Annotated in this window: 56 protein-coding genes and 1 tRNA gene (2 of these 57 cut by a window edge); 44 read left to right on the top strand and 13 right to left on the bottom strand. The window is 73.5% G+C overall.

What is annotated here, in order from left to right:
- On the top strand, window positions 1-524 hold the 3' portion of the coding sequence (locus AC1C2V_RS04105) for an SDR family NAD(P)-dependent oxidoreductase (protein ID WP_495388449.1). It extends 304 nt beyond the left edge of the window; the window shows 524 of its 828 coding nt (coding positions 305-828); its start codon lies off the left edge, out of view; the stop codon is at window positions 522-524.
- Between the two features lie 37 nt (window positions 525-561).
- Here the strand turns inward: AC1C2V_RS04105 and AC1C2V_RS04100 are convergent, their stop codons facing one another.
- Window positions 562-1,062, bottom strand: coding sequence for an inorganic diphosphatase (locus AC1C2V_RS04100; protein WP_495388280.1), 501 nt, complete (start codon window positions 1,060-1,062; stop codon window positions 562-564).
- Between the two features lie 182 nt (window positions 1,063-1,244).
- Here AC1C2V_RS04100 and dacB point away from each other — a divergent pair, with 182 nt between their 5' ends.
- Window positions 1,245-2,657, top strand: a complete 1,413-nt coding sequence (gene dacB, locus AC1C2V_RS04095) for a D-alanyl-D-alanine carboxypeptidase/D-alanyl-D-alanine endopeptidase (RefSeq protein ID WP_495388279.1) — start codon at window positions 1,245-1,247, stop codon at window positions 2,655-2,657.
- A 16-nt stretch (window positions 2,658-2,673) separates the two neighbouring features.
- Here dacB and AC1C2V_RS04090 read toward each other — a convergent pair whose 3' ends face one another.
- The gene (locus tag AC1C2V_RS04090; RefSeq protein ID WP_495388278.1) at window positions 2,674-3,078 is read right to left on the bottom strand and encodes a GNAT family N-acetyltransferase; all 405 of its coding nucleotides are present in this window, start codon (window positions 3,076-3,078) and stop codon (window positions 2,674-2,676) included.
- Between the two features lie 96 nt (window positions 3,079-3,174).
- Between AC1C2V_RS04090 and AC1C2V_RS04085 the strand changes: the two genes are divergently transcribed.
- The 14 genes from AC1C2V_RS04085 (at window position 3,175) to AC1C2V_RS04020 (ending at window position 18,802) form a co-directional block, all read left to right on the top strand.
- On the top strand, window positions 3,175-4,275 hold the full coding sequence (locus AC1C2V_RS04085) for a zinc-dependent metalloprotease (RefSeq protein WP_495388277.1): 1,101 nt from the start codon (window positions 3,175-3,177) through the stop codon (window positions 4,273-4,275).
- Window positions 4,276-4,299: 24 nt separating this feature from the next.
- Window positions 4,300-5,745 carry a tRNA lysidine(34) synthetase TilS gene (tilS, locus tag AC1C2V_RS04080; protein WP_495388276.1) on the top strand — a complete coding sequence of 482 codons (1,446 nt, stop codon included), beginning with the start codon at window positions 4,300-4,302 and terminating at the stop codon, window positions 5,743-5,745.
- A gap of 3 nt (window positions 5,746-5,748) precedes the next feature.
- Window positions 5,749-6,300 carry a hypoxanthine phosphoribosyltransferase gene (hpt, locus tag AC1C2V_RS04075; protein ID WP_495388275.1) on the top strand — a complete coding sequence of 184 codons (552 nt, stop codon included), beginning with the start codon at window positions 5,749-5,751 and terminating at the stop codon, window positions 6,298-6,300.
- Window positions 6,301-6,413: 113 nt separating this feature from the next.
- Entirely contained in the window at window positions 6,414-8,483 is a 2,070-nt protein-coding gene (gene ftsH, locus AC1C2V_RS04070; RefSeq protein ID WP_495388274.1) for an ATP-dependent zinc metalloprotease FtsH, read from the top strand.
- A gap of 23 nt (window positions 8,484-8,506) precedes the next feature.
- Window positions 8,507-9,094: a GTP cyclohydrolase I FolE gene (gene folE / locus AC1C2V_RS04065; protein ID WP_495388448.1), complete on the top strand. Its 588-nt coding sequence runs from the start codon at window positions 8,507-8,509 to the stop codon at window positions 9,092-9,094.
- A gap of 2 nt (window positions 9,095-9,096) precedes the next feature.
- Window positions 9,097-10,059 carry a dihydropteroate synthase gene (gene folP / locus AC1C2V_RS04060; RefSeq protein ID WP_495388273.1) on the top strand — a complete coding sequence of 321 codons (963 nt, stop codon included), beginning with the start codon at window positions 9,097-9,099 and terminating at the stop codon, window positions 10,057-10,059.
- A complete protein-coding gene (gene folK / locus AC1C2V_RS04055; protein ID WP_495388272.1) occupies window positions 10,056-11,885 on the top strand; it encodes a 2-amino-4-hydroxy-6-hydroxymethyldihydropteridine diphosphokinase in 1,830 nt (609 codons plus the stop codon). The genes folP and folK overlap by 4 nt, the downstream gene beginning before the upstream one ends.
- A 1-nt stretch (window position 11,886) precedes the next feature.
- Window positions 11,887-12,372, top strand: a complete 486-nt coding sequence (locus tag AC1C2V_RS04050; RefSeq protein WP_495388271.1) for a DUF3180 domain-containing protein — start codon at window positions 11,887-11,889, stop codon at window positions 12,370-12,372.
- Between the two features lie 95 nt (window positions 12,373-12,467).
- Window positions 12,468-12,992, top strand: a complete 525-nt coding sequence (locus AC1C2V_RS04045; RefSeq protein ID WP_495388270.1) for a PH domain-containing protein — start codon at window positions 12,468-12,470, stop codon at window positions 12,990-12,992.
- Window positions 12,993-13,000: 8 nt separating this feature from the next.
- Window positions 13,001-14,572, top strand: coding sequence for a PH domain-containing protein (locus AC1C2V_RS04040; RefSeq protein WP_495388269.1), 1,572 nt, complete (start codon window positions 13,001-13,003; stop codon window positions 14,570-14,572).
- Window positions 14,569-15,609, top strand: coding sequence for a Rossmann-like and DUF2520 domain-containing protein (locus AC1C2V_RS04035; protein ID WP_495388268.1), 1,041 nt, complete (start codon window positions 14,569-14,571; stop codon window positions 15,607-15,609). Before AC1C2V_RS04040 ends, AC1C2V_RS04035 begins: the two co-directional genes overlap by 4 nt.
- Window positions 15,606-16,541, top strand: coding sequence for a pantoate--beta-alanine ligase (gene panC / locus AC1C2V_RS04030; RefSeq protein WP_495388267.1), 936 nt, complete (start codon window positions 15,606-15,608; stop codon window positions 16,539-16,541). The genes AC1C2V_RS04035 and panC overlap by 4 nt, the downstream gene beginning before the upstream one ends.
- Window positions 16,542-16,617: 76 nt before the next feature.
- A complete protein-coding gene (gene panD / locus AC1C2V_RS04025; RefSeq protein WP_495388447.1) occupies window positions 16,618-17,031 on the top strand; it encodes an aspartate 1-decarboxylase in 414 nt (137 codons plus the stop codon).
- A gap of 49 nt (window positions 17,032-17,080) precedes the next feature.
- The gene (locus AC1C2V_RS04020; protein ID WP_495388266.1) at window positions 17,081-18,802 is read left to right on the top strand and encodes an L-aspartate oxidase; all 1,722 of its coding nucleotides are present in this window, start codon (window positions 17,081-17,083) and stop codon (window positions 18,800-18,802) included.
- A gap of 14 nt (window positions 18,803-18,816) precedes the next feature.
- On the opposite strand, the gene nadC is transcribed toward AC1C2V_RS04020, so the two are convergent.
- Window positions 18,817-19,728: a carboxylating nicotinate-nucleotide diphosphorylase gene (nadC, locus tag AC1C2V_RS04015; RefSeq protein WP_495388446.1), complete on the bottom strand. Its 912-nt coding sequence runs from the start codon at window positions 19,726-19,728 to the stop codon at window positions 18,817-18,819.
- A 134-nt stretch (window positions 19,729-19,862) separates the two neighbouring features.
- Here nadC and lysS point away from each other — a divergent pair, with 134 nt between their 5' ends.
- From lysS to AC1C2V_RS03980, 7 genes are all read left to right on the top strand, one after another.
- Complete coding sequence (gene lysS, locus AC1C2V_RS04010) at window positions 19,863-21,386, top strand: lysine--tRNA ligase (RefSeq protein ID WP_495388265.1); 1,524 nt, start codon at window positions 19,863-19,865, stop codon at window positions 21,384-21,386.
- A gap of 13 nt (window positions 21,387-21,399) precedes the next feature.
- Window positions 21,400-21,564 (top strand): hypothetical protein, encoded by a 165-nt coding sequence (locus tag AC1C2V_RS04005; protein ID WP_495388264.1) that lies wholly within the window; start codon window positions 21,400-21,402, stop codon window positions 21,562-21,564.
- Between the two features lie 103 nt (window positions 21,565-21,667).
- On the top strand, window positions 21,668-22,003 hold the full coding sequence (locus AC1C2V_RS04000) for a histone-like nucleoid-structuring protein Lsr2 (protein WP_495388263.1): 336 nt from the start codon (window positions 21,668-21,670) through the stop codon (window positions 22,001-22,003).
- Between the two features lie 82 nt (window positions 22,004-22,085).
- The gene (locus AC1C2V_RS03995) at window positions 22,086-23,189 is read left to right on the top strand and encodes a lactonase family protein (protein ID WP_495388262.1); all 1,104 of its coding nucleotides are present in this window, start codon (window positions 22,086-22,088) and stop codon (window positions 23,187-23,189) included.
- Window positions 23,189-24,559, top strand: a complete 1,371-nt coding sequence (mshA, locus tag AC1C2V_RS03990) for a D-inositol-3-phosphate glycosyltransferase (protein WP_495388261.1) — start codon at window positions 23,189-23,191, stop codon at window positions 24,557-24,559. The genes AC1C2V_RS03995 and mshA overlap by 1 nt, the downstream gene beginning before the upstream one ends.
- Before the next feature lie 47 nt (window positions 24,560-24,606).
- Window positions 24,607-25,212, top strand: coding sequence for a nitroreductase family deazaflavin-dependent oxidoreductase (locus AC1C2V_RS03985; RefSeq protein WP_495388260.1), 606 nt, complete (start codon window positions 24,607-24,609; stop codon window positions 25,210-25,212).
- 96 nt (window positions 25,213-25,308) lie between these two features.
- On the top strand, window positions 25,309-26,049 hold the full coding sequence (locus AC1C2V_RS03980) for a phosphoglyceromutase (RefSeq protein ID WP_495388259.1): 741 nt from the start codon (window positions 25,309-25,311) through the stop codon (window positions 26,047-26,049).
- Between the two features lie 77 nt (window positions 26,050-26,126).
- Here AC1C2V_RS03980 and AC1C2V_RS03975 read toward each other — a convergent pair whose 3' ends face one another.
- Entirely contained in the window at window positions 26,127-27,071 is a 945-nt protein-coding gene (locus AC1C2V_RS03975) for an NAD-dependent epimerase/dehydratase family protein (protein ID WP_495388258.1), read from the bottom strand.
- Between the two features lie 106 nt (window positions 27,072-27,177).
- On the opposite strand from AC1C2V_RS03975, the gene AC1C2V_RS03970 reads away from it, so the two are divergent.
- On the top strand, window positions 27,178-28,203 hold the full coding sequence (locus AC1C2V_RS03970; RefSeq protein WP_495388257.1) for a DUF4037 domain-containing protein: 1,026 nt from the start codon (window positions 27,178-27,180) through the stop codon (window positions 28,201-28,203).
- Between the two features lie 122 nt (window positions 28,204-28,325).
- Here AC1C2V_RS03970 and phoU read toward each other — a convergent pair whose 3' ends face one another.
- Window positions 28,326-28,991, bottom strand: coding sequence for a phosphate signaling complex protein PhoU (gene phoU / locus AC1C2V_RS03965; protein ID WP_495388256.1), 666 nt, complete (start codon window positions 28,989-28,991; stop codon window positions 28,326-28,328).
- A gap of 172 nt (window positions 28,992-29,163) precedes the next feature.
- On the opposite strand from phoU, the gene AC1C2V_RS03960 reads away from it, so the two are divergent.
- The 7 genes from AC1C2V_RS03960 to pstB all read left to right on the top strand — a co-directional run bounded on the left by AC1C2V_RS03960 (window position 29,164) and on the right by pstB (window position 35,332).
- Window positions 29,164-30,393, top strand: a complete 1,230-nt coding sequence (locus AC1C2V_RS03960; protein ID WP_495388255.1) for a sensor histidine kinase — start codon at window positions 29,164-29,166, stop codon at window positions 30,391-30,393.
- Complete coding sequence (locus tag AC1C2V_RS03955) at window positions 30,390-31,106, top strand: response regulator transcription factor (protein WP_495388254.1); 717 nt, start codon at window positions 30,390-30,392, stop codon at window positions 31,104-31,106. Before AC1C2V_RS03960 ends, AC1C2V_RS03955 begins: the two co-directional genes overlap by 4 nt.
- Window positions 31,107-31,278: 172 nt before the next feature.
- Window positions 31,279-32,391 carry a phosphate ABC transporter substrate-binding protein PstS gene (pstS, locus tag AC1C2V_RS03950; RefSeq protein ID WP_495388253.1) on the top strand — a complete coding sequence of 371 codons (1,113 nt, stop codon included), beginning with the start codon at window positions 31,279-31,281 and terminating at the stop codon, window positions 32,389-32,391.
- Window positions 32,392-32,404: 13 nt separating this feature from the next.
- Complete coding sequence (locus AC1C2V_RS03945) at window positions 32,405-32,563, top strand: hypothetical protein (RefSeq protein WP_495388252.1); 159 nt, start codon at window positions 32,405-32,407, stop codon at window positions 32,561-32,563.
- Window positions 32,560-33,549: a phosphate ABC transporter permease subunit PstC gene (gene pstC / locus AC1C2V_RS03940; protein ID WP_495388251.1), complete on the top strand. Its 990-nt coding sequence runs from the start codon at window positions 32,560-32,562 to the stop codon at window positions 33,547-33,549. The genes AC1C2V_RS03945 and pstC overlap by 4 nt, the downstream gene beginning before the upstream one ends.
- Entirely contained in the window at window positions 33,549-34,508 is a 960-nt protein-coding gene (pstA, locus tag AC1C2V_RS03935) for a phosphate ABC transporter permease PstA (RefSeq protein WP_495388250.1), read from the top strand. Before pstC ends, pstA begins: the two co-directional genes overlap by 1 nt.
- Before the next feature lie 44 nt (window positions 34,509-34,552).
- Window positions 34,553-35,332 (top strand): phosphate ABC transporter ATP-binding protein PstB, encoded by a 780-nt coding sequence (gene pstB, locus AC1C2V_RS03930; protein WP_495388249.1) that lies wholly within the window; start codon window positions 34,553-34,555, stop codon window positions 35,330-35,332.
- Window positions 35,333-35,342: 10 nt separating this feature from the next.
- Here pstB and AC1C2V_RS03925 read toward each other — a convergent pair whose 3' ends face one another.
- Entirely contained in the window at window positions 35,343-35,834 is a 492-nt protein-coding gene (locus tag AC1C2V_RS03925) for a hypothetical protein (protein ID WP_495388248.1), read from the bottom strand.
- 276 nt (window positions 35,835-36,110) lie between these two features.
- On the opposite strand from AC1C2V_RS03925, the gene AC1C2V_RS03920 reads away from it, so the two are divergent.
- The 3 genes from AC1C2V_RS03920 (at window position 36,111) to ispF (ending at window position 37,946) form a co-directional block, all read left to right on the top strand.
- A complete protein-coding gene (locus AC1C2V_RS03920) occupies window positions 36,111-36,593 on the top strand; it encodes a CarD family transcriptional regulator (RefSeq protein WP_079570762.1) in 483 nt (160 codons plus the stop codon).
- 82 nt (window positions 36,594-36,675) lie between these two features.
- Window positions 36,676-37,404, top strand: coding sequence for a 2-C-methyl-D-erythritol 4-phosphate cytidylyltransferase (gene ispD / locus AC1C2V_RS03915; RefSeq protein WP_495388247.1), 729 nt, complete (start codon window positions 36,676-36,678; stop codon window positions 37,402-37,404).
- Entirely contained in the window at window positions 37,401-37,946 is a 546-nt protein-coding gene (gene ispF / locus AC1C2V_RS03910) for a 2-C-methyl-D-erythritol 2,4-cyclodiphosphate synthase (protein WP_495388246.1), read from the top strand. The genes ispD and ispF overlap by 4 nt, the downstream gene beginning before the upstream one ends.
- Window positions 37,947-38,016: 70 nt before the next feature.
- On the opposite strand, the gene AC1C2V_RS03905 is transcribed toward ispF, so the two are convergent.
- On the bottom strand, window positions 38,017-39,381 hold the full coding sequence (locus AC1C2V_RS03905) for a D-arabinono-1,4-lactone oxidase (RefSeq protein ID WP_495388445.1): 1,365 nt from the start codon (window positions 39,379-39,381) through the stop codon (window positions 38,017-38,019).
- Between the two features lie 153 nt (window positions 39,382-39,534).
- Between AC1C2V_RS03905 and AC1C2V_RS03900 the strand changes: the two genes are divergently transcribed.
- From AC1C2V_RS03900 to rlmB, 3 genes are all read left to right on the top strand, one after another.
- A complete protein-coding gene (locus AC1C2V_RS03900) occupies window positions 39,535-40,740 on the top strand; it encodes an alanine racemase (RefSeq protein ID WP_495388245.1) in 1,206 nt (401 codons plus the stop codon).
- A 24-nt stretch (window positions 40,741-40,764) separates the two neighbouring features.
- A complete protein-coding gene (cysS, locus tag AC1C2V_RS03895) occupies window positions 40,765-42,189 on the top strand; it encodes a cysteine--tRNA ligase (RefSeq protein ID WP_495388244.1) in 1,425 nt (474 codons plus the stop codon).
- A gap of 70 nt (window positions 42,190-42,259) precedes the next feature.
- A complete protein-coding gene (rlmB, locus tag AC1C2V_RS03890; protein ID WP_495388243.1) occupies window positions 42,260-43,252 on the top strand; it encodes a 23S rRNA (guanosine(2251)-2'-O)-methyltransferase RlmB in 993 nt (330 codons plus the stop codon).
- 104 nt (window positions 43,253-43,356) lie between these two features.
- On the opposite strand, the gene AC1C2V_RS03885 is transcribed toward rlmB, so the two are convergent.
- The 4 genes from AC1C2V_RS03885 to AC1C2V_RS03870 form a co-directional block, all read right to left on the bottom strand.
- Window positions 43,357-44,661, bottom strand: a complete 1,305-nt coding sequence (locus tag AC1C2V_RS03885) for a DUF4032 domain-containing protein (protein ID WP_495388242.1) — start codon at window positions 44,659-44,661, stop codon at window positions 43,357-43,359.
- Window positions 44,662-44,816: 155 nt separating this feature from the next.
- On the bottom strand, window positions 44,817-45,929 hold the full coding sequence (locus AC1C2V_RS03880) for an ABC transporter ATP-binding protein (RefSeq protein WP_495388241.1): 1,113 nt from the start codon (window positions 45,927-45,929) through the stop codon (window positions 44,817-44,819).
- Between the two features lie 225 nt (window positions 45,930-46,154).
- Entirely contained in the window at window positions 46,155-47,003 is an 849-nt protein-coding gene (otsB, locus tag AC1C2V_RS03875; protein ID WP_495388240.1) for a trehalose-phosphatase, read from the bottom strand.
- Complete coding sequence (locus tag AC1C2V_RS03870; protein WP_495388239.1) at window positions 47,000-48,463, bottom strand: alpha,alpha-trehalose-phosphate synthase (UDP-forming); 1,464 nt, start codon at window positions 48,461-48,463, stop codon at window positions 47,000-47,002. Before AC1C2V_RS03870 ends, otsB begins: the two co-directional genes overlap by 4 nt.
- A gap of 155 nt (window positions 48,464-48,618) precedes the next feature.
- On the opposite strand from AC1C2V_RS03870, the gene AC1C2V_RS03865 reads away from it, so the two are divergent.
- From AC1C2V_RS03865 to AC1C2V_RS03855, 3 genes are all read left to right on the top strand, one after another.
- Window positions 48,619-50,565 (top strand): protein kinase domain-containing protein, encoded by a 1,947-nt coding sequence (locus AC1C2V_RS03865; protein WP_495388238.1) that lies wholly within the window; start codon window positions 48,619-48,621, stop codon window positions 50,563-50,565.
- Between the two features lie 138 nt (window positions 50,566-50,703).
- On the top strand, window positions 50,704-51,522 hold the full coding sequence (locus tag AC1C2V_RS03860; protein ID WP_495388237.1) for a DsbA family protein: 819 nt from the start codon (window positions 50,704-50,706) through the stop codon (window positions 51,520-51,522).
- Window positions 51,523-51,577: 55 nt separating this feature from the next.
- Window positions 51,578-51,653 (top strand) — tRNA-Thr (locus AC1C2V_RS03855).
- 187 nt (window positions 51,654-51,840) lie between these two features.
- Here the strand turns inward: AC1C2V_RS03855 and AC1C2V_RS03850 are convergent.
- Both AC1C2V_RS03850 and AC1C2V_RS03845 read right to left on the bottom strand, forming a co-directional pair.
- Window positions 51,841-52,719: an SGNH/GDSL hydrolase family protein gene (locus AC1C2V_RS03850; protein WP_495388236.1), complete on the bottom strand. Its 879-nt coding sequence runs from the start codon at window positions 52,717-52,719 to the stop codon at window positions 51,841-51,843.
- Between the two features lie 103 nt (window positions 52,720-52,822).
- Window positions 52,823-53,515, bottom strand: coding sequence for a uracil-DNA glycosylase (locus tag AC1C2V_RS03845; RefSeq protein ID WP_495388235.1), 693 nt, complete (start codon window positions 53,513-53,515; stop codon window positions 52,823-52,825).
- A 197-nt stretch (window positions 53,516-53,712) separates the two neighbouring features.
- Between AC1C2V_RS03845 and AC1C2V_RS03840 the strand changes: the two genes are divergently transcribed.
- The 4 genes from AC1C2V_RS03840 to groL form a co-directional block, all read left to right on the top strand.
- A complete protein-coding gene (locus tag AC1C2V_RS03840) occupies window positions 53,713-54,057 on the top strand; it encodes a DUF3263 domain-containing protein (RefSeq protein WP_495388234.1) in 345 nt (114 codons plus the stop codon).
- A 122-nt stretch (window positions 54,058-54,179) separates the two neighbouring features.
- A complete protein-coding gene (locus AC1C2V_RS03835; protein WP_495388233.1) occupies window positions 54,180-54,836 on the top strand; it encodes a LytR C-terminal domain-containing protein in 657 nt (218 codons plus the stop codon).
- 136 nt (window positions 54,837-54,972) lie between these two features.
- Window positions 54,973-55,176 carry a cold-shock protein gene (locus AC1C2V_RS03830; RefSeq protein WP_495388232.1) on the top strand — a complete coding sequence of 68 codons (204 nt, stop codon included), beginning with the start codon at window positions 54,973-54,975 and terminating at the stop codon, window positions 55,174-55,176.
- A gap of 328 nt (window positions 55,177-55,504) precedes the next feature.
- Window positions 55,505-56,640, top strand: the 5' portion of a protein-coding gene (gene groL / locus AC1C2V_RS03825; RefSeq protein WP_495388231.1) for a chaperonin GroEL. Its footprint extends 490 nt past the window's final position; the window shows 1,136 of its 1,626 coding nt (coding positions 1-1,136); its start codon is at window positions 55,505-55,507; its stop codon lies off the right edge, out of view.

The raw sequence follows: 56,640 nt of genomic DNA, 5'->3' as shown, positions 1-56,640 counted from the left end.
CCGAGGGCGTCGAGGTCTCGCTGTCCCTGTACTACCTCGCGCGCCGGATCCTCGGCGAGGGGCTCGCACCGCAGCTCGACCGGGCGGAGCGGCCGGTGATCGTGAGCCTCAACGGCGTCGGGGTCGTGCACGGCCGGATGCACTGGGACGACCTCATGCTCGAGCGCGGCTACCGCGTCGCCGAGGCAACCAAGCAGGGCGGGCGGGCGGCCGAGCTGCTCGCCGTCGCGCACGCGGGCGCGACCCCGCCCCGTCGGGCCCGGTACGTGCTGGCGCACCCGGGGTACACCCGGACCGCCGCCACCGGTCTCCCGTGGCCGGCGCGCGCCCTGTCCCGGGTGATGGGGCTCGCCGCGCAGCCGGTGAGCCGCGCGATCGAGCCGATCCTCGCCCTGATCGAGGTGCCACCCGCCGACGCGCTCACCGCGATCGACCGCGGCCGCCCCGTCGACGTCGCGTCGTTCGCCGACGCCGCTGAGGCCGCGCGCCTGGAGGAGGTCATGGCGCCGTACGCGAGCGCCTGAAACAGATCAGGTCGGCAGACGGCGGCCCTGAGGTGAATCAGTGGCCGTCGTAGTAGCCGGTGTCCTTGGCGCGCTGGAAGGAGCGCACGACCTCGGCCTGGGCGTCCTCGCGACCGACCCAGTGGGCGCCCTCGACGGACTTGCCGGGCTCGAGGTCCTTGTAGACCTCGAAGAAGTGCTGGATCTCCAGGCGGTGGAAGTCGGAGACGTCGTCGATGTCCTGGCGCCACGCCGCGCGCTGGTCGCCGGTGGGGACGCACAGCACCTTGTCGTCGCCGCCGGCCTCGTCGCGCATGCGGAACATGCCCAGGGCGCGGCAGCGGATCAGGCAGCCGGGGAAGGTCGGCTCCTCGAGTAGCACGAGCGCGTCCAGCGGGTCGCCGTCCTCGCCGAGGGTGCCCTCGATGAACCCGTAGTCGTCCGGGTAGCGGGTGGAGGTGAAGAGCATGCGGTCGAGGCGGATGCGACCGGACGCGTGGTCGACCTCGTACTTGTTGCGCTGGCCCTTCGGGATCTCGATCGTGACGTCGAACTCCACTGTTCCTCCATGCTCGGTGGCGGGCATGCCCGGTGCAGACGCCCTGTCAAAGTGTGCCACGAGGGGCCCGCAAACCGGCTCGTGGGCTGGCGCCGAGCCGCCCCGGGACGTGGGATGATACGCACTGAGCACGGCACGGGACCCGATCTGTGACGATGCTCACCGACACGAGGAGGGGCCGCATGGGGTGGCGGGCGAGCGTCGGCGCCACCGTCACGACAGTGGTCGTGCTCTTCAGCGGATACCTCGTCGCGGACGCCTACGACGTCGTCCCCGGCATGCTCACCACCGCGGCGCCCCCCGCGGCGCCAGCCCCCTTCCCCTCCGCTCCGGGCGCCACGACCGGTCCCGAGCTCGAGCGCTCCCTGCCGGACCTCCCGTCCGACGCCCCCGAGCCGGAGACGGCGGCCGTCGGCAAGCTCGTGAAGGAGCTGGCGGGCGACAAGCGTCTGGGCAAGCGGGTGAGCGCGTTCGTGACCGACGCGGCCACGGGCGAGGTGCTCGGTTCGACGGCGCCCGACAAGGCGATGGTGCCGGCGTCGATCCAGAAGCTGCTCACCGCCGTCGCCACCCTCGAGGGGCCTGGCGGGGACACGACGCTTCCCACGACGGTCGTGCTCGACGGCGACTCCCACCTGGTGCTGGTCGGCGGCGGCGACATGCTGCTCGCCGCCGGCGCCGGCGACCCGGACGCCGTGAACGGCCGCGCGGGCCTGGGCGACCTCGCCGACCAGGTGGCGGGCCAGGTGCTCGTGACCGGCCAGGACACCGTGACCCTCAGCCTGGACGACACGCTCTTCACCGGACCGGCGGTGCCCGCGTCCATCCCGAAGGCCGACGTCAAGGACGGCTACACCGCGCCCGTGGCGGCGCTCGCGGTCGACGTCGCGCGGACCACCGACGAGGAGTACGCGCCCCGGGAGGAGGACCCGGCGGCGGCGGCCGCCGCGACGTTCGCGAAGGCGCTCGCCGAGCGCGGCGTGTCCGTGCGGGGGGACGTCTCTCGCGCCTCCGCGCCGTCGTCCGCCCGGGAGGTCGGCCGGGTGGAGTCGGCGCCGCTGCGCGACGTCGTCGGCGACATGCTTCGCCGGTCCGACAACACGATCACCGAGGTCATGGGGCGGATCGTGGCGATCGACGCTGGCCTGCCGGGCACCGGCGAGGACGCGATCCGGGCCGTGCTCGCCGGCAACGACGACCTCGGGGTCGACATGGAGGGCGCCAAGCTCGTCGACCTCTCCGGGCTCGGCCGTGGCTCGCGGCTCTCGGCGCGGCAGCTGGGGGGCGTGCTGGGGCTCGCCGTCGACCCCGACCGCCCGGCGCTGCGCGACGTCGCCGACGGGCTCGCCGTGGCGGGGCTCAACGGCACGCTCCACGACCGCTTCGCGCAGGGCAACCCGGGCCGCGGGTACGTGAACGGCAAGACCGGCAGCCTGCCGAACGTCACCAGCCTGGCGGGCACCGTCGTGACGGCGGACGACCGACTCCTCGTGTTCGTCACCATGGCGGACAAGGTGCCCGACGGCGGCGCGTACGGCGCGCGGGTCATCTTCGACAACTTCGCTGGCCAACTCGCCGACTGCGGCTGCCGCTGACGCTCGTCGACTGCTGCTAGGTGAGCTGCAGCAGGCCGGCGGCGGTCGTGCGGAACCCGCAGGCGTCCAGGTAGAACCGTGCCCGGTCGGCCTCGAAGTCGACGTGCAGCCAGGCGCAGCCGTGATCACGGGCGGCGCGGGCGGCGGCGGCCACCAGGGCTCGCCCGATGCCGTGCCCCTGCCGTGCGGGTTCGACGACCGTGTCGAGCAGCACCGCGTGCTGTCCGCCGTCGCCGATCACGTTGACGAACCCGACAAGCACACCGGCCGGGTCGATCGCGGTGACCCAGGTGAGGCTGTGGCGTGCGAGTCGCTCCGACCAGCCCTCGATCGCCTGGCCCGGGTTCGCGAACGCGCGCGCGTGCAGGTCCGAGAGCGCGGCGTCGTCGACCGGGCCCCGTACGACGAGAGCGATGTCCATCGCGGAACCCTATGCCTCCGCCGACCTGTGCCTCCGCCGACCTGTGCCTGCGCCGGCGGGTGCGGCCCTCGACCCGAGGGTGGTTACCGTGGTCCCGTGACCACCCCCGCCCGCGCCGCCGAGCCCCTCCTGGACTGGACGGCGGCGGCGCAGATCGCGGGCCGCCTCGCCCGCCCCGGCGCGACGGCCCCCCGCGACGAGCTGGACGAGCTCGTGGCCGGGCTGCGCACGGCCGCCGGCGCCTCCGTCGGGCACGTGCTGGAGGTCACCGGCATGCAGCCGGCCGGCCCGCAGGCCGCCGACGGCGGCCTGGGCGACGTGCACGTCGTGGACCGGGTCGGGTGGACGCGCGCGAACGCGCAGTCGATGCGTGCGATGACGGACCCGGTCATGACGGCGCTGGCCGCCGACGTGCCGTCGATGTCGCAGGCCGCCCGGTTGGCCGGCGCCGCCGAGGTCGGCGGCCTGCTGGCGCTGCTCTCGGGCCGGGTGCTCGGCCAGTTCGACCCGTACGGGGTGGGCCTCGCGGAGGGGCGCGGCAGGCTGCTGCTCGTCGCCCCCAACGTGCTGCAGGTGGAGCGGGCGCTCGGCCTGCGCCCGCGCGACTTCCGCCTCTGGGTGTGCCTCCACGAGCAGACGCACGCGATGCAGTTCGCCACCGCGCCCTGGCTCGCGGGCCACCTGGTGGGGCGGGTCGGCGACCTGCTGCACGGGGTCACGGAGTCCTCCGTACGGATGGCGCGCGCCCCGCTGCGACAGAAGCTCGCGGTGGTCGGCCGCACGGCGCTGCGGGCGGTGCGGGGGGAGCTCGTCACCCCGCTCGACGGCGTCCTCGGCCCCGAGCAGCGGCGCGAGCTCGAGGAGATCACCGCCGTGATGGCGCTGCTGGAGGGCCACGCCGACGTGATGATGGACGCCGTCGGGCCGCGCGTCGTGCGCACGGTCCGCACCATCCGTGCCCGGTTCGAGAAGCGTCGAGACGGCGAGGGCGCGCCCGCCCTGGACGTCGTGCTGCGCCGGGTGCTCGGCATGGACGCCAAGCTCGCCCAGTACCGCGACGGCGCCGCGTTCGTGCGCGACGTCGAAGAACGGGTGGGGCGCGAGGGGCTCAACGCCGTGTGGACCGACGCCGCGCACCTGCCGTCCGCCCGCGAGATCGCCGACCCGCGCGCCTGGGTGCGCCGCGTCCACGGCTGAGGCCGGGTGCGGGGGCGAGAAGAGATGGCACGCGTCGACCCGGCGCTCGCGGCGGCCCGTGGGGCCGTGCGCGCCGAGCTTGCGGACCTCGCGGACCTGGCCGATGCGGGCGGCCTGACGCCGGGCGGGCTGGTGCTCGTCGCCTGCTCCGGGGGTGCGGACAGCCTCGCGCTGGCCGCGGCGACCGCGGACGAGGCGCGGCGCGTGGGTCGGTCGGTGCGCTCGCCCGGGTACGAGGTGCGGGTGGGCGCGGTCGTCGTCGACCACGGGATGCAGCCGGGCTCGGCCGAGGTGGCCGCCGCCGCCGCCGCGCGGTGCCGGGCGCTCGGCCTGGACCCCGTGCTGGTGCGCCGGGTGCGGGTGGCCGGGACGCCCGGCTCCGGCGGGCCCGAGGCCGCGGCCCGCGAGGCCCGGTACGCCGTGCTCGACGACGTGGCCCGCGAGACCGCCGCCGCCGCCGTCCTGCTCGGCCACACCCTGGACGACCAGGCGGAGTCGGTGCTGCTCGGCCTGGCCCGGGGGAGCGGGGCGCGGTCGCTCGCGGGGATGCCGCGGCGGCGCGGGCTCCTGCGCCGGCCGTTCCTCGGCCTGCGCCGGGCGCAGACGGAGGCCGTCTGTCTCGCCCTCGGTCTCGACTACTGGACCGACCCCACCAACCTGCTCCCGGCCGACGGCGGGCCGGCGCCCGCCAGGACGCGCGTGCGCGGCGCCGTCGTGCCGGTGCTCAAGGACGCGCTCGGGCCGGGCGTCGTGGAGGCGCTCGCGCGCACGGCCGGCCAGCTGCGCGACGACGCCGACCTGCTCGACGCGCTCGCCGCCGACCTGCTCGAGGCGTCGTCGGTCGAGCCTGTCGAGATGCCCTCGTCGGTCGAGCCTGTCGAGACGCCCTCGTCGGGCGAGCCTGTCGAGACGCCCTCGTCGGTCAAGCCTGTCGAGACCACGGACCAGGTTTCGACAGGCTCAACCAGCGGCGGGGTTTCGACCCTTCGACAGGCTCAGGACGGCGCAGGCTCAACCAGCGGCGGGGTTTCGACAGGCTCAACCAGCGGCGGGGTTTCGACCCTTCGACAGGCTCAGGACGGCGCAGGCTCAACCAGCGACGGGGTTTCGACCCTTCGACAGGCTCAGGACGGCGCAGGCTCAACCGGCGGGATCGTGCTCGACGTCGGGCCGCTCGCGGAGGCGCCCCCGGCCCTGCGACGCCGGGCCCTGCGCGCCGCGGCGCTCGCCGTCGGCTGCCCGCCCGGGGCGACGACGGCGCGGCACGTGGACGCCCTGGAGGCCCTCGTTGTCTCGTGGCATGGGCAGGGCGACGTCCACCTGCCGGGCGACGCTCGCGCGCTCCGCGCGTGTGGCAGGCTCTACCTGCGCCCTGCCGGGCCGGGACCGGACGAGCCCGGTTCGTCCCGGACAGGGCCGGCGCACCCCCAGCCCCGCACCCCAGCCCCCATCCCGCTCTTCGAGGAGTGAACCGTGGACCAGTCGGACGTCTCAGGCGACCTCGCCAACATCCTGCTCACCGAGGAGCAGATCGGCAGCAAGCTCGACGAGATCGCCGCGCGGATCGACGCCGACTACGCAGGCAAGGACCTGCTGCTGGTCGGCGTCCTCAAGGGCGCGGTCATGGTCATGGCGGACCTCGCCCGCCGCCTGCACCACCCGGTGCACATGGACTGGATGGCGGTGTCCTCGTACGGGTCGGGCACCAAGTCATCCGGGGTCGTGCGCATCCTCAAGGACCTCGACGCCGACCTCACCGGGCGCAACGTGCTCGTCGTCGAGGACGTCATCGACTCCGGGCTCACGCTCTCGTGGCTGGTCACCAACCTTCGGTCCCGCGGGCCGGCATCCGTCGAGATCGCGGCCATGCTCCGCAAGCCCGACGCGGCGAAGGTCGACGTCGACGTCCGGTACGTCGGTTTCGACATCCCGAACGAGTTCGTCGTGGGCTACGGCCTCGACTACGCGGAGAAGTACCGGAACCTGCCGTTCGTGGGCACCCTCGCACCGCACGTCTACAGCTGAACGCGGCCATCGCGCCCTGGGCGAACACCCACAGTTCGTCCACACCCAGCGTGTAGCGTCGTGATCCACACATTGCCCGACGGAAGGGAAGCGGGGAGCCGTCCCCGTCGCCGATGAACATCAAGAAGATCCTGAGCGGCCCGATCATCTGGATCGTGGTCGGCCTCCTCCTCGTGTCGCTGGCCTTCAGCGCGTTCAACACGGATCGCGTGTCCCGGATCGAGACCTCGCAGGGCCTCGAGCTGCTCGCCGGCGACACGGTCGACCACGCCCTGATGGTGGACGGTGAGCAGCGCGTCGAGCTCGAGCTGAGCGAGAAGTACGTCACCGACTCGGGCAAGGACGACGAGCAGGACCACGGGACGAAGGTCGAGTTCTTCTACGTCCAGCCGCAGGGCGACGCCGTGGCGACCGCTGTCGAGGCCGCTGACCCGCCGGACGGCTTCAACTCCGAGGTGCCGCAGCCGAGCTTCTGGAGCTCGATACTCTCCTTCATCATTCCGTTCCTCCTCATCGGCGTGGTCTTCTGGTTCATCCTGTCGCGCATGCAGGGCGGCGGGAGCCGCGGCGTCATGGGCTTCGGCAAGTCGAAGGCCAAGCTCGTCTCCAAGGACATGCCGCAGGTGACGTTCGCGGACGTCGCGGGCGTCGACGAGGCGGTCGAGGAGCTGCAGGAGATCAAGGAGTTCCTCGCCGAGCCGGCCAAGTTCCAGGCCGTGGGCGCGAAGATCCCCAAGGGCGTGCTGCTGTACGGCCCGCCCGGCACCGGCAAGACCCTGCTCGCCCGCGCCGTCGCCGGCGAGGCGGGGGTGCCGTTCTACTCGATCTCCGGCTCGGACTTCGTCGAGATGTTCGTCGGCGTCGGCGCGTCCCGCGTGCGCGACCTGTTCGAGCAGGCCAAGAACAACTCGCCGGCGATCATCTTCGTGGACGAGATCGACGCCGTCGGCCGCCACCGCGGCGCCGGCATGGGCGGCGGGCACGACGAGCGCGAGCAGACGCTCAACCAGATGCTCGTCGAGATGGACGGCTTCGACGTCAAGACGAACGTCATCCTCATCGCGGCCACCAACCGGCCCGACATCCTGGACCCCGCGCTGCTGCGCCCGGGTCGCTTCGACCGGCAGGTCGCCGTGGAGGCGCCGGACCTCAAGGGCCGCGAGCACATCCTCCAGGTGCACTCGCAGGGCAAGCCGATGGTCGAGAGCATCGACCTGGCCGTCGTCGCGCGCCGCACCCCCGGCTTCACGGGCGCCGACCTGGCCAACGTGCTCAACGAGGCCGCGCTGCTCACCGCGCGCAGCGGCGCCCAGCTGATCGACGACCGCGCTCTGGACGAGGCGATCGACCGCGTCATCGCGGGCCCGCAAAAGCGCACCCGCGTGATGCAGCTCAAGGAGCAGAAGATCACCGCGTACCACGAGGGCGGGCACGCCCTGGTGGCGTCCGCGATGCGCTACACGGACCCCGTCACGAAGGTGACGATCCTGCCGCGCGGGCGGGCCCTCGGCTACACCATGGTGATGCCGATGGAGGACAAGTACTCCACCACCCGCAACGAGCTGCTGGACCAGCTCGCCTACGCGATGGGCGGCCGCGTGGCGGAGGAGATCGTCTTCCACGACCCCACCACGGGGGCCAGCAACGACATCGAGAAGGCGAGCGCGATCGCCCGCAAGATGGTCACCGAGTACGGCATGAGCGAGAAGGTCGGCGCCATCAAGCTCGGCACCGGCTCGGGCGAGCCGTTCATGGGCCGCGACATGGGGCACACGCGCGAGTACTCCGAGGCCGTCGCCGGCATGGTGGACCACGAGGTGCGCAAACTCATCGAGTCGGCGCACGACGAGGCGTGGGAAGTGCTCACCCAGTACCGCGACGTGCTCGACGACCTCGTGCTGCGCCTGCTGGAAAAGGAGACGCTGAACCAGTCCGAGCTCGCCGAGATCTTCGCCCCGATCACCAAGCGCGAGCCGCGCGACGTGTGGCTCTCCAGCGAGCAGCGCACCGTGCACACCCGCGGGCCCGTGCTGACCGACGCCGAGAAGGCAGCGGCGAACGGCAACGGCCAGCCCGTGGTGCCGCAGGACGAGGCCGCGCTCGCCGGCGAAGAGGACCTGCAGGAGGCGGGGCCCGGCCTCGGCACCGACTCGGAGCCCCCGGCGGCGGGAGACCGCCGGTGACCGACCCGGTGACGGACCTGGGCATGCGCGCGGCCGCGGACGTGCCGGCGTACGACTCCGCCCGCGCGGAGGCGGCCGTCCGCGAGTTCCTCCTCGCGGTCGGCGAGGAGCCGGACCGCGAGGGGCTGCGCGAGACGCCGGCGCGCGTGGCGCGCGCCTACCAGGAGATCTTCGCCGGGCTCCGTCAGGAGCCGGAGGACGTGCTGACCACCACCTTCGACCTCGGCCACGAGGAGATGGTGCTGGTGCGCGACATCGAGGTGTACTCGACGTGCGAGCACCACCTGGTGCCGTTCCACGGCGTCGCGCACGTGGGGTACATCCCCAGCACGGACGGCCGGATCACGGGGTTGTCGAAGATCGCGCGCCTCGTCGAGATGTACGCCCGGCGCCCGCAGGTGCAGGAGCGCCTCACGACCCAGATCGCTGACGCGATGGTGCGGATCCTCGAGCCGCGCGGCGTGCTGGTCGTGGTGGAGTGCGAGCACCTGTGCATGTCGATGCGCGGGGTGCGCAAGCCCGGTTCCCGGACGGTCACGTCGGCCGTGCGGGGCATCATGCAGAACCCGGCCACCCGAGCCGAGGCCATCGGCCTCATCTCGGGGCGCTGAGCGTGCACCCGCGCGACGCGGCGGTCGCCGGGCTGCCGGAGCTGTCCGGCGTCGGCCGCTGCCTCGTGATGGGCGTCGTCAACGTCACGCCCGACTCGTTCTCCGACGGGGGGCAGTGGTTCGACGCGGATGCCGGCGTGCAGCACGGCCTCGACCTGCTCGCCGACGGCGCGGAGATCCTGGACGTCGGAGGCGAGTCGACCCGGCCGGGATCCGCCCGCGTGAGCGAGGCCGAGGAGCTGCGCCGGGTGATCCCCGTGATCGAGCGGTTGGCGGCGCACGGCGCCGTGGTGTCGGTCGACACCACCCGGGCGTCGGTCGCCGAGCGCGCCGTCGCCGCGGGCGCGCGGATGGTGAACGACGTCTCGGGCAGCTACGCCGACCCGCGCATGGGCCACGTCGTCGCCGACGCGGGGGTCGCGTACGTGGCGATGCACTGGCGCGGCCACGCGGACGTCATGGACGGCCTCGAGGTGTACGACGACGTCGTGGCCGAGGTGCGCGACGAGCTCGCGGGGCGCATGGACTCCCTCGTCGCGGCGGGGGTGCGCCCGGACCAGGTGGTGCTCGACCCAGGCCTGGGCTTCTCGAAGGCAGGGGTGCTGAACTGGCCGATCCTGGCCCACCTGGAGGCCCTGCACACCCTCGGTCGCCCGGTCCTCGTGGGGGCGTCGCGCAAGCGATTCCTGGGGCACCTGCTCGAGGGGACGCGCGGCCTGCCGGCCGACGAGCCTGCCCCGCCCCTGGAGCGCGACGCCGCGACCGCGGCGATCTCCGCGCTCGCCGCGGCGGCCGGCGCCTGGGCGGTCCGCGTGCACGCCGTGCGGGCGAACGCCGACGCCGTCCGCGTCGCGGACGCCTGGACGGCGTCGGATGTGAAGGATGCCGGGACGACCGCATCGGCGCGCAGCATCGGCGCCGTGGGCGGGTCAGGAATTATTGCTGAGGAGGAGGACCCCTCGTGACGTTCGCCGCAGCCGTCCCGGGACCGGACGGACAACCGCTCGACCAGATCCGCCTCGCAGGCGTCACGGCGACCGGCCACCACGGCGTGCTCCCGCACGAGCGCGTGGAGGGCCAGGTCTTCAGCGCGGACGTCGTGCTGCACCTGGACACGCGGACGGCAGCCACGTCGGACGACCTCGCCGCGACGGTGAGCTACGCCGAGGTCGCGCAGGATGTGCACGACGTGCTCGCCGGGTCGCCGGCCGACCTGATCGAGACCGTCGCGGAGCGGATCGCCGCCGTTGTGCTGTCCCGGCCTGCCGTGCACGCCGTCGACGTGCGCGTGCACAAGCCGCAGGCGCCCATCCCGGTCCCGTTCGACGACGTGGCGGTCGTGGTGCGTCGCGACCGGTCGCGCCCCCCGGTCGTGCCCGCTGCGCCGCCGGCCGCCCTACGACCCTTCGACGAGCTCAGGACGGCGCAGGCTCAGGAACCGCCGGCCGAGGCCACGCCCGCCCTTCCGCAGGCACCGGCGCCGCCCGTCGAGACGCCTCCCGTGGCGCCGGTCGCCGTCGCTGTCCCCGGGTCGATGATCGACGCCGTGCCGGACCTCGTGCCCGCGGCCGTGCCGTCGGCCCCGGTCCCCGCGGCCACCCCGCTCGAGCCGGAGCCCGAGCGCCCGGCGGCGCCCCCGGCCGACCCCCTCGACGCGAGCCCGGCCGAGCCCGTCGACGCCGTGCTGGCGCTGGGGGCCAACCTCGGCGACGCGCAGGTCACGCTCCGCCAGGCGGTGACGGACGTCGACCGCGTCCCGGGCGTCCAGGTCATGGAGGTCTCGCCGCTGGCCCGCACTGCGGCCGTGGGCGGGCCGGAGCAGCCGGACTACCTCAACGCCGTGCTCGTGGTGCGCACCACGCTGTCGCCGCGGGACCTGCTGCGCGGGGTCCAGCAGGTCGAGGCCCAGCACGGTCGCGTCCGCGAGGATCGGTGGGGGCCGCGCACGCTCGACGTCGACATCGTGCAGTACGGCACGCTGGTCGCCCACGCGCCCGACCTCGAGCTGCCGCACCCGAGGGCGAAGGAACGGGCGTTCGTGCTCGTGCCCTGGGCCGAGGTGACGCCCGACGCCGTGCTCGGCGGCGGGGGCGGTGGGCCCGTCGCGCAGCTCGCCGTGACCGCGCCGGACCGCGCCGGCATCCGCTGGCTCGCGCTCGACTGGCTGACCGGGCCCACGCAGACCACGGGGCAGGTCTCCGCGGAGGCGGCCGACCCGGTGCCGTCCGCCCCCGTGCCGCAGTCGTCGGCGGCCGAGCCGGCCGCGCCCGGCGTCGAGCCGGGCGCCTACGAGCCTCCCGTGGCCGAGTCGCCCGCCGTCGAGCCCCGGGCGGTTGAGCCCCGGGCGGTCGAGCGCCGGGCGGTCGAGCCGCCCGCCCCCGAGCCTCGCGCGGCCGCGGTGCCGCCTGACCAGGGTCCGTTCGCGCCTCCGCCGTTGGCGCCGTCGTCGTTCGAGCCGTCGTCGTTCGAGCCGTCGTCGTTCGAGCCGGAGCCGCAGTACCCGTCGGAGGCGTACGAGCCGGAGTCGCAGTACCCGTCCAAGTCGTACCAGGCGGAGCCGCAGGCACCGGAGCCGTACGCCCCCGGGCAGTACGTGCCGGAGTTCGTGCCCGAGCCGCTCTCGCCGGAACCCGTGCTCCACGAGCCCGTGCCGCCGGCCCCCGTCGCCGGGCCGACCGCGGCGCCGGACCCGTTCGCGCCGCGACCCGTCGACGGCCCCACCGCGCAGTATCCCGCCGTGTACCGGGACGAGACTCGTCCTCAGGCGTGGGACGAGGGGGTCGACCGCTGATATGCGTCGTACCTCGGTCGGCATGCTCGGCCTCGTCGCGACCGTGGTGGCGGTCGGCGGCGCCGGGCTGCTGCGGCTGTTCGAGTCGCGCGGCGTGTACCTGCCCACGGTCGCGTGGGTGGAGGACGTCGCGATGCTCGCCCTCGCCGTCGGCATCTTCTGGGCCGGCTGGGCGGTGCGTGCCTACCAGAAGGGCGACCGGCCGGGCCTGGACCCGCTGCGGGCCGCCCGCACGTTCGTCCTGGCCAAGGCCGGGGCGCTGACGGGGGCGCTGCTCGCCGGCCGGTACGTCGCGAGCGTGCTCGTGGTGCTCGGGCAGCTGCACATCGAGGCCCGACGCGACCAGGCGGTCGCCGCCGGGATCGCGGCCCTGTGCGCCGTCGTGCTGTGCGTGGTGGGCCTCGTCGTCGAGAAGTTCTGCCAGCTGCCGCCGCCGGACGACGCCGAGGGCGAGGGCAAGGAGCAGGCCGACCCGTTGCCGTCCTGACCGGTGGGCGGGTCATCCTTCCGACCGACCCGCGGCGCCGGCCGCTGCGACGGACGGTCGATGTCGCTCCCCCGGGGGGATGGAAGGATGGGCCCATGACCAGCCTCCCCGCGGGCCCCGACCCGTCGGCCGCGCCGCAGACCGGACCGTTCGACCCGCCGGACGTCGCCTGGCAGGGCGTCTCGCCCCGGCTCGTCCCCGCCCGGCTCGTCTCGACGTCCGTGACCCTGGCGGTGCCGATCGTCGCCGGCGCGGTGCTCGCCATCCTGTTCTCGCCGTGGTTCTGGCTGCTCGCCGGGGTCCCGGCGGCCCTGCTGCTGTGGGCGGTGCTCCTGGTGCCCCGCCAGGTGCGCGCCATCGGGTACGCGGAGCGGGACGACGACCTGCTGATCCGCAAGGGCATCATGTTCCGCTCGCTCGTCGTCGTCCCCTACGGCCGCATGCAGTACGTGGACGTGGAGGCTGGCCCGCTCGACCGGAAGCTGGGCATCGCGAAGGTGCAGCTGCACACCGCGTCGCCCGGCACCGACGCGGACATCCCGGGCCTGGTGCCCGACGAGGCCGAGCGGCTGCGCGACCGGCTCACCGCGCGGGGCGAGGCGCGGCTGGCGGGCCTGTGAGCGCCCAGATGCCGGAGCCCGTACCCGGGGACGCCGCCGGAGTTGTCAGCGGCGGGGACGTCATCAGCGGGGACGTCAGCAGCGGGGAGGCGCACCGCGACCTGCAGTGGCGCCGTGTCCACCCCGTCACGCCGTTCGTGCGGGGCTGGGCGGCGATCGTCGCCGTCCTCGTCATCGCCGGCCAGCAGGTGCTCGACGACGTGGCGAGAGCCGTCCAGGCCGCCGGCGCGATCCGCGGGCTGTGGTGGATCGTGCTGCTCGGGGTGGTCCTGCTCGTGGGGATCATCTTCGGGTACGCCGCACTCGCATGGCGCATGACGGCGTACGCGGTGGACGACGACGCCGTGCACCTGCGCAAGGGCATCTTGTTCCGCCAGCAGCGGCACGCGCGGCTCGACCGGTTGCAGGCCATCGACGTGCGCCAGCCACTGCTCGCCCGGCTCTTCGGTCTGGCGGAGCTCCGGCTCGAGGTGGCGGGCGGCTCGGACTCGGGGGTCGCGATCGGCTTCCTCAAGGAGGCGGACGCCCAGCGCCTGCGCGCCGACCTGCTCGCCCGCGCGGCGGGGGTCAAGGCCCGCGGCTCCGGCACTGCTCCGGTGGTTGAGCCTGCTGCTTCGGTGGTTGCTGGCGAAACCACGTCCCAGGTCTCGACCGACGGGGAAGACGATGTGGCCCCGGAGGCGCCGGAGCGCCAGGTCTACGACGTGCCGCCGTCGCGGCTGCTGCTCTCGCTGCTGCGCACGCCGGGGGTGTGGATCGCGGTGCTGGCGCTGCTTGGCGTGGGCGTCGCGGTGCTCCTGACCCGTGAGGTGAGCATCCTCTTCTCCGCCCTGCCCGCCGTGCTCGGCGTCGGCGGCTACCTCTTCCAGCGCTTCGCGGGCGAGTTCGGTTTCCGCGCCGCGCTCTCGCCGGACGGGATCCGCCTGCGCCACGGGCTGCTCGAGACGCGCGCGCAGACCATCCCGCCCGGGCGGGTGCAGGCCGTGTCGCTCACCCAGGGCCCGTGGTGGCGCGGGCCCGACTGGTGGCGGGTCAAGGTCAACGTGGCCGGGTACGGCGGCGGCGACGGCAACAAGGGGGAGCAGCAGCACGTGCTGCTGCCGGTCGGGCCGCGCGAGCAGGCGCTCACCGCGCTGTGGCTGGTGCTGCCGGACCTCGAGTTCGCGGAGCCGGAGCAGACCCTCGCCCTCCTCCACGAGGCCCTGGCCGGCGACGCCCGCACGGACCGGTGGTTCGTCACGAGCCCGCGCCGCGCGCGGCTGCTCGACCCGTGGAGCTGGCGCCGCAACGGGTACGCGGTCACCGGGCGGGCGCTGCTGGCCCGGGGCGGCAGGTTCGTGCGCCGGCTGGAGGTCGTGCCGCACGAGCGGACGCAGTCCCTCGGGCTCGTGCAGGGGCCGTGGCAGCGCCGCCGGCGGCTCGCGTCGTTCGCGCTGCATTCGACGCCCGGCCCGATCAGCCCGGTCGTCTACCACCTGGACGAGGGCGATGCGGCGCGGCTGCTCGGGGAGCAGTCCGACCGGGCGCGGGTGGCGCGCGCGCACGCCGGGCCGGAGCGCTGGATGGAGGGGCGGCCATGAGCGAGCCCGCGGACGACGGCCTGGTGCCGCCCGGCGCGCGGCCCGGTCGCCTCGGCGTCGGCATCGTGGGCGCCGGCCGGGTGGGGGCCGTCCTCGGCAGCGCGCTGCGCGCCGCCGGGCACATCGTGGTCGGCGCCAGCGGCGTCAGCGAGGAGTCCCGGGAGCGCATCGCGACCCTGCTGCCGGGGGTGCCGCACCTGGAGGTGCAACAGGTCGTGGAGCGCGCCGAGATGGTGCTGCTCGCGGTGCCCGACGACGCGCTCGCGGACGTCGTGTCCGGGCTCGCGGCCCTCGGCGCGTGGCAGCCCGGCCAGCTCGTGGTGCACACGTCCGGCCGGTACGGCGCGGGGGTGCTCGACCCGGCGCGCCGGGCGGGCGCGATTCCGGTGGCCCTGCACCCGGCGATGACGTTCACCGGCACGTCGCTCGACCTGCACCGGCTCGAGGGCAGCACCTTCGCCGTCACCGCCCCGGCCGCCGTCCAGCCCATCGGGCAGGCGCTCGTCGTCGAGGTCGGGGGCGAGCCGGTCGTCGTGGCGGAGGAGGCCCGCGGGCTGTATCACGCGGCCCTCGCGCACGGCGCGAACCACCTGGTGGTGCTGGTGGCGCAGGCCGCGCAGGCGCTCGAGGCCGCCGGGGTCGAGCGGCCGGGCCGGGCGCTGGCCCCGCTGCTGTCGGCCGCGCTCGACGGCGCCACGCGCGCCGCCGACGTGCGCGACGGCGTCGGGCCGGGCGCGATCACCGCGCTCACCGGGCCCGTGTCGCGTGGCGACGTCGGCACCGTGCGCGCGCACCTCGACGCGCTGCGCGGGCTCGCGGCGTCGACCGGCGCCACCGACGTCCCGGCCTCGTACACCGAGCTGGCGCGCGGGGCCACCAGCCGGGCCCTCGCCGCCCACCGCATCGACGACGCGGCCGCCCGGGCCCTGCTCGACGCGCTGGCGCCACCGGCGCCGCCCCACCCCGACGACCCGCACCCCGACGACCCGCACCCCGACGACCCGCACCGCGTCGATCCACCCCAGGAGCCACGATGACCGCCGAGACCTCGCCGACGGAGCCGACGGAGCAGCCCGCCGTCGTGCGCACGCGGGGTGAGCTGCACGACGCGCTGACCGCCTGGACGCTGTCCGGGCCGGAGCCGACCGACCGCCGGGCGGTCGTCATGACGATGGGTGCCCTGCACGACGGGCACCTGCAGCTGGTACGCCAGGCTCGCGAGGCGGCCGGGGCCACCGGTCAGGTGGTGGTGACGATCTTCGTCAACCCGTTGCAGTTCGGCGCGGGGGAGGACCTGGACCACTACCCGCGGGACCTCGACAGCGACGTCGCGAAGCTGGCCACCGCGGGCGCCGACCTCGTCTTCGCGCCCACCCCCGACGTCGTGTACCCGGACGGCGACCCGATCGTGCGGGTGTCGGCCGGCCGCATCGGCGAGGTGCTCGAGGGCGAGTCCCGCCCCGGGCACCTGGACGGCGTGCTCACCGTGGTGCTCAAGCTGATGCATCTCACGCGGCCCGACGTCGCCCTCTTCGGGGAGAAGGACGCGCAGCAGCTGCTCGTCGTGCGGCGCATGGTCCGCGACCTGGACGTGGACGTCGAGGTGCGCGGCGTCCCGACGGTGCGGGAGGCGGACGGCCTCGCGATGTCGTCGCGCAACGCGTACCTGTCCGACGACGAGCGCGCGCTCTCGCTCTCGCTGTCCCGGTCGCTGCGGGCGGGCGCGGACGCGGTGGCGGAGGGCGCCGTCGCGGTGCTGGACGCCGCCTCGGGAATCCTGAAGGGGGTCGTCGGGGTTGACGTGGATTACCTCGCACTCGTCGACCCGACTACCGTGTCCCCGGTCCCCGCGCACTTCCGGGGCCCGGCGCTCCTCCTTGTGGCGGCGCGTGTGGGCACCACCCGACTGATCGACAACCAGGCCATGGACCTCGGCCAGGAGAATCCCCGTGACAGAGCACGCGACTGAGCACGTGACCGAGCACACGACCGAGCACACGACCGGGCGCCACCCGCGCCGGCGTCCTGCCTCCCTGCAGCGGCCGATGATGATCGGCAAGATCCACCGCGCCACCGTGACGCAGGCGGACCTGAACTATGTCGGGTCGATCACCATCGATGCCGACCTGCTCGACGCGGCCGACCTCTACCCCGGCCAGCAGGTCGACGTGGTGGACGTGACCAACGGGGCCCGCCTCACCACCTACGTGATCCCGGGCGAGCGGGGCGGCCGCCAGGTCAGCATCAACGGGGCCGCCGCGCACCTGGTGCACCCGGGGGACACCGTCATCGTCATCGCCTACGGCATGCTCGCGGACGCCGACGCGCGCACCTACGAGCCCACCGTCGTCTTCGTCGACCCGGAGAACCGGATCGTCCAGCTCGACGACGACCCGGGCCAGGTGCCGGGTGGCTACGGGCTGGAGTCCAGCGGGCTGCCGTTCGCGGCCGTCCGGTGATCGCGACGTTCTTGGTGACTGCCCTGGGGACGGCCCTGGTGACGGTTCGGTGAACGGGCCGCGGCTCGCCCGCGCGCTCGCCGCCCCCGCCCCCGGCTGGACCACCACCGCCGACGCGATCGTCGTCGGCAGCGGCGTCGCCGGCCTCACGGCCGCGCTCGAGCTGCGCACGCGGGTGCCGCGGGTGCTGCTCGTCACCAAGGGGGCGCTCTCGTCGGGCTCCACGGTGTGGGCGCAGGGCGGCGTCGCCGCGGCCCTGCACCCCGACGACACCCCGGACGCACACCTCACCGACACGCTCGCCGCCGGCGGCGGCCTGAGCGACCCCGAGGCCGTGCGCGTGCTGGTCACCGAGGGCCCCGACCGGGTGCGCGAGCTGGTGGCCCGCGGCACGGCGTTCGACGTCGGCCCGGACGGCGGCCTCGCGCTCACCCGCGAGGGCGGGCACCGCGCCGACCGGATCGTGCACGCGGGCGGCGACGCCACGGGGGCGGAAATCTCCCGCGCGCTGATCGCGCAGATCGAGGCCGTGCGCGACGACCCTGGCATCGAGTTGCTCGAGAACGCGCTGGTGCTCGACGTGCTCACCGGCCCGCCTGATCGCCGGTCGCCCTTCGACAGGCTCAGGAACCGTGAGTCAAGGCCCGTCGCCGGGGTCACGCTGCACGTGCGCGGCGCGGGCACGCGGGACGGCGTGGGCGCGGCGCTGGCACCGGCGGTCGTGCTGGCCACGGGCGGCATCGGGCAGGTGTTCCGCTCGTCGACCAACCCGCCCGGCGCGACGGGCGACGGCATCGCCGCCGCCCTGCGCGCGGGCGCCGTCGTCGGCGACCTGGAGTTCGTGCAGTTCCACCCCACGGTGCTGTGGCTGGGGCTGGGCGCCAAGGGACAGCAGCCGCTGATCAGCGAGGCCGTGCGCGGCGAGGGCGCGCTGCTGCTCGATGTCGACGGGTACCGCTTCATGCCGCGCGAGCACGAGCTCGCCGAGCTGGCCCCGCGGGACGTCGTCGCGCACGCCATCGTGCGGCGCATGGCGGCCACGTCGGCCGACCACGTGCTGCTCGACGCGCGGCACCTGGGCGCGGGCTTCCTACGCCGCCGGTTCCCCAGCATCACTGCCCGGCTGGCCGAGCACGGCATGGACTGGACCGAGGAGCCGGTGCCCGTGGCGCCCGCGCAGCACTACCACTCGGGGGGCATCGTGGCGGATGCCCGCGGGCGGACGTCGGTGCCCGGGCTCTACGCCGTCGGGGAGGTCGCGTGCACGGGCGTGCACGGCGCCAACCGGCTGGCCTCCAACTCGCTGCTGGAGGGCCTGGTCTTCGCCCACCGCGCCGCCCGCGACGTCGCGCGGCGGGTCGAGGACGGCGAGCTGCGCCGCGCCCCCGAGCCGGAGGCACGCCCCGGCGAGGCGGCGCTCGTGGCGGCCGCGGCTCGCTCCCGCGTCCAGCGCGCGACGTCGGACGGCGCCGGCCCGGTGCGGACGGCCGAGTCCCTGGGGCGCGCCGCGGACGTCCTCGACACCGTGCGGTCGGACGCCCATCGCGACCCGGACGTCGTCGCCGACCCCCAGGCCGCCGAGTGGGAGACCACCAACGTGCACCACGTCGCCAGCGCGCTGGTGCACGCCGCCCGAACGCGCGAGGAGTCCCGCGGCGGGCACTTCCGCGCGGACTTCCCCGCGCCCGACCCAGCCTGGCAGCGCCGCGTCGAGCTCGCCCTCGACGACGGCGGCACCCTCCGCGAGGTAGTCCCGATCCCCGCGAGGTAGTCCGGAATTTCGCACTACCTCGCGGGGCGGAGGTCCAGCGCGAGGTCGAGGATCGGGGCGGAGTGCGTGAGCGCCCCCACGGACAGGTAGTCGACGCCGGTGCCGGCGACCTCGCGGGCACGCTCCAGGGTCAGGTTGCCGGTGGCCTCGAGCTCGACGTGCCGCGGCACGCCGTCGCGCCCCTGCCGCCCGCGGACCGCGGCGACCGTCTCCGCGAGCACCGGCGTGGGCATGTTGTCGAGCAGCAGGAAGTCCGCGCCGGCGTCGAGGGCCTCCATGGCCTGCGCCGTCGTGTCGGCCTCGACCTGCACCAGCACGTCGGGGAACGCACGGCGGACGGCGTCGATCGCGCCGCGCACGGAGCCGGCGGCGACCACATGGTTGTCCTTGACCATCGCGACGTCGAACAGGCCCATGCGCTTGTTGGTGCCGCCACCGGCGCGCACGGCGTACTTCTCCAGGGCGCGCAGGCCCGGCGTCGTCTTGCGGGTGTCGAGCACCTGGGCGCCGGTGCCGGCGAGCTCGCGCGACCACGCGGCGGCGGCCGTCGCGACGCCGGACGCCCGGGAGACGAGGTTGAGCAGCGTCCGCTCCGCGACCAGCAGCACCTGGACCGACCCGACGAGGGAGGCGAGCACCTGCCCGGGGGAGACGGCGTCGCCGTCCTGGGTGTGGAACGTCACGACCGGCGCGGGCAGGCCCAGCCGGCTGGCGACCTGCCGCAGCGCCTCGTCGACCACGACGAGCCCCGCGACGGAGCCCTCGGCCCGGGCGACGAGCTCCGCCGAGCCCGTGGCCGACGGCGCCACGGTGGCCTGGGTGGTCACGTCGCGGCCCGGCGCCGCGCCGAGGTCCTCGTCGAGCGCCACCTCGACCGTGCGGGCGACCCATGCGGCGTCCAGGCCGGGCTCGACGGCGGACGGCAGGTCGTGCGTGGGAGGGGCCGGGAAGTCGCTGGAGGGCAGGTCAGGCTGCGGGTCGGTGACGCTCACGCGTCGCAACGCTACCCGCGGAGGGGGCGAGGCACGTCGCCTGTGGAGAACGCTCGTAGAATCTCTGGGTGACCTCCCCGCAGAACCCCGCTTCCGCCGCGCCCTCCAGCGACCCTGACGATCTCCCGGAGCAGATGCGCGTGCGCCGGGAGAAGCGCGACCGGCTGCTCGAGCGGGGCGGCGAGGCGTACCCCGTGGGCCTGCCGGTGACGCACTCGATCGCCGCGATCCGCGAGGCCTACGATCACCTCGAGGCGGGCCAGGAGACGGACGACGTCGTCGGCGTGGCCGGCCGCGTCGTCTTCCTGCGCAACACGGGCAAGTTGTGCTTCGTCACGCTGCAGGACGGCGAGGGGCGCCGCCTGCAGGCGATGCTCAGCCTCAAGGAGGTGGGCGAGGAGTCGCTGGCCGCGTTCAAGTCCGACGTCGACCTGGGCGACCACCTGTTCGTGCACGGCCGCGTGGGCGCGTCGCGGCGAGGCGAGCTGAGCGTGTTCGCCGACTCGTGGCAGATGGCGGCCAAGGCCCTGCGGCCGCTGCCGGTGCTGCACAAGGCGCTGTCGGAGGAGGCCCGGGTCCGTCAGCGGTACGTCGACCTCATCGCGCGCCCCGCCGCCCGCGAGATGGTGCGCACCCGCGCCGGCGTGACGCGCTCCCTGCGCGACAACTTCCACCGCCGCGGATTTCTCGAGATCGAGACGCCGATGCTGCAGACCATCGCGTCGGGGGCGTCCGCGCGGCCTTACCGGACGCACATGAATGCCTATGACATCGACCTCTTCCTGCGGATCGCGCCGGAGCTCTTCCTCAAGCGGGCCGTCGTGGGCGGCGTCGAGAAGGTCTTCGAGCTCAATCGGAATTTCCGCAACGAGGGCGCCGACTCCACGCACTCGCCGGAGTTCGCGATGCTCGAGGCCTATGAGGCGTACGGCGACTACAACACGATCGGCGCTCTCACCCAGGATCTCGTGCAGACCGCGGCGCGCGACGTTCTCGGCACCACCGTGGTCATCCTCCCCGGCGGCGAGGAGTACGACCTCGGCGGCGAGTGGGCGCAGATCACGATGTACGGCTCGCTCTCAAAGGCGCTGGGCGAGGAGATCACGCCCGAGACCACCGTGCAGCACCTGACGGACCTCGCGGAGAAGGCCGAGATCTCGGTGGACCCGAAGAAGGCCAACCACGGCAAGCTGGTCGAGGAGCTGTGGGAGCACCACGTGGGCGACGCCCTCCACGCGCCGACGTTCGTTCGGGACTTCCCGGTGGAAACGTCGCCACTGGTCCGCGCGCACCGTTCCGTGCCCGGTCAGGTGGAGAAGTGGGACCTGTACGTGCGGGGCTTCGAGCTTGCCACGGGGTACTCCGAGCTCGTCGACCCGGTGGTGCAGCGGCAGCGGTTCGAGGCGCAGGCGGAGCTCGCCGCGGCTGGCGACGACGAGGCGATGGCCCTCGACGAGGACTTCCTCGTCGCGATGGAGCACGCCATGCCGCCGTCGGGTGGGATGGGAATGGGCCTCGACCGGCTCCTCATGGCGCTCACCGGGCTCGGTATCCGCGAGACCATCCTCTTCCCGCTCGTCAAGCCGGTCTGAACGGAGCAGCGACATGGACACCTTTCTCGCGATCTTGGCCGGGCTGGTCCCTTCCGTCGGTGTGGGCCTGTTGTTCTGGCTCGCGATGCGCAAGATCATGCATGCCGACCGGAACGAGCGACTCGCGCTCGAGAAGATGGACGCCGAGCAGGCGGCTGCCGAGGCGGAATCACGCTGAATTCGTGACGGATTCGTCGCGCATGACGATTCATATTGACAATCCGGCCTGTTAGCGGCATTGTCGGCGATGACCGTAGTTCTGTGACCTGAAAGGTTGTCACGTGGTTCAGAAGCAGCAGATCGTCCTGATCGACGATATCGACGGGAGCGCCGCGGACGAGACCGTGACGTTCGCGCTCGACGGCGTCTCGTACGAGATCGACCTCACCTCCGCGCACGCGTCCGAGCTGCGTGACGCGTTCGCCACCTGGATCGGCCACGGTCGCAAGACGTCGTCGCGTCTCGGCGGGGGCGCCCGCAGCGCCGCACGTCGCGGCGGCACCGACCGCGCGCAGCTCGCCAAGATCCGCGAGTGGGCCCGCGAGAACGGGCACAAGGTGAGCGACCGCGGCCGCATCCCCGGCTCCGTCCTGGAGGCGTACGAGGCCGCGCACTGATGTCGTTGGTTGAGCCTGTCGAAACCCTGCCAATGGTTTCGACAGGCTCAACCCCTGTCCGGGTCGGTCATAGGCTGATGTCATGACGGAACCGAGCGCTCGGGCGCAGCTCTGGGTCGGCACCTACCCGCAGGCGGGCACGGCCCCGGGCAGCGGGGAGAGCATCTGGCGCGTCGCCCTGGACCGGGATGGGACCGTCGTCTCGGCCGCCGCGGTCGTGGCGACGGCGTCCCCGTCGTTCCTTGCGGCGCACCCGTCCGGCCGCACCCTCTACGCGGTGGGCGAGACTGCCGAGGGCACGCTCACGGCCTTCCGGGTCGAGGGCGCCGGCGACACGGGCGCGACGACGCTCGCGGTGTCCGGCTCGACGTCCTCCGGCGGCGCGGAGCCCTGCCACGTGCTCGCCCGACCCGACGTCGTCTGGGTGGCGAACTACGGCGACGGCGGCGCCGCGTCGGTGCCGGTCGACCCGGCGACGGGCGACCTCGCCGCGGACGGCGTCACCGTGCGGCCCGGCGTGGGCAGCGGCCCCGTCGTCGAACGACAGGCCGGTCCGCACGCGCACTTCGTGGCCGACGCCGGGCCCGACGTGCTGGTGTGCGACCTCGGCGCCGACGTGCTGCGGCGCTACCCCGCGGACGGGACGGGCGCTGACGGTGCCGGCGACGTCGCCGCCGTCTTGCCGCCAGGCACGGGCCCTAGGCACCTCGTGACCCTGCCCGACGGGTCGCTCGTCGTGGTCGGCGAGCTCGACGCCCGGGCGCACGTGCTCGTGCGCGACGGCGACGGGTGGTCCCCGGCGGCGGCCGTGCCGGTGGCCGGGGACGCGCAGGCCGGTCGGGACTTCGCCGCCCACGTGACGCTGAGCGCCGACGGCACCCGCCTGCACGTCGGGGTGCGCGGCGCCGACGTCCTGGCGGTGCACCGGGTGCGCCTGCCCGCGGCGGGCTCGGCCGGCGCGCCGACGCTCGAGCACCTCGCAGACATCCCGCTCGGCGAGGGCGCCTGGCCGCGCCACCACGCCGTCCTCGCGGCGTCCGACGGGACGGGCGCCGAGACGGTCGTCGTGGCGCTCCAGGGCACGAGCGAGCTCGCGACCGCGCGGCTCGACCCCGCGACCGGGGTCGGCGAGGTTGTCGCCCGATACCCCTTGCCCACCCCACCCGCCTGCGTGCTGGAGTCCTGATGAGTGCCGAGGCCGGGCAGACCCGGCCGGGCCCGCGGGTCGCGATGCTGTCGGTGCACACGTCCCCCCTGGACCAGCCCGGCACCGGCGACGCGGGCGGCATGAACGTCTACGTGCTCGAGCTCTCCCGCGCGCTGGCCCGGCGCGGCGCGGAGGTCGAGATCTTCACGCGGGCGACGTCGTCGGCCCAGCCGAGGTCCGTCGACGTGGAGCCAGGCATCCGGGTGGTGCACGTGGCCGCCGGCCCGTTCGAAGGGCTGGACAAGAACGACCTGCCGGGCCAGCTCTGCGCCTTCACGGCCGGGGTGCTGCGCGCCGAGGCGCACCGCCCGCCGCACTGGTACGACGTCGTGCACTCCCACTACTGGCTGTCGGGGCAGGTGGGCTGGCTCGCCGCCGAGCGCTGGGACGTGCCGCTGGTGCACACCATGCACACGATGGCGCGCGTGAAGAACGCGGCCCTGGCGCCCGGGGACGCGCCGGAGCCGATCGGCCGGGTCGTGGGGGAGGAGCAGGTGGTCGAGGCCGCCGACGGGCTCGTCGCCTCGACCCGCGAGGAGGCCCGCGACCTCGAGCTCGAGTACCGGGCCGATCCGGACCGCGTGCACGTCGTCGCGCCCGGGGTGGATTTGGACGTGTTCCGGCCGCTCGAGCCCGCCCCGGGTGAGGACGCCGGTGAGGGCGCCGGCGAGGCCTTGGAGAGGGCCCGCCACGCGCTGCGCGCGCGACTCGGCCTGCCCACCGACCGCCGGATCGTGCTGTTCGCAGGGCGGGTCCAGCCGCTCAAGGGGCCCGACGTGCTGGTGCGCGCGCTTGGCGTGCTGGCCGACCACGCCAGCGCGGACGACGCCGTCACCGCCGAGGCGTGGTGCGACGGCGGCGGGTCGCGCGTACCCGTCCTCGTCGTGCTCGGCGGCTCGAGCGGGCGCCCGACGGCGGTCCGCGAGCTGGAGGCCCTGGCCCACCAGGTCGGCGTGACGGACCACCTCGTCGTGCGCCCGCCGGTCCCGCGCGAGGAGCTGGTCGACTACCTGCGTGCCGCGGACGTCGTCGCGGTGCCCTCGCACAGCGAGTCGTTCGGCCTCGTCGCCGCCGAGGCGCAGGCGGCCGGCGTCCCCGTGATCGCCGCCGCCGTGGGCGGGCTGCAGACGGTGGTGCTGGACGGCTCCTCCGGCATCCTCGTGCCCGACCACAGCCCGTGGACCTGGGCGCGGGAGCTCGGGGACCTGCTGGCCGACGACGAGCGTCGCGCGCGCCTCGCCGCCGGGGCCCGGCGGGCGAGCGAGCGCTTCAGCTGGGACCACGCCGCGGCCGCCATGCTCGACGTCTACGCCCAGGCCGCGAAGGTGCACCGCGCGCGGAGGATCTGAACGCCTGGTGTGTCACCTGACGAACCTCCGGCGGCACACTCGTGACCATGCCGACCATGCCGACCAACCACGACCACATCCAGGTCACCCGCGACCAGCGCGTCGAGAAGATCCTGGCGCTCGGGCTGCGGCGGTTCCCCGGCGAACGCCCCGGCCGCGTCCTGGTGGACCTCGCCGGGAATGGATCGAGCGGTCGGGCGATTGCAAGGGTCATGCCGATCACCGGAGAGTACGTACCCAGCCCGTCCGCCCGCACCGCCGACCAGGTGGCGCTCTACGAGTCCTCCGGCGGGACGGAGGGCACGACGATGCGCGGCATGCCGGTCGTCGTCCTCACCACCGTCGGCGCGAAGACGGGCAAGCTCCGCAAGGCCGCGCTGATGCGGGTCGAGCACGACGGCGCGTACGCGGTCGTCGCCTCCCTGGGCGGCGCCCCGAAGCACCCGGTCTGGTACCACAACATCGTCGCGAACCCGCGGGTGGAGCTGCAGGACGGCCCGGAGAAGCACGAGTACGTCGCGCGCGAGGTCACGGGCGACGAGAAGGCGCTGTGGTGGGACCGGTGCGTCGCGGCGTACCCCGACTTCGCGGACTACCAGACGAAGACGGACCGGCAGATCCCGGTCTTCGTGCTGGAGCGCGCGGACGCCTGACCCGGACGCCTGACCCGCACGCCTGATCTGGAAGTCACGGGTCCGGGATCCGGCCCGCGGTGCAGCCGGCGCGGGGGAGGAGGCAGGATGGTCCCCATGACCTACACCCTCGTGCTGCTCCGCCACGGCGAGAGCGAGTGGAACGCGAAGAACCTCTTCACCGGCTGGGTGGACGTGCCGCTGTCGGAGAAGGGCACCGCGGAGGCGAAGCGCGGCGGCGACCTGCTGAAGGATGCCGGCGTCGACCCCGACGTCGTGCACACCTCGCTGCTGCGCCGCGCCATCAACACGGCGAACCTGGCGCTCGACGCCGCCGACCGACACTGGATCCCGGTCAAGCGGAGCTGGCGCCTCAACGAGCGCCACTACGGCGACCTGCAGGGCAAGGACAAGAAGCAGGTGCGCGAGCAGTACGGCGAGGAGCAGTTCATGCTCTGGCGCCGCTCCTACGACGTGCCGCCGCCGGACATCGCGCTCGGCTCCGAGTTCTCCCAGGACGCCGACGTGCGCTACGCCGGCGAACCCATCCCGCGTTCGGAGGCACTCAAGCAGGTGCTCGAGCGGGCGCTGCCCTACTGGGACGGCGAGATCGTGCCCGACCTCCAGGCCGGCAAGACCGTCCTCGTCGCCGCCCACGGCAACTCCCTGCGGGCCATCGTCAAGCACCTCGACGGCGTCGACGACCAGACCATCGCGGGCCTCAACATCCCCACCGGCATCCCGCTGGTATACGAGCTCGACGAGGAGACGCTGAAGCCCACCAACCCGGGCGGCACGTACCTCGACCCCGAGGCCGCGAAGGACGCCATCGCGGCGGTCGCGAACCAGGGCAAGTAGTCCGGCCCTCGCTGTGCGCCAGACGACGGCGCCGCGCCCGCGAGGGTGCGGCGCCGTCGTCGTCTCCGCGGCACCCCTCAGCCGAGGCCCGTCCGGAACCCCTCGCGCCAGCTGGGGAACCGCGGCGCCCAGCCGAGCTCCCGCCTCGCCTTCGCGTTGGACGACCCCCGCGCCGTCGTCATCATCGCCGTCCCCAGCTGGCCGAGCATCGGCCGGGCGAGCCAGGCCGGCAGGCGCATCGGCCGCCGGCCGCCGAGCTGCTCGGCCAGGTACGGCAGCCACTCGGCGACGGGCGCGGGCTCGTCGTCGACGACGTTGTAGACACCGGGCGCTCCGCGGTCGACGGCGGCCGCGGTCGCCGTGGCGGCGTCGTCGATGTGCATGAAGGACCACGTGCCGGTGCCGCCACCCACCACGGGGAACCGCCCACGGCGGACCAGACCGGCCACCGAGCCCGTCCGGGACAGGGCCTGACCGGGCCCGTAGAAGGCGCCGTAGCGCAGGACGATGCCGTCGATGCCGGTCGCACCGGTGACGGTCCGTTCAAGATGCTTGATGGCGCGGAGCGACTCGCGGGCCTCCTTGCCGGGGTCGTCGATGAGCGGGTCGTCCTCGGTCTTCACCCATCTACCGCGCCGCTCGTTCGGCCACCCGGTGTAGCTCTGCGCGACGAACCGCCGCGTCCCCGCCGCGTGCGCCGCAGCGAGCAGCGCGTCGGTGCCCTCGGTGCGCAGCCGGTTCGTGACGGCGAAGTCCTGGTCGAACCGGCGGAAGTCGCCCGTGATCGACGACAGTGCGGTGAGCTGGTGGACGACGACGTCCGGCGCGGCGGCCGTCACGACGTCCCGGACCGAGCCGGGGTCGAGGCCGTCCATGACGGCACCCTCCGCCCCGACGGCACGCACGGCGGCGAGCCTGGACTCGCTGCGCGCGGTCCCGACCACGTCGTGCCCGGCCGCGATCAGCATGGGCACCAGTCGGCTGCCGATGGCTCCGGTGGCTCCTGCGACGAGGACTCTCATGTCGTTCCCCTCTCCTCACCACGATCGACGAGAGAGGCGCGCGGATCGTGACGCGCGGGGTGTGTGCCCGACGGCTGCCGCGGGCGGCTGCTGGCACCATGGCCGCGTGACCACCGGCATCGGCCTCGCGCGGGCCTACTACGACGACGTCGTCCGACCCCTGCTCGACGCCTGGCGGCCCGGGCTGCCGCACGCGGCGGCGCGGCTGGGCAGCGGCTCGGACGTGCTGGGGCTCGACGACGAGACGTCGCGCGATCACGACTGGGGGCTGCGGCTCACGCTGCTCGTCGACGCGGGGGACGTTGCCGCCGTCGATGCGCACCTCGAGGCCACACTCCCGGCCGAGCACGCAGGCCTGCCGGTCCGGTTCGCGACCACCTGGGACCCCGTGGTGCGGCAGCGGGTCGAGGTGGCGACGCCGCGGGACTTCGCCCGCTCGCGGCTCGGGCTTGACCCGACGACCGAGCTCGACGGCGCCGGCTGGCTCGCACTGACCGGGCAGTCCGTGCTGGAGGTGACGGCGGGCCCGGTGTTCCACGACGGCGTCGGCGAGCTCACCGCGATCCGGGATCTCCTCCGCTGGTACCCCGACGGCCTGTGGTTGCACGTGCTCTCCGCCGAGTGGGCGCGCGTCGGGCGGGAGCTGCCGTTCGTCGGGCGCACCGGCGCGCGGGGCGACGACGTCGGGTCGCGGGTCCTCGCGGCCCGGCTGGCGGGCTCGCTCCTGCGGCTCGGCCTGCTGCTGGAGCGTCGGTGGCCGCCCTACCCGAAGTGGCTCGGGACGGCGTTCGCCGGCACGGGGGCCGCGGCGACCGCGGGCCCGCACCTCGAGCGGGCGCTCGCGGCGGCGTCCTGGCGGGACCGCGACGCCGCCCTCGGCGACGCCTGCGACGCCCTGCATGAGCGGCAGCGCGCCCTCGGGCTCCCCGCGCTCGATGGGCGCGTGACCGAGCCCTTCTACGACCGCCCGTTCCGCGGCCTCCGTGGCGTCCCGGAGCTGCTCCAGAGCGCCGCGGGCGACGCCGTGCGCGGCCTCCCCGCGGCCGCTGAGCAGTGGGTGGACGCGGTCGACGTCCTGACGGATCCCCGCGCTCGCGTCGCACTCACCCGCCGGATGGCTGGGGCGGAGTAGGCCGGGATCCCTTGTCGCGAGGCGCGCCATCCGGTCGCTCGTTCCTCGCGACCTCCCGCCAGGCCCGACCGGCCTTGCGACAAGAGATCCCGGCCCACGCCGCGTCGTTCAGGCGCCGGCCTTCAGGCGTCGGTGTGCGCGTGCTCCGACTCGAAGTCGCCCGTGACGAGGAAGGTGATGCGGCGCGCGACGGAGACGCCGTGGTCGCCGAACCGCTCGTAGTACCGGCCGAGCAGGGTGACGTCGATCGTCTCCTGCGCCGAGCCGGGCCACTCGGGGTCCAGCGTCGCGGCGAAGGTGTCCTGGTGCAGGGCGTCCAGGAGGTCGTCGTCCTGCTCCACCTCGGCGGCGAGGGCGACGTCGCGCGTGGCGAGCAGCGCCGTCGTGCGCTGGGCGACGTGCACCGCGGCGCCGTGCATCTTGACGAACGTCTCGCGCGCCGGGGCGGGCACGGCCTGGGCGGGGTAGCGGCCGCGCGCGATCTCGGCGACGTGCCGGGCGAGGTCGCCCATCCGCTCGAGGGTCGCGCTGATGCGCAGCGCCGAGATGACGACGCGCAGGTCGGTGGCCACGGGCGCCTGCTGCGCAAGCAGGTAGACGCAGCGCTCGTCGAGCTCGCTCTCGAGCCGGTCGATGGCGTGGTCGGAGGCGATGACCTCCTGCGCCAGCTGGTGGTCGGCCTCGAGCAGGGCGTCGCCCGCCCGCCGGATCGCCGACTCGACGAGCCGGCTCATCTCGATCAGGTCGTCGCCTACCTGGCGCAGCTCGGCCTCGAAGATCTCTCGCATAGCAGTCCTCTTCTGGTGTGGGGGGTCCGCGGTCAGCCTGACACGCGCCGTGGACGCGCCGTGGGCCGTCAGGTGAACGCCGGACGGGCCGAAGGTGAACAATGGACGACGGCTCGCTGAGCAGTTCCGCTCCGCGACGATTGCGAGGCGCCCGGCGACCTAGGCTGCAGCTGTGGACGGAATCATCCAGGGCGTGACCGCGGTGGTCGCGGGCATCTTCGGCGTGGTGGTGGGCGTGATCGCAACTCTCGCCTTCCGCTTCTCCGAGCGCGCCCAGCGGCGCTCGCCCGAGGCGCCTTCCGCCGAGCTCGACGAGGGCCTCGTCCGGGTGCTCGCGGTGCTGCGTTCCGCCGCCGTCGTCCTGGACGGCGAGGACGACGTGGTGCGGGCGTCCCCGCCGGCCTACGCGCTGGGGGTGGTGCGCAACGACGCCCTTGCGCACCCGGCGATCATCGACCTGGTGGGGGAGGTGCGCCGCGACGGGGTGATCCGCGAGAAGGAACTCGAGCTGCCACGCGGCCCGATCGGCTCCGGCACGGTGTTGCTGCAGGTGCGGGTGGCGCCGGTGGGCCCGGACAAGCTGCTGGTGCTCGCGGAGGACCGCACGGAGGCGCGGCGCGTGGAGGCCATCCGCCGCGACTTCGTGGTCAACGTGTCGCACGAGCTGAAGACGCCGGTGGGCGCGCTCGCCCTGCTGGCCGAGACGGTGCAGGACGCCGCGGACGACCCGGTGGCCGTGCGGCGGTTCTCCGAGCGGATGCAGGCCGAGGCGACCCGGCTGTCGGCCCTGGTGCAGGAGATCATCGAACTGTCGCGCCTGCAGGTCGCGGGCGCGCTGCAGGAGGTCGACGCCATCCGGGTCCGGGCCGTCGTCGAGGAGGCCGTGGACCGGGCGCGCACGACGGCCCAGGGCAAGAACATCGCGATCACGGTGGGCGGCACGGTCGACGTCCTCGTCTACGGGGACCACAACCTGCTGGTGACGGCCGTGCGCAACCTGCTCGACAACGCCGTCGCCTACTCGCCGGAGAACACCCGGGTCGGGGTGGGCGTGCGCGAGCGGGACGGCCTCGTGGAGATCGACGTCGTGGACCAGGGCGTCGGCATCGCGGCAGACGAGCAGGACCGTGTCTTCGAGCGCTTCTACCGCGTGGACCCGGCGCGCTCGCGCGACACCGGCGGCACCGGACTCGGCCTGAGCATCGTCAAGCACGTCGCGGCGGACCACGGCGGCGACGTGCAGATGTGGTCGGAGCCCGGCAAAGGCTCCACGTTCACCCTGAGGATCCCCGCAGCCGACCTGCCGGACGAGCTCCCGCACGAGCGCGGGGGCCAGGACGACACCCAGCACGAACCCCAGCCCAGCACCCATGGCACGACGGACGAGGAGGTAGGCGCGTGACGCGCATCCTGGTGGTCGAGGACGAGGAGTCCTACCGGGACCCCCTGACATATCAGCTCACCCGTGAGGGCTTCGAGGTCGTGGAGGCCTCGAACGGGGTCGACGCGCTCGCCGCCTACGACGACGGCGGGGCGGACCTGGTGCTGCTCGACCTCATGCTCCCCGGCCTGTCCGGCACGGAGGTGTGCCGCGAGCTGCGCCAGCGCGGCGACGTGCCCGTCATCATGCTCACCGCGAAGGACTCCGAGATCGACAAGGTCGTGGGCCTCGAGCTGGGTGCAGACGACTACGTCACCAAGCCCTACTCGTTCCGGGAGCTGCTGGCGCGCATGCGGGCGGTCATGCGCCGGCGCGGGCCCGGCGCGCCGGAAGCGAGCGCGGGCGGCCATGACGACGACGGCGAGCCCCTGCTCGAGGTCGGCCCCGTCCGCATGGACGTGGAGCGGCACACGGTGATGGTGGGCGGCGACCAGGTGTCGCTGCCGCTGAAGGAGTTCGACCTGCTCGAGCTGCTGCTGCGCAACGCGGGCCGCGTCCTCACCCGCGGGCAGCTCATCGACCGGGTCTGGGGCGCCGACTACGTGGGCGACACGAAGACGCTCGACGTTCACGTGAAGCGCATCCGCTCCAAGATCGAGCCCGACCCGGGCTCGCCGCAGCTGCTTCTCACCGTGCGGGGGCTGGGCTACAAGTTCGCCGACGGGGGCGCCTGACGCGCTGAGGTAGTTCGAAAAACTACCTCGGCGCTGCGCGACGAGCCGCCCTGCACTGTTCACCCGTCGTTCATCTGCTCCTGGGCCCCGGGCCACCTTGCCTGCCTAGCGTTCCAGACGAACGCCGGCACACCGCCGGCGCCACCTCCGCGTGAACAGGATGGAACGACACGTGAAGCTCAGCCGATACTCCCGTGCTGGAAGTGCCCTCGCGGTCGGCGCGCTGGCACTGGCCCTCGCCGCGTGCGGCTCGGACCCGGAGGCGCCCGGTGCGGAGTCGTCCGACGGTGCGACCGACTCCGGGGCGGTCTCGCTCTCGGGCGAGCTCAGCGGCGGCGGGGCGTCGTCGCAGGAGTCCGCCATGGAGGCATGGCGTGCCGGGTTCCAGCAGGCCAACCCTGACGCGACCGTCAACTACGACCCCGTCGGTTCCGGCGGCGGCCGCACCGGCTTCGGCGACGGCACCTACGCGTTCGCCGGCTCCGACGCCGCGCTCGAGGACGACGAGCTGACCGCCGCCGAGGCCCAGTGCGGCGCGGGCGGCGTCATCGAGTTCCCGGGCTACGTGAGCCCGATCGCCGTCGCCTTCAACCTGCCCGGCGTGGACTCGCTCAACCTCACGCCGGACGTCATCGCCCAGATCTTCGCGGGCGAGATCACGACGTGGGACGACGGCGCGATCGCCGCCGACAACGCGGACGTCGAGCTGCCGGACACGAAGATCACCGTGGTGCACCGCTCCGACGAGTCGGGCACGACGGAGAACTTCCAGGACTACCTCGCGGCCGCGGCGCCCGACTCGTGGGACCACGAGCCCGAGGGCGTCTGGCCGATCGACGGCCAGGAGTCCGCGCAGGGCACCTCCGGCGTCGTCTCCGCCGCGCAGTCGGGCGAGGGCACCATCACGTACGCCGACGCGTCGCAGGTCTCCGACCTCGGCACGGTTGCGGTCGGCGTGGGCGACGAGTTCGTGCCGTACAGCGCCGAGGCCGCCGCGGAGGTCGTGGCCGAGTCGCCGCGCACCGAGGGCACCGCCGAGGGCATCTACTCGATCGACCTCGAGCGCGACATCCCCGGCACCTACCCGATCGTCCTGGTGTCGTACTCCCTGGCGTGCGGCACCTACGCCGACGAGGCCACGGCCGAGCTGGTCAAGGGCTTCATGGGCTACCTCGTCAGCGAGGAGGGCCAGCAGGCCGCCGCCGACGCCGCAGGCTCGGCGCCGCTGTCGTCGGACATCCGCGACGCGGTGCTGCCGTCGATCGAGGCGATCGCGGCGGGCTGACCGTCCTCGCTGGTTGAGCCTTCGAAACCAGGGCCTCGGTGTCGACAGGCTCAACCAGCGGTGTCGACAGGCTCAACCAGCGGTGTCGACAGGCTCAACCAGCGGTGTCGACAGGCTCAACCAGCGGTTCCACAGGCTCAACCAGCAGCTGCAGCACGAGGAGTACGCGTGACCACCACCGTCAGCCCGCCCGCGGAGCGGGCGCCGGGTCGACGTCGCCGTCGTCGCACCACCGACCGGGGCTTCAACCGGGCCTTCCGCTGGATCGCCGTCGGGGCCGGCGTCCTGATCCTCGCCGTGCTGGCCGCCGTCGCGGTGTTCCTGCTGCAGCAGGCGTGGCCGGCGCTGACCGCAGGCTCCGACGAGCTGGCGGCCGCGGTGCCGCGCTACCCGGACGACACGTCGCTGCTGGCCTACGTCGGCCCGCTCGTGTTCGGCACGCTGCTCGCCGCCGCCCTCGCGCTCGCCATCGCCACGCCCGTCGCGATGGGGATCGCGCTGTTCATCTCGCACTACGCGCCGCCGCGGCTGTCCCAGGTGCTCGGCTACCTGGTGGACCTGCTGGCCGCGGTCCCGTCGGTCATCTACGGCCTCTGGGGCATCTTCGTGCTGGGGCCGGCCGCCCTGCCGCTGTGGGAGTGGCTGGGCGAGGTGTTCGGCTGGTTCCCGCTCTTCGCCGGCCCCGTGTCGCCGACGTCACGCGTGCTGGCGACCGTCACGGTGGTGCTCGCGGTGATGATCCTGCCGATCATTACCGCCGTGGCCCGCGAGGTATTCCTCCAGACGCCGAAGCTGCACGAAGAGGCCGCGCTCGCGCTCGGCGCCACTCGCTGGGAGGTGGTGCGTATCGCGGTGCTGCCGTTCGGCCGCTCGGGCGTCATCTCCGCCGCGATGCTGGGCCTGGGCCGTGCGCTCGGCGAGACGATGGCCGTGCTGATGATCCTGTCGCCCGGGTTCCTCTACTCGTTCCGGATCCTCGACAGCGCCCAGCAGCAGACCATCGCCGCGTACATCGCGCTGGACTTCCCCGAGGCGAGCGGCCTCGCGGTGAACACGCTGATCGCCACCGGCCTCGTGCTGTTCGTCATCACGCTGGCAGTCAACATGGGCGCCCGCGCGATCGTGGCGCGCCGCAAGGAATTCTCGGGGGCCAACTGATGAGCACGACCGCGACCGTGGACCCCACGGACGCCACCGCGCGCACGCGCGCCCTGCTGTCCGCCCCCGACCGGGGCCGCCGGCGCACCGACCGGACCATGACCGTGCTGATCTGGGGGGCCTTCGTCCTGGCGATGGCCCCGCTGGCCTCGCTCATCTGGACGGTCGTGTCCAGCGGGGCCGCCCGCGTCAGCCTCGACTTCCTCTCGCTGTCGATGCGCAACATCTTCGGTGGCGACCCGGGCGGTGGCATCTACCACGCCATCATGGGCACGCTGATCATCACAGGCCTGGCCACGGTGATCTCGGTGCCGATCGGCCTGCTGGCCGCCATCTACCTGGTGGAGTACGGCAAGGGCGTTCTCGCCCGCGCGGTGACGTTCTTCGTCGACGTCATGACGGGCATCCCGTCGATCGTGGCCGGCCTGTTCGCCGTCTCCCTGTTCACGCTCGTGCTCGGGCCGGGCGTGCGCATGGGGGTCATCGGCGCCGTCGCGCTGTCCGTGCTGATGATCCCGGTGGTGGTGCGCTCTTGCGAGGAGATGCTCAAGCTGGTGCCGAACGAGCTGCGGGAGGCGTCGTACGCCCTGGGCGTGCCCAAGTGGCTCACGATCGTCAAGGTCGTGCTGCGCACCTCCCTCGCCGGCCTGACCACCGGCATCCTGCTCGCCGTGGCCCGCGTCATCGGCGAGACGGCGCCCCTGCTCGTGACCGTCGGGGTCACCGACTCGATCAACTTCGACCCCTTCGAGGGCCGGATGATGACGCTGCCGGTCTTCGCCTACCGCCAGTACAGCCAGGGCCTGGCCACCTGCCCCGGCGGCGAGTCGGCCTCGTGCGTGGCCGACATCGCGATCCAGAACGCGTGGGGCGCGGCGCTCGTGCTCATCGTCCTGGTGCTCGCGCTCAACCTCATCGGCCGGCTGGTGAACCGCTGGTTCTCCCCGAAGCTGCGCTGACGCGCAGCCGCCGCCCGCCGCAGCCCACCAGAAAGAGACAGACGATGGCACAGCGCATCGACGTGTTGGACCTGAACATCTACTACGGCGACTTCCTCGCCGTGCAGGACGTGTCGATGACGATCGACCCGAAGTCCGTGACGGCGCTCATCGGCCCGTCCGGGTGCGGCAAGTCGACGTTCCTGCGCACTCTCAACCGGATGCACGAGGTGATCCCGGGCGCCCGCGTCGACGGCACGGTCGAGATGGAGGGTGTCGACCTCTATGGGGACGGCATCGACCCGGTGGCCGTGCGTCGCAGCGTGGGGATGGTCTTCCAGCGGCCCAACCCGTTCCCGACGATGTCGATCCGCGACAACGTGCTGGCGGGCGTGAAGCTCAACAACCGGCGGATCAGCCGGTCGGACGCCGACGAGATGGTGGAGAGCTCGCTGCGCGGCGCGAACCTGTGGAACGAGGTCAAGGACCGGCTGGAGCGCCCGGGGTCGAGTCTCTCCGGCGGCCAGCAGCAGCGCCTGTGCATCGCCCGCGCCATCGCGGTGAAGCCGCAGGTGCTCCTGATGGACGAGCCGTGCTCGGCGCTCGACCCGATCTCGACCCTCGCGATCGAGGACCTCATCGGCGACCTCAAGCAGGACTACACGATCGTCATCGTCACGCACAACATGCAGCAGGCGGCCCGCGTCAGCGACCGGACGGGGTTCTTCAACATCGCCGGCACCGGCAAGCCCGGCCGGCTCATCGAGATGAACGAGACGTCGACGATCTTCTCCTCGCCCGCGGAGCAGGCCACCGAGGACTACGTGTCCGGCCGCTTCGGGTGAGGCCGACGGGTCAAAGGTCCTCGAGCTCGAGCACGTAGGGCTCGTACTCCGGCAGGGTGCCGTCCAGGACCGGCAGGTCGAATTCCTGGTCCTCGCCGGCGCCCGACAGCAGCGCCTCGACGTCGCCGCCCGGGGGCGCGAGGACCGGGTCGACGAACACGTCCACGACGCGGTCGCTGTCCTGGTCGGCGTTCAGATAGATCGTCTGGCCGGCGGGGACGTCGATGCTCAGCGGCTCGGTGCCCTCGACCGCGAGCACGAAGCTCACCTCCTCGGCAGAGTCGTTCGCCAGCGCACCCAGCACCGCGCCCGGCTCGCCCTCGGCCGGGGTGACGACCAGGAGGTTGATGCCGCGGACCTGGGTGGTGAGGTTGACGAGCGCGCCGTCCGACGGGGCGTACGGCAAGGTCGTGATCGTGGGGGAGCAGGCGGCCAGCAGCAGGGCGCCCGCCATGACGCTGGCGGCGGCGGCGATGCGTGCGGGGCGGGCGGAGCGAGACACGTGCTCTCCTTCGAAGGCGTCGGCTCGCGGGGCTCGGGAGGCCTCACGGGCACGGGGCATCAGGGTCGACCCGCGCCGTGCGCGGTTCGGGGGCGGGCCTGCAGAGAGCCCGGGGACATCCTAACGATGCGGGACGGGTGGTGCGTGTCCAATGCCGTTAGCAGGCCTCTGACCTGCGGATATGTAGTCGCATGGCGCCACACGTGCCCCCGCGGGCGGCCCGGGTGTCAGGACCCGCGTGATAGAATCGGCGACTGGGAAAGGGGACATCTGCAGATGACGTTCACAGTAGGCGAGACGGTTGTCTACCCGCATCACGGCGCCGCGCTGATCGAGGAGATCAAGACGCGCAAGATCCGTGGCGAGGAAAAGATGTACCTCAAGCTCAAGGTTGCCCAGGGCGACCTGACGATCGAGGTCCCGGCGGAGAACGTCGACCTCGTCGGCGTACGCGACGTGGTGGACCAGCAGGGGCTGGACCGCGTCTTCGAGGTGCTGCGCGCGCCGTACACGGAGGAGCCGACCAACTGGTCCCGCCGGTACAAGGCGAACCTCGAGAAGCTCGCGTCCGGCGACGTGATCAAGGTCGGCGAGGTCGTGCGCGACCTGTCGCGCCGCGACGCCGACCGCGGCCTCTCCGCCGGCGAGAAGCGCATGCTCGCCAAGGCTCGACAGATCCTCGAGTCAGAGGTCGCGCTCGCCGAGGGCGTCGACGAGGAGAAGGCCGGCGCCATCATCGACGAGGTGCTTGCCTCCTGAGACTCCGGGCCACGAGCGCTCGACGACGGCGACCCCCGGCATCGGCCGGGGGTCGCCGTCGTCGTTCCGGTACCGTGACGCCGTGACGACGCTCGCGATCCTGACCGCCGCGGGATCGGGGACCCGGCTCGGCCGCGACCTGCCCAAGGCGTGGGTCGACCTGGCCGGCTTCCCCCTCGTGCTCCACGCCGCCCGCCGCCTCGCCGCGTCCGGGGTCGTCGACGCGCTGGTCGTCACCTGCCCGTCCGGGCTCGACGCGGCCGTACGGGACGTCATCACGCAGGACCCCCGGGTGCGGCTCCCGGTCCGGGTGGTCGTGGGCGGCTCGACCCGTCAGGCGTCCGTCGCCGCCGGGCTCGCCCTCGCCGGTCCGGACGACGACGTGGTGCTCGTCCACGACGCAGCCCGCCCCCTCGCCCCGCCCGACCTGGTGCGCCGGGTCGTCGACGCCGTCCGGGCCGGTCACGGCGCCGTGGTGCCCGGCCTGCCCGTCACAGACACGGTCAAGCGAGTCGCCCCGTCGGGCGCGACGGGCCCGGGCCCAGCCGTCGAGCGAGTCGAGGAGACGCCCGACCGGGCACTGCTCCGCGCCGTGCAGACCCCGCAGGGCTTCGACCGGGCCCTGCTGGACCGCGCGCACGAGCTCGGGGCCCGCGCGGAGGCAGCGGGTCGGGCCGCGACGGACGACGCGGGCCTCGTCGAGGCGCTCGGGGAGCTCGTGCACGTCGTCGCGGGCGACGAGGCCGCCATGAAGATCACCACGGAGCGGGACCTGCTGGTGGCGGGTCTGCTCCTCGAGGAGGAGTCGTGACCGTGCCGGCACCCACCACGCCGCCGACGCCGCCCCTGCCGCGCACCGGCCTCGGCGTCGACGTGCACGCCTACGCCCCGGAGGGCTCCGACCGCGAGCTGTGGCTGGGAGGCCTGCGCTGGCCCGGCGAGCGGCCGCTGGCCGGGCACTCGGACGCGGACGTCGCGGCCCACGCCGCCGCCGACGCCCTGTTCTCCGCCGCCGGCATCGGCGACCTGGGCAGTCACTTCGGCACCAGCGAGCCCCGGTGGGCGGGCGCGGCCGGCACAGTCCTGCTCGCGGAGGCCGCCCGTCGCGTGCGGGAGGCGGGCTTCGAGATCGGCAACGTCGCCGTCCAGGTGGTCGGCAACCGGCCCAAGGTCGGCCCCCGCCGGGCCGAGGCCGAGGCCATGCTCACCGAGGCCGCCGGGGCGCCGGTGTCCCTCAGCGCCACCACGACCGACGGCCTCGGGCTCACCGGCCGCGGCGAGGGCGTCGCCGCGATCGCCACGGCGCTCGTCGTCCCGCTTTGCCGAGATAGAGAGGGCAGACCCGCGAGATAGAGAGGCTCGGACGGGTCCGCCACCGGTGGCGGACCCGTCCGAGCCTCTCTATCTCGCGGGTCTGCCCTCTCTATCTCGGCAAGGAACCGAGGGCCGCGTCGGTGTAGTCGTTGCGGAACACGCCGTCGGGGTCGACGGCGGCGCGGACGCGGGCGACGTCGTCCAGGGGGTAGTGCGCGGCCAGGTCGGCGGCGGTGCGGGTGTGCAGCTTGCCCCAGTGCGGGCGTCCGCCGCCGGCGACGAAGATCTGCTCGGCGGCGCTGAAGTAGCGCTGGTGCGGCATCGCCGCGTACTGGTGCACTGCCACGTACGCGGTGTCGCGGCCGTGCGCGGTGGACAGCCAGACGTCGTCGGCGGCGGCGAAGCGCACCTCGACGGGGAAGGGCACGGGCTCGCCGGAGGCGCGCAGCCAGGAGTCGAGCTCGTCGAGGACGGCGGGCAGCGCGGCGCGCGGCAGGGCGTACTCCATCTCGACGAAGCGCACCCGCCGGCGGGTGATGAACACGTCGACCGACGGCGCCACATATGTCTTGGCGCCGAGGGCACGCGCGCTGACCGCGTTGAGCCGGGGCACCAGGCCGGGAGCGGCGAGGGCGAGCCGGTTCACCACCTCGAACGCGCCGTTGGACAGCAGCTCCTCGTCCAGCAGCGCGCGGGCGCGGGCCCCCGCGGTGCGCAGCGCGCCGCCGACGCCGGCCCGCGCCGTCGCCCAGGCGTCGATCTCCGCGGGCGTGGCGCGGTTGTTCCGCTTCGTCAGCGCCCGCCGGGTGCCGGGGAACCAGTAGAACTCCGCGTGGTCGTTGTCGTCGACGTAGTCGTCGAGCTGCTCGAGCACGCGGTCCAGCGGCCACGGCTCCTCCTCGGCGCGCAGCCAGAACGCCGGCACCACCTCGAGCGTCACGGCGGAGAGCACGCCCGCTGTCCCGAGGCCGAGCCGGGCCAGCTCGAAGAGCTCGCGCTCCGCGCCGCCGGGCTCGTCGTCGGCCGTCGCGGTCCGGACGACGCCGTCCGCGCCCACGACGCGCACCCCGCGCACCTGCGTCGCGAGCCCACCGAGGCGCGCCCCCGTGCCGTGCGTGCCGGTGGAGATCGCGCCGGCGACCGACTGTCGGTCGATGTCGCCGAGGTTGCGCATCGCGAGGCCGAGCACGGACAGCAGCCGGTTGAGGTCGTGCAGCCGGGTCCCGGCCCGCACCGTGACCAGGGAGGTGCCGGCGGGCTGCGGCACCACGGCCTCGATGCCGCGCAGGAGGTCGAGGTCGAGGTGCAGTCCGTCGGTGACGGCGGCGCCCGTGAACGAGTGGCCGGCGCCGATCGCCCGCACCCGCAACCCGCCGGCTGCGGCGTGCGCGACGGCGACGGCGAGCTCGCCCTCGTCGCGCGGCGTGGTGCGCTGCGCGGGCTGCCAGGTATGGGTGCGGCCCCAGGTGCGCAGCGGCGCGGCGGCCGCGGTGCGGTCGGTGGGGACACGTGTGCGGGCGACGTTGCTCGGGCTCACGGCGCACACTCTGCCACGGTGGGCCGCCCCGGCGGATCCCCCGGGGGGCGGAGATCCTGCGCTCGGCACCCGCCGGTGTAGCGTGCGGTCATGACCCCGACGGAGCGGTTGACCCGTGCGACGGCGCAGGTGACGGCGCCCCTGGCCGTGGTCGACCTCGACGCCTTCGACGCCAACGCGGCGGACCTGCGGCGCCGCGCCCGCGGGGTGCCCGTGCGGGTGGCGAGCAAGTCGGTGCGCGTGCGGTCTCTGGTGGGCAGGGCCCTCGACGCCGGGTTCTCGGGTGTCATGGCGTTCTCGCTGGCCGAGGCGTTGTGGCTCGTCCAGGAGGGGGTGCGCGACGTGCTCGTCGGGTACCCGACCGTGGACCGGGACGCCCTCGCCCGGCTCGCCGCCGACGTGCGCGGCCGGCGCGAGATCACGCTCATGGTGGACGACGTCGCGCAGCTCGTCCTGCTGCGCGCGGCGCTGCGCGACGCGCCACGGCCGGCCGGCACGAGCGCGGACGGGCTGCCCGACGTCGCCGTCTGCCTGGACGTGGATGCCTCGCTGCGGCTCACGGCCGGGCCGCTGCAGGTGCACCTCGGCACCCGCCGGTCCCCGCTGCGGAGCCCGGCCGACGTCGCGGCGCTCGCCCGGCATGTCGAGGGCGTGCCCGGGGCGCGGCTGCGCGGCCTGATGTTCTACGAGGCGCAGGTCGCCGGCCTGCCCGACACCAGCCCCGCCGTCCGGCTGGTGAAGCGGCTCTCCGTGCCCGACCTCGATCGGCGCCGCGGCGAGGTGCTCGTCGCGGTGCGCACGGCCGTCGGGCACGACGTCCCGCTGGTGAACTCGGGCGGCACCGGCTCGCTCGAGACGTCGTCGGCCGGCCCGGCCGTCACCGAGGTCACGGCCGGGTCCGGCCTGTTCGTGCCGGGGCTCTTCGACGGGTACCGGTCCTTCGACCCGCGCCCGGCCGCCTTCTTCGGGCTCGACGTGGCGCGGGTGCCCGGGCCCGGCTGGGCGACGGCGTTCGGCGGCGGGTACATCGCCTCGGGCCCCGCCGGCCGTTCGCGGCTGCCGCGCGTGGCGACGCCGGGGTGGGCGCTGACCGGCGCCGAGGGCGCCGGCGAGGTGATGACGCCGCTGCGCCGCCGCCCGGGCGCCCGGCCGCTCGCCGTCGGCGACCGCGTGTGGCTGCGCCACGCCAAGGCCGGCGAGCTCATGGAGCGGTTCGACGTCGTGCACCTGGTGCGCGGCGACGAGGTGGTGGACGTCGTGCCGACGTACCGGGGCGAGGGGCGCACCTTCGGCTGAGGGCCCGGCCGGTACGCTGGGCCGGTGACCCTGCGCCTGTACGACACCGCGACGCGCGACGTGCGCGACTTCGTCCCCCTGAATCCGGGTGAGGTCGGTATCTACCTGTGTGGCGCCACGGTCCAGGCCCCGCCCCACATCGGTCACCTCCGCCCCGCGATCGCCTTCGACGTGCTGCGCCGCTGGCTGGAGCGCTCGGGCCTGCGTGTCACGCTGATTCGCAACGTCACCGACATCGAGGACAAGATCCTCGCGAAGGCTGCCGCGGCCGGCGTCGACTGGTGGGCGCTCGCGGCCTCGCACGAGCGGATGTTCACGCGCGCCTACGACGCGCTCGGCGTCCTGCCCCCCACCTACGAGCCGCGTGCCACCGGGCAGGTGCCCGACATGGTCGAGCTCATGGAGCGGCTCGTGGAGCGCGGTCACGCGTACTCGACCGGCCCCGGCGACGTGTGGTTCGACGTGCGGTCGTGGCCTGCCTACGGCGAGCTCACGAAACAGCGCCTCAAGGACCTCAACCCGGAGCCGGGCGACGGTGACGTGGCGGCCGCCGCCAAGCACGACCCGCACGACTTCGCGCTGTGGAAGGCTCCCAAGCCGGGCGAGCCCGCCACCGCGTCGTGGGACACCCCGTTCGGCCGCGGCCGCCCGGGCTGGCACCTCGAGTGCTCCGCGATGGCGCGCCGCTTCCTGGGCGACGCGTTCGACATCCACGGCGGCGGCCTGGACCTGCGGTTCCCGCACCACGAGAACGAGCAGGCGCAGTCCCGCGCCGCGGGCTACGCGTTCGCGCAGCGCTGGATGCACTGCGCGTGGGTGACCCAGCAGGGCGTGAAGATGAGCAAATCGCTCGGCAACGGACTGCTCGTCTCGGAGCTGCTCGCGCAGGCGTCCGCGCCCGTGATCCGGTACGCGCTCGCGGCCGTGCATTACCGGTCGATGCTCGAGTGGTCGCCCGACACCCTCGACGAGGCGCGCGCCACGTGGGAGCGGCTCTCCGGCTTCGTGGAGCGGGCGACGGAGCGGGTCGGCGTCGTCCCTACCGAGGAGGTCGCGAAGGCCGAGCTGCCCGCGGCGTTCGTCGAGGCGATGGACGACGACCTCAACGTGCCCGCCGGCCTCGCCGTCGTGCACGAGCACCTGCGCGCCGGGAACAGTGCCCTCGCCTCGCGCGACGACGCCGCGGCGCGTGCCGCCCTCGTGGTGCTGCGGGGCATGCTCGACGTCCTCGGTCTGGACCCGGCCGACCCGCAGTGGGCGGTCGGCGCCGACGACTCGAAGGCCCGCGGTGCGCTCGACGCGCTGGTCGCCGCGGAGCTCGACGCCCGGATCGTCGCACGCGCCGACAAGGACTGGGCGACGAGCGACGCCATCCGGGACCGGCTCGCGGCTGCAGGGGTCGTCGTGCAGGACTCGGCGGACGGCGCTCGCTGGACGCTCACCGACTGACCCCCGCTGGTTGAGCCTGTCGAAACCAGGTCTCGACAGGCTCGACCTACGGAGAGAGAAGAGAGACACCATGGCAGGCAACACCCGGCGCCCCGGCGCCACCCGCAAGCCCGGCAGCAAGAAGGGCGCGCATGTCGGTACCGGCGGCCACAGCCGCAAGGGGCTGGAGGGCAGGGGCCCGACGCCGAAGGCCGAGGACCGCACCTACCACCCGGCGCACCAGCGCAAGGTCGCGACCGAGAAGCGCGAGACCGTCCAAGCGCAGAAGGGCGCAAGCAAGGGCGTCGTGCGCGGCACGCGCCGGCCGACGGGCGGTGCCGAGGTGGTCGCCGGGCGCAACGCGGTGCTCGAGGCGCTGCGCACCGACGTCCCGGTGACGGCGGTGCACCTGGCGTCGCGCATCGACCACGACGACCGCACGCGCGAGATCCTCGAGCTGGCCTCCGTGCGCAGCGTGCAGCTGCTCGAGGTCAGCCGCACCGAGCTCGACCACCTCACCGAGGGGTCCGTGCACCAGGGCGTCGCCGCGCAGGTGCCGCCGTACGACTACGCGGACGTCGAGGACCTGCTCGACGCCGCGGCCGAGGCGGGCGAGCCGCCGCTGATCATCGCGCTCGACGGCGTGACCGACCCCCGCAACCTCGGCGCCGTCCTGCGCTCGGCCGGTGCCTTCGGCGCCCACGGCGTCGTCGTGCCGTCGCGGCGGTCCGCCGGCGTGACTGCGTCCGCGTGGAAGGTGTCCGCCGGCGCGGCGGCGCGCGTGCCCGTGGCCAAGGTGACCAACCTGTCGCGCGCCCTGGCCGACCTGAAGAAGACCGGCGCGTTCGTCGTCGGCCTGGACGCGGGCGGCGACACCGAGGTGCGCGACCTCGCCTTCGCGACCGACCCACTCGTGCTCGTCGTCGGGTCCGAGGGCCATGGGCTGTCCCGCCTGGTCCGCGAGACCTGTGACGCCGTCGCCTCCATCCCCATCTCGTCGGACGTCGAGTCCCTCAACGCCGGCGTCGCCGCGGGGATCACCCTCTACGAGGTGGCCCAGGCCCGCCAGGCCGCCTCGAGATAGAGAACCCCGAGCCACGAGATAGAGAAGCTCGGACGGGTCCGCAACCGGTTGCGGACCCGTCCGAGCTTCTCTATCTCGCGGCTCGGGGTTCTCCAGCTCGAGGGTCAGGTGGAGAGGTGGAAGTGGTCGTCCTCGGGGGCGGCGTCAGGCTCGGCGGAGGAGGTGGAGGCGTCGGCCCCCGGGTCCTGCTCGCCGGGCGGGAGGCCGAGGAGGGCCTTCTCGTCAGGGCGGTGGCGCAGCACGTTCTCGACGTAGGACGCCGTGGCCTCCGGCATGGGGACGTCGCGTCCCGCCTGCTCGGAGATGAACCACCGGTGGTCGAGGATCTCGTGAAACAGCTGGGCCGGCTCGAGCTTGCGGCGCAGGTCCCGCGGCACGGCGCGGATGGTCGGCTGGAACACGTTCTGCGACCAGTCGTGCGCGACCATCTGCGGGTCGTCCTCCTGCCGGTCCGTGGCGGCCGTGTAGGAGTCGAGGTCGTTGAGCAGCCGGCGGGCCTGGTTGTCCTGCACGTCGAGGCCCGTGAGGCGGAACAGCCGGCGGGAGTGGTGGCCGGCGTCGACCACCTGTGGCTGGATGCGCACCGTGGTGCCGTCGATGTCGGTGGTGATCGACAGCTCGCCGACGTCGAAGCCCAGGTCGTTGAGCCGGTCGATGCGCGCGGCCACGCGCCAGCGGTCGCCGGCGTCGAACGACTCCACGCCGGTGAGCGCCTCCCACAGCTCGGCGTACCGGGAGACGAGCGCGTCGCCGATGCCGATCTCGTCCACCTCCTCGTCGAGCAGCTCGCCCGCCGAGAGGTCCATCAGCTCGCCGATGATGTTGGTCCGCGCGAGGTCGACGTCGTACTCGCGCTGCCCGCGCGAGAGCTCGCGGTGCAGGTCGCCGGTTTCGGCGTCGACCAGGTACGCGGCGAACTGGTGGGCGTCGCGCCGGAACAGGGTGTTGGACAGCGAGACGTCGCCCCAGTAGAAGCCCACGAGATGCACCCGCACCAGCAGGACCGCGAGCGCGTCGATGAGGCGGGTGGCCGTGTCGGGGCGCAGCGCCTGGCTGAAGACGGCGCGGTAGGGGAGCGAGAAGGCGAGGTGCTCGGTGACGAGGGCGGCCTCGAGCGGCTGGCCGTCGTCGTCGAGCCGACCGGTCACGACGCCGACCGGCCGGACCGCCGGGATCTCGAGCTTGCGCAGCTGGCGCAGCAGCTCGTACTCGCGGAAGGCGACGGACTCGCTGATCTCCTTGACCGCGAGCACGCGGCCCTCGAGCCGGACGAACCGCACGACGTGCCGGGAGATCCCGCGGGGGAGGGCGGCGAGCACGTCCGCCGGCCAGTCGACCAGCGGAGTCCGCCACGGCAGGTCGAGCAGCGCGGAGTCCGGCGTCGCCGAGGTGATCTGCAGCTGTTCCACGGCCCTCCTGTCGGTGTGAGCGTGAGAATGGCCCACTCGTGACCCGTGAAGTGGGCCAGACGCGCTCACAGCGATGGCGTGGCGCGATCGTCAGGGTACGCGACGAGGGGCGGACCCGGCAGCAGCCGGGTCCGCCCCTCGGACGGTGGTGCGACTCAGCTGAGGCGGTTGCCCGTCGCGGCTGAGAACAGGTGCGCCTGGCCCGTCTTGATCGCCACGCGGATGGTGTCGCCCTTCATCGGGACCTCACGCGGGTCGATGCGCACGATGACCTGGTCCGAGGAACCGGAGGACAGGTCCGCGGCGCTGCTCTGCAGGTCGCCGTAGACGTAGGCGTCCGAGCCGAGCTCCTCGACGAGGTTCACCTTGACGTCGAACGCACCCTCCGCGCCCGTGCCCACGACGTCGAGCGACTCGGGGCGGAAGCCGACCGTGATCTTGCCGCCGTCGGCGTCCGTGAGCTGGTCCACGATGGAGCGCTCGATCGGGACGGTCGCGGCGCCGAGGACGGCGGCGCCGTCCTTGATCTCGAACGTGCCGAGGTTCATCGCCGGCGAGCCGATGAAGCCGGCGACGAACACGTTCTGCGGGGTGTCGTACATCTCGCGCGGGGTGCCGACCTGCTGGAGCAGCCCGTCCTTGAGCACCGCGATGCGGTCGCCCATGGTGAGCGCCTCGGTCTGGTCGTGCGTCACGTAGACCGTGGTGACGCCCAGGCGGCGCTGCAGCGACGCGATCTGGGTACGGGTCTGGACGCGGAGCTTGGCGTCGAGGTTCGACAGCGGCTCGTCCATGAGGAACACCTGCGGCTGACGCACGATGGCGCGGCCCATGGCGACACGCTGACGCTGACCGCCGGAGAGCGCCTTCGGCTTGCGGTCGAGGTACTCGGTGAGGTCGAGGATCTTGGCGGCCTCTTCGACGCGCTCGCGGATCTCGGCCTTCGGCTTGCCCGCGATCTTCAGGGCGAAGCCCATGTTGTCCGCCACCGACATGTGCGGGTAGAGCGCGTAGTTCTGGAACACCATCGCGATGTCGCGGTCCTTCGGCTGGACGTCCGTGACGTCGCGGTCGCCGATCAGGATGCTGCCGCCGTTGACGTCCTCCAGGCCCGCGAGCATGCGCAGCGAGGTGGACTTGCCGCAGCCCGAGGGGCCGACGAGGACGAGGAACTCGCCGTCCTCGACATGCAGGTTGAGCTGGTCGACCGCGGGACGCTCGGTCCCGGGGTAGATGCGCGTCGCGTGGTCGAAAGTGACCGTAGCCATGGTGCTTCCCTCCACCGGCAGGTACGTGCCGGACGATCCGTTGTGGGTGGGTGCCGTTGCGCGTTCACGACTGGCGTGTCTGCGGTGACACATTCTGTTGTCGCGCGCACCGCGGCTCGGGCCGGAAGGCCTGGCTCGGTGCGCCGGGACGATCGTACATGCCTGTGACATAGGTCATGACACGCCGCAGGTCACGGGTCGAGGACGATCGTTCCGGCCCCTGCGTCAGCGCTCCAGCACGTCGGCAAGGCGCTGCAGCAGGGCCGCCAGCGCGTCCGCGTCCGGGACGCGATGCGCGGCGACCGTGGGGCCCGGCCCCACCTTGATGCCGAGGTCGTCGGGCCCGAGCACGGCGAAGGCGGCCTCGTCCGTGGTGTCGTCGCCGGCGTAGAGCACCAGCGCCTCGAGGTCGGTGCCCTCCTCCAGCTCCTCGCGCAGCCGCTCGACGGCGACGCCCTTGGACGTGGGCACGACCGCGACCTCCACGACGTCCTTCCCGTGCATGGCGCCGAGTCCGAGCCGCCCGGCGAGGGCGTCCGCCGCGGCGACGGCGGCCCGCACGTCCGCCGGCTGCGCCAGCCGGGTGTGCAGCACCGCCGCGCTCGGCTTGTCCTGCACCCACGCGCCCCGACGCCCGTCGACGGCGTCCTGCATCCCCTCGCGCAGGCGCTCGAGGGTCTCCGCCTGCTCCGGGGTCAGGCGCAGCGGGACCGCGTCGACGCCGTGGGCGCTCACCCTGCCGGTCTCCGCGCCGTGGCTCCCGACCAGGAACGTGCCCGGCGGGGCGCCCGAACGCTCGACGAGGTCGGTGAGGTGCCGGCCGGAGACGAGCGCGAGCTGCAGCTCGTCCCGGCCGCCCTGTGCCGCGAGCCCGGCGAGCCGGTCGACCGCGGCGCGGGCGGCAGGGGTCATGGCCGAGGCGGTCGGGTCGTCGACGAGCGGCGCGAGCGTGCCGTCGAAGTCGAGCGCCACCAGTCGTGCGCGCGCGCCCCCGACCATGTTGGGAGGGCCGGCGAAGCGGTCCACCGCCTCCTGCGCCGCCGTCGCGTCCCCCGGGCCGGTCAGGCCCGTCACACGCGGCTCGTTCGTGAGGGCATCGCGGTCAGCACGCCGAGGAACGTCTGCGACCACTTGGCGACGTCGTCGGCCATCACCTTGCGGCGCAGGCGGCGCATGCGCCGGCGTTGTTCCTTGGGCTCCAGGTGCGCGGCGGTGACGATGATGTCCTTCATCTCGTCGATGTCGTGCGGGTTGACCAGCAGCGGGCCCGGCGCGAGCTCGTCCGCGGCGCCCGTGAACTCGGACAGCACCAGCACGCCCCGCTCGTCGGAGCGTGCCGCGATGTACTCCTTGGCCACGAGGTTCATGCCGTCGCGCAGCGAGGTCACGAGCATCACGTCCGCCGCGAGGTACAGCGCGGCCATCTCCGCGGGCGGGTAGGAGTGGTGCAGGTAGTGGATGGCGGAGTGCCCGAGCTCGCCGAACTCGCCGTTGATCCGCCCCACGAGGCCCTCGACGTGCTCGCGCAGCTCCTGGTAGGCGCCCACGTTCTCCCGGCTCGGGCTCGCGACCTGCACCAGCGTCGCGTGCTCGACGTCGAGCCGGCCGTCCTGCAGCAGCTCGCCGTACGCCTTGATCCGGTGCCGGATGCCCTTGGTGTAGTCCAGCCGGTCGACGCCCAGCATCATGATCGCCGGATCGCCCAGGTCGGCGCGGATCTCCTTGGCGCGGGCCTGCACCTCCGGCTCGCGCGCGAGCGCGTCGAAGTGGTGCGAGTCGATCGAGATGGGGAAGGCCGCCGCGCGCACGTGCCGGCCCGGGCGGCCGTTCTGGTCGGTGACCGTGACGATCGGGCCGCGGGTGGTGTGCTTGGTGAGGCGTCGCACGGACCGCACGAAGTTCGACGCGTCGCCGCCGCGCTGGAAGCCGATGAGGTCGGCGCCCAGGAGGCCCTCGACGATCTGCCGGCGCCACGGGAGCTGCTGGAACAGCTCCACGGCCGGGAACGGGATGTGGTCGAAGAAGCCGATCCGTAGGTCGGGCCGCAGGTCGCGCAGCATCTTCGGCACCAGCTGCAGCTGGTAGTCGTGCACCCACACGATGGCGCCCTGGGCGGCCTGCTGCGCGGCCGCCTCGGCGAAGCGCTGGTTGACCCTCCGGTACGCGTCCCACCACTGCCGGTGGTAGGTGGGTGGGGAGATCACGTCGTGGTAGAGCGGCCAGAGGGTGTCGTTGGCGAAGCCCTCGTAGTACCGCTCGATGTCGGTCTGGCTGAGCGTCACCGGCACCAGGAGCACGCCGTCGGCGTCGAACGGCTCGTGCTCGAGGCCGGGGGCGCCGGACCAGCCGACCCAGGCGCCGTCCGCCTCCCGCATCACGGGTTCGAGGGCGGTGACCAGCCCGCCGGGGGAGCGCTGCCAGTCGACAGCGCCGTCGTCGTCGACCGTGAAGTCGACCGGGAGCCGGTTGGCGACCACGACGAGGTCGTAACCACCCTTCCGACGGTGCTTGCTTGACGATCCTTGACCTGTCAACGGACCTCTCTCCTGATTTTCTTGAGACTCCGTCGTTCTTGGGACGTCGTCCCTCCAGACAGGGTACCGATGAGGTACCGGGCTCGCCCTGGCGGGGGCGGACTCCACCCCCGCACGACGCGCCCTGGCGTGCGCGGACGACTACGGTGTGGCCCATGAGCGAGGTCGACGCGATGCAGGTCCCGGGGAGGGGTGTGTCGCCGGAGGCCGGCGACGGCCCCGGACCGAGCCTGCGGGGCGGCCGTCGCCGCCGCGACGGCGGACTCGCCGAGGGTGCCGAGATCGGCGGGTACATCGTGGTGCGGCCGCTCGGCCGCGGCGCGATGGGCGCCGTCTACGAGGCGGTCGACGGCGGGGGCCACGCCGTCGCGCTCAAGGTGCTGCACGCGCACGTCGACGCCGACCCGGCCGGCCGGGAGCGGCTGCGGCGCGAGGCCGCGGCCCTGCAGCGGCTGCGACACCCCGCCGTCGCGCAGGTGCTCGACGCCGAGCTGGAGGGGCCGTACGCGTTCGTCGTGACCGACCTGGTCGACGGCGTCACGCTCGAGGAGGAGGTCGACGAGCGCGGCCCGCTCGACGCCGCCGACGTCTTCTCCCTCGCCGACCAGCTCGCCGCCGCGCTCGAGGCCGTGCACGACGCCGGCGTGGTGCACCGCGACCTCAAGCCCTCCAACGTCATGATCACCGCCCAGGGCCCTGTGCTCATCGACTTCGGGATCGCGCAGGGCCCGGGCGACGCCCGGACCACGTCGGCCGGGTTCGTCATGGGTACGCCCGGCTACATCGCCCCCGAGCTGCTCGACGGCGGCGCACCCGAGGCCGAGACGGACTGGTGGAGCTGGGCCGCGCTGCTGGCGTTCGCCGCGACCGGGCGCTCGCCCTTCGGGGTGCGGCCCACCGAGCTGGTGCTGCGTCGCTCGCGCGAGGGCCGGCCCGACCTGATGGGCCTGCCGGCGCGGACCGCCCGGGCGCTCGCGGGAGCCCTGCTGGCCGACCCCTCGCGCCGGTGGGGGCCCACGGAGGTGGCCCGCGCCCTGCGCCGCGACCTCGACGACGCGCTCGCCGGCGCCGCCGATCCCTGGACGGAGCCGGACGCGACCCAGCGCATCGTGCAGGCGACCGAGACGGAGCGGGTCGCGCTGCCCACGCAGATCGTCGCGCCCGCCGTCCCCGCCCCCGCCTCGTTCGCCCCGGCGACGACGGGCGCCGTCCCCGTCGGCCCGCCCCCGCCCCCGCCCCCGGCCTCCATCGACCCGGCCTCGATCGACCCTGCCTCCATCGACCCGGTCGGCGCCGGCCCGGCCGCCGATCCCGGCGACCCGACCCAGACGATGACCGCCCTCGAGCGTGACCGGCGCCAGTCGCAGGACGGCGCCACCCGGGCGATCCCGATCGGGGACGCGCGGTACAAGGGGTACGACGAGCTGGTCGAGGAGCTGCCCCTCGCGCCGGAGCCACCCGGGCCCTACGCGCGCCCGGTGCACCCGCGCCGCACGGGCACGGCGTTCGCCGTGGCGCTCCCGCTGGTGGCACTCGCGGCGACGCGGCCGCTGATCGGCTTCGCAGTCCTCGTGGTCGTCACGCTGCTGTGCCGGATGGTCGCGACGTCCGCCGACGCGGTGCACCGCCGCCGGGAGCACCGCGGCGTGCGGCGCTCGGACGGCGCGATCGGCACCCTGCTGTTCCCGTGGCACGCGGTCGTGGGGACGCTCGGCGCTATCCCCGCGGTGCTGGTGGGTGCCTGCGCCGGGCTGCTCACGCTGCTGGCGGGGTGGTGGCTGTTCGGCGCCGGACACCTCGTCGTGCTGCCGCGCGACGACATGGAGGCCCGGTCGGTGGGCGGGATGAACGAGGACGTCGTGTTCAACGTCGTCCTCGCCGGCGTGATGGTCGTCGCGCTGCTGGCCACGTGGTTCGGCCCGGCCGGGAGCAGCGCGCGGGAGGGCGGGCGCATCATCCTGGGGCGGGTGGCGCCGGGCCGGATCGGGGCCGCCGTGGCCGTCATGGTCTGCCTCGCGCTCACCGTGTTCCTCGTCGCGCCCGTGCTGGGCCACCCGACGATCGACTGGTGGCCCATGGGTGGGCCGCCCTCCGTGCTCTGAGCGTGCGTCGCCGGTCGAGCCTGTCGAGACCCGTCACCGACCCGCCCCGCGCTCGGACGACGTCCAGGTGGCGCAGGTAGGCTCTGCCCGTCCGGCGCTGACGCGCCGTCCCGCCCTCCCGAAGACCTCGAGGACACGATGCCGACGAACAACCCGAACATGTCCAAGTCGCAGCGCCGTGACGCGGCGCGTGCCGAGGCGCTCGCCCTGCGCGAGAAGGAGCAGCAGCGCGACAAGCGCAACCGGGTCATCACCCTGTCGGTGCTGGCCGTCGCGCTGGTCGCCCTGGGCGTCGTCGTGTGGATGATCCTGCAGCAGGGCGAGAAGAAGAACGTCGACGACGTCCCCCTGGCGGACGTCACGATGCCCTCGACGGCGCAGGACGACGGCGGCATCCCGGTCGGCGCAGACGGTGTGGCCGGCACCACCAACGAGGGCGCACCCGTGATCGACGTCTACCTCGACTACATGTGCCCCGTGTGCGGCCAGTTCGAGCAGGTCAACGCCGCCAGCATCGACGAGATGGTCGGCGCCGGCGACGCGACCGTCGTCTACCACCCGATCTCGATCCTCGACTCGCGGTCGGCGGGCTCCGAGTACTCGACGCGCTCGGCGTCGGCGGCGGCCTTCGTCGCGGACAAGGCCCCCGAGGCGTTCCCCGCCTTCCACGCCGCGCTGTTCACCAACCAGCCCGGCGAGAACACCGAGGGCCTCACGGACGAGCAGCTCGCGTCGTACGCGGAGGAGGCCGGCGCCCCCGCCGACGTGGTGTCCGCCATCTCGGACGGCACGGCACGCGAGACCTTCGGGCAGTACGTCTTCTCGGCGACGCAGGCGATCCAGCAGGACAAGGGCTTCACCGGCACCCCGTACGTGCTGGTCGACGGCGAGGTCGTGCAGAACTGGAACGACCCGGCCGGCCTGCAGGACGCCGTCACCGCCGCCGCGGGCAGCTGACCACGTCCGTCGCGCGGCACGGCCTGCCCCTCCCGGTAGGCTGTGCCGCGCTCCCGCCGCCTTAGCTCAGCTGGTAGAGCTCCCGTCTTGTAAACGGAAGGTCGTCGGTTCGAATCCGACAGGCGGCTCCACGTCCCCCACCGCTGGTTGAGCCTGGCGAAACCGCTGCTGGTTGAGCCTGGCGAGACCCCCGCTGGTTGAACCTGTCGAAACCCTGATCGCTGGTTGAGCCTGTCGAAACCCTGATCGCTGGTTGAGCCTGTCGAAACCCTGATCGCTGGTTGAGCCTGTCGAAACCCACGGTGGGTTGCGACAGGCTCAACCAGCGGGCGGCCAGGTCTCGGCCGGCGTCGGCCACTTGGGCTCGCGGCCGTCGCCGCTGGACGTGTGCTTGATGCGCCGCTGCACCCACGGCACCACGTGCGTGCGCGCCCACTGGGTGTTCGTGCGTGCGCGCTCGACGAAGGCCTGCGGCGGCAGCGGGTCGAGCGGGACCGCGAACTCGGCGTCGTCCGGCTCCTGCCCGAGGCCGACGAGGGCGGCGTCGGCGACGCGCCGGTGGCCCTCGGGGGTCAGGTGGATGCGGTCGTCGGACCACATGCGTAGGTCGAAGAGGGGGTTGAAGCCCCACAGGTCCAGCACGTGGGTGCCGTGCCGGCGCGCGATGGACCAGAGGTTCGCGTTGTACTGACCGACCCGCCCGCGCGTCCAGCTCAGGCCGGCACCGGCCTTGAAGCCCGTGCCGAGCAGCACGTCGGCGCCGGTCGCACGGATCTTCGACACGCCCTCCTCGAGGCGTGCGGAGAGCACGTCGACGTCGGCCTGGGGCCGCAGGATGTCGTTGCCGCCGCCCACGAGGGAGACGAGGTCGGGGGACGCCGCGAGGGCGACGTCGACCTGCTCGTCGAGGATGTGTCGTAGCAGCCGGCCGCGGATCGCGAGGTTCGCGTACTCGAGCGGCGCCTCGCCGGCCGCCGTCCGGCGGGCCGAGAGCGCGTCGGCGAGACGGTCCGCCCAGCCGCGCTGCGTAGCCGCCGACTCGGTGCCGCCGGGGGCCGGGGAGCCGTCGTCGAGCGGGTAGGGGTCCCACAGCCCCTCCGAGAACGAATCGCCGACCGCGACGTACCGAGCCCAGCCGGGTGCGGTCGGGTCGGAGGGCGTGCTGTCGGGGGTCGCGGTCGGGTCCTGCGTCGTCACGCCCGCCATTGTGCTCCTCGTCACGGCCGGGTGCTCGGTGCGACGCCGATCGGCCGAGGACGAGCTGCGGCAGGCCCCGGCTACGACGGTCTCGTACCGACGCTCAGGGGAGGCGCCAGTCGATCGGCGCCCCGCCCTGGGCCTCGAGCAGCGCGTTGACGCGGGAGAACGGGCGCGAGCCGAAGAATCCGCGGTAGGCCGACAGCGGGCTCGGGTGCGCGCTCTCGACGGAGGGCACGTCGCCGAGCCACGGCTTGAGCGACGCGGCGTCGCGGCCCCACAGGATGGCGACGAGCGGGCCGCCGCGGGCCACGAGGGCCTTGATCGCGGCCTCGGTGACCTGCTCCCAACCCTTGCCGCGGTGCGACGCAGGGGTGCCGGGCCGCACGGTCAGCACGCGGTTGAGCAGCATCACGCCCTGTTCGGCCCACGGGCGCAGGTCGCCGTCGGACGGTGTCGGGGCGCCGACGTCCTCGGTGAGCTCGGTGTAGATGTTCGCCAGGGACTTGGGCACGGGCCGCACCTGCGGCTGCACGGAGAACGAGAGGCCCATCGGGTGCCCGGGCGTCGGGTAGGGGTCCTGCCCGACGACGAGCACGCGGACGTCGGCCAGCGGCCGGGAGAACGCCGCGAAGATGTGCTCGCCGTCCGGCAGGTAGGTGCGGTCCGCGGCGACTTCGGCGCGCAGGAAGTCGCCTATCGCGTGGATCTGCGGCTCGACGTCGGCCAGCGCTGCGGCCCAGTCCGGGGCCATGACCTGGTCGAGGGGCGGGCGGGTGCTCGTCGTCGTCTCCACCCCGCGACGCTAGCGCAATCGAGTTGTCAGGCCCACGCGCAAGGAAACGTGCGCGTGGCCCTGACAACTCCCGCGCGCCGCGAGTTGTCAGGACCAGGTGCAAGGAAACGTGCGCGTGGCCCTGACAGTTCGCGGGATCGCGGCGCGCGGGGCCAAGTCGTCGGGAATGGTGCGCTGAGACGCCATACTGGGACGCCATGAGCGAGATCCTGGTCCAGGAGGTCCAACCGGACCCCGAGGCGACGTCGGGCGCGACGACCGCCGAGCAGACCACAGCGCCGGCCGAGGGTGAGCTCTCCGACCGGGACCGCGAGATCCTCGCCTTCGAGCGGCAGTGGTGGAAGTACGCCGGCGCGAAGGAGCAGGCGGTGCGCGAGCTGTTCGGCCTGTCGGCCACCCGTTACTACCAGGTGCTGAACGCCCTCATCGACTCGCCGGCCGCTCTGGCGCAGGACCCGATGCTCGTCAAGCGGCTCCGGCGCATGCGCTCGACGCGGCAACGGGCCCGCTCCGCGCGGCGCCTCTCCGACGGCGAGGGCTGAGGTCCGGTCGTCGCGGGACCTCGTCCGGCAGCCGTCCCGACGGGTCGGCGCGATCACGCAGGTCGTGGCGTTCCTGAAGGGGTCTGGACTTTCGGACACCGGGAGCGGCTACCCTGTCCGCCGTGAGCAAGAGCCATTACTCCTACCCGCCCGACGAGTTCGACGTCCGCGGCCCCGAGGGCACCCCGGTGGGTGTGCATCGTGAGCCGCGCAGCGGGTGGAGCTCGGTGTGGCCGTTCCTCCTGGTCGCCGTCGTGTTCGCGGGCATTGCGGTCGGCGTCGTCACCTTCCTGTCCGACGACGGACCCAGCACGCCCCCCGCCGCCGAGCAGCCGGCGGGCGCAGGCGACGAGACCGCCGGCGAGGAGCCCGAGGCCTCGGAGTCGGCCGATGGCGAGGACGCCCCGGAGGAGGAGCCGTCCGACGAGACGTCGGAGGAGTCCGGCGACGCGACGACAGAGCTGCCGGGCGACCCGACGGCGGCGAACCTCGAGGCGGCGGTCCTGGTCTTCAACGACGGCGCCGGTGCGGGCCAGGCTGCCGCCGGTCAGGGCGTCGTCGCGGGGGCCGGGTTCACCGCGGTCACCGCCGCGAACGCGCCGGACTCGCTGGTCGGTGCGTACGAGGACAGCACGGTGCTGTACGGGGCCGACCGGGGAGACACGGCCAGCGCCGTCGCCGAGGCCCTCGGCGTCGACCCGGCGAACGTGCAGGAGTCGGACGACGTCTCCGCCAGCCCCGAGGCCGTGTGGGTCGTGCTCAAGACGCCCGTCGGCTGACGACCGGCGCTGCGCGACACCGTCTCGGATGCCGACATTCCGGACAGCGATGCTTCCCTTGCCGCGATCGCCGCTTATAGGCTCACCCACACCGTGGGGTGCCTGCCCTGCGGCCGAGCAGCACAAGGAGAAGTTCATGGCCCAGGGCACCGTCAAGTGGTTCAACGCGGAGAAGGGGTTCGGGTTCATCACCCCGACCGCGGGCGGGCAGGACCTGTTCGTCCATTACAGCGCCATCCAGTCCGACGGCTACCGCACCCTGGACGAGGGCCAGGGCGTCGAGTTCGAGATGGGGCAGGGGCAGAAGGGGCCGCAGGCCGAGCAGGTTCGCCCGCTCTGACCTCGGCAGCAGGCTGACACGCCACAGAAGGCCGGTGTCCAGGACGCAGGGAAGCGTCCGGGCGCCGGCCTTCGTCGTGTCCGGACGGACGTGCACGCCCTGGGCGAACGTCTTGCACTCACCACCCGAGAGTGCCAATAATGGGTTAGCACTCTCGGTCGTCGAGTGACAGCCGCCCCCCTGGGACGGCGTCCTCGCAGGCCGCGGGTGAAGCATTCGGGTCGTTCGGTGAGACCCTCCGCGCGTGCGTGACCTGAACGCCGCGGGGTGGGTCGTCCGTCGCGGGCGCCGGCCGGCCAACTCAGCCACCAGCGGAGGATCAGTCCCCATGGCCAAGATCATCGCGTTCGACGAGGTAGCTCGTCGAAGCATGGAGCGCGGGCTCAACCAGCTCGCCGACACCGTGAAGGTCACGCTCGGCCCCAAGGGTCGCAACGTCGTCCTGGACAAGAAGTGGGGCGCCCCCACGATCACCAACGACGGTGTCTCCATCGCCAAGGAGATCGAGCTCGACGACCCGTACGAGAAGATCGGTGCGGAGCTCGTCAAGGAGGTCGCCAAGAAGACGGACGACGTCGCGGGTGACGGCACCACCACCGCCACCGTGCTCGCCCAGGCGCTCGTCAAGGAGGGCCTGCGCGTCGTTGCCGCCGGTGCCAACCCGATCGCCATCAAGCGCGGCATCGAGAAGGCCGTCGAGGCGGTCACCGCGCAGCTGCTGAACGACGCGGTCGACATCGAGACCAAGGAGCAGATCGCCGCCACCGCCGCGATCTCCGCCGGTGACCCCGCGATCGGCGAGCTCATCGCCGAGGCCCTCGACAAGGTGGGCAAGGAAGGCGTCATCACCGTCGAGGAGTCGAACACCTTCGGCCTCGAGCTCGAGCTCACCGAGGGCATGCGCTTCGACAAGGGCTTCCTCGCCCGCTACTTCGAGACGGACCCGGAGCGTCAGGAGGCCGTCCTCGAGGACCCGTACGTCCTGATCGTCGAGTCGAAGATCTCGAACGTGAAGGACATGCTGCCGGTGCTCGACCAGGTCATGAAGGCCGGTCGCTCGCTGCTGATCATCGCCGAGGACGTCGAGGGCGAGGCCCTGGCCACCCTGGTGCTCAACAAGATCCGCGGCACCTTCAAGTCCGTCGCCGTCAAGGCCCCGGGCTTCGGCGACCGCCGCAAGGCCATGCTGCAGGACATCGCGATCCTCACCGGTGGCCAGGTCATCACCGAGACGGTCGGCCTCAAGCTGGAGAACGCGACCCTCGACCTGCTGGGCCAGGCGCGCAAGGTCGTCGTGACCAAGGACGAGACCACGATCGTCGAGGGGTCGGGCGACGCCGAGCTCATCTCGGGTCGCGTCAACCAGATCCGCTCCGAGATCGAGAAGTCGGACTCCGACTACGACCGCGAGAAGCTGCAGGAGCGCCTCGCCAAGCTGGCCGGCGGCGTCGCCGTCATCAAGGC

The organism is Isoptericola sp. Y541 (genome assembly GCF_059445465.1).
The sequence above is the reverse complement of the archived record's forward strand: the minus strand, read 5'-3'. Positions and strand labels throughout refer to the sequence as shown.

Coding starts and splice junctions, on each gene's coding strand:
- dacB (WP_495388279.1), top strand. CDS start 1,245: ATGGGGTGGCGGGCGAGCGTCGGCGCCACCGTCACGACAGTGGTCGTG.
- AC1C2V_RS04090 (WP_495388278.1), bottom strand. CDS start 3,078: ATGGACATCGCTCTCGTCGTACGGGGCCCGGTCGACGACGCCGCGCTC.
- tilS (WP_495388276.1), top strand. CDS start 4,300: ATGGCACGCGTCGACCCGGCGCTCGCGGCGGCCCGTGGGGCCGTGCGC.
- ftsH (WP_495388274.1), top strand. CDS start 6,414: ATGAACATCAAGAAGATCCTGAGCGGCCCGATCATCTGGATCGTGGTC.
- folE (WP_495388448.1), top strand. CDS start 8,507: ATGCGCGCGGCCGCGGACGTGCCGGCGTACGACTCCGCCCGCGCGGAG.
- AC1C2V_RS04050 (WP_495388271.1), top strand. CDS start 11,887: ATGCGTCGTACCTCGGTCGGCATGCTCGGCCTCGTCGCGACCGTGGTG.
- AC1C2V_RS04045 (WP_495388270.1), top strand. CDS start 12,468: ATGACCAGCCTCCCCGCGGGCCCCGACCCGTCGGCCGCGCCGCAGACC.
- AC1C2V_RS04040 (WP_495388269.1), top strand. CDS start 13,001: ATGCCGGAGCCCGTACCCGGGGACGCCGCCGGAGTTGTCAGCGGCGGG.
- AC1C2V_RS04035 (WP_495388268.1), top strand. CDS start 14,569: ATGAGCGAGCCCGCGGACGACGGCCTGGTGCCGCCCGGCGCGCGGCCC.
- panC (WP_495388267.1), top strand. CDS start 15,606: ATGACCGCCGAGACCTCGCCGACGGAGCCGACGGAGCAGCCCGCCGTC.
- panD (WP_495388447.1), top strand. CDS start 16,618: ATGATGATCGGCAAGATCCACCGCGCCACCGTGACGCAGGCGGACCTG.
- AC1C2V_RS04005 (WP_495388264.1), top strand. CDS start 21,400: ATGGACACCTTTCTCGCGATCTTGGCCGGGCTGGTCCCTTCCGTCGGT.
- AC1C2V_RS03995 (WP_495388262.1), top strand. CDS start 22,086: ATGACGGAACCGAGCGCTCGGGCGCAGCTCTGGGTCGGCACCTACCCG.
- mshA (WP_495388261.1), top strand. CDS start 23,189: ATGAGTGCCGAGGCCGGGCAGACCCGGCCGGGCCCGCGGGTCGCGATG.
- AC1C2V_RS03985 (WP_495388260.1), top strand. CDS start 24,607: ATGCCGACCATGCCGACCAACCACGACCACATCCAGGTCACCCGCGAC.
- AC1C2V_RS03980 (WP_495388259.1), top strand. CDS start 25,309: ATGACCTACACCCTCGTGCTGCTCCGCCACGGCGAGAGCGAGTGGAAC.
- AC1C2V_RS03975 (WP_495388258.1), bottom strand. CDS start 27,071: ATGAGAGTCCTCGTCGCAGGAGCCACCGGAGCCATCGGCAGCCGACTG.
- phoU (WP_495388256.1), bottom strand. CDS start 28,991: ATGCGAGAGATCTTCGAGGCCGAGCTGCGCCAGGTAGGCGACGACCTG.
- pstA (WP_495388250.1), top strand. CDS start 33,549: ATGAGCACGACCGCGACCGTGGACCCCACGGACGCCACCGCGCGCACG.
- pstB (WP_495388249.1), top strand. CDS start 34,553: ATGGCACAGCGCATCGACGTGTTGGACCTGAACATCTACTACGGCGAC.
- AC1C2V_RS03920 (WP_079570762.1), top strand. CDS start 36,111: ATGACGTTCACAGTAGGCGAGACGGTTGTCTACCCGCATCACGGCGCC.
- AC1C2V_RS03900 (WP_495388245.1), top strand. CDS start 39,535: ATGACCCCGACGGAGCGGTTGACCCGTGCGACGGCGCAGGTGACGGCG.
- rlmB (WP_495388243.1), top strand. CDS start 42,260: ATGGCAGGCAACACCCGGCGCCCCGGCGCCACCCGCAAGCCCGGCAGC.
- AC1C2V_RS03880 (WP_495388241.1), bottom strand. CDS start 45,929: ATGGCTACGGTCACTTTCGACCACGCGACGCGCATCTACCCCGGGACC.
- AC1C2V_RS03865 (WP_495388238.1), top strand. CDS start 48,619: ATGAGCGAGGTCGACGCGATGCAGGTCCCGGGGAGGGGTGTGTCGCCG.
- AC1C2V_RS03860 (WP_495388237.1), top strand. CDS start 50,704: ATGCCGACGAACAACCCGAACATGTCCAAGTCGCAGCGCCGTGACGCG.
- AC1C2V_RS03840 (WP_495388234.1), top strand. CDS start 53,713: ATGAGCGAGATCCTGGTCCAGGAGGTCCAACCGGACCCCGAGGCGACG.
- AC1C2V_RS03830 (WP_495388232.1), top strand. CDS start 54,973: ATGGCCCAGGGCACCGTCAAGTGGTTCAACGCGGAGAAGGGGTTCGGG.